This window comes from Pseudomonas brassicacearum (genome assembly GCF_009601685.2).
In the GTDB taxonomy this organism is placed as follows: domain Bacteria; phylum Pseudomonadota; class Gammaproteobacteria; order Pseudomonadales; family Pseudomonadaceae; genus Aquipseudomonas; species Aquipseudomonas kilonensis_B.
The window spans coordinates 3,498,103-3,555,773 of record NZ_CP045701.2; the positions used below are offsets into that span (position 1 = coordinate 3,498,103).

Annotated in this window: 9 protein-coding genes and 1 pseudogene (2 of these 10 only partly in view); 3 read left to right on the forward strand and 7 right to left on the reverse strand. The window is 63.4% G+C overall.

From position 1 onward, the window contains the following. The 5 genes and pseudogenes from GFU70_RS29125 to GFU70_RS15045 form a co-directional block, all read right to left on the reverse strand. Nucleotides 1-4,762: pseudogene (locus GFU70_RS29125) on the reverse strand (amino acid adenylation domain-containing protein) (its annotated part extends 1,781 nt beyond the left edge of the window); the annotation flags it as partial. 371 nt (nucleotides 4,763-5,133) lie between these two features. Further along, nucleotides 5,134-18,309 carry a non-ribosomal peptide synthetase gene (locus GFU70_RS15030; protein WP_193034244.1) on the reverse strand — a complete coding sequence of 4,392 codons (13,176 nt, stop codon included), beginning with the start codon at nucleotides 18,307-18,309 and terminating at the stop codon, nucleotides 5,134-5,136. Beyond that, entirely contained in the window at nucleotides 18,306-47,411 is a 29,106-nt protein-coding gene (locus tag GFU70_RS15035; protein WP_153388331.1) for a non-ribosomal peptide synthase/polyketide synthase, read from the reverse strand. The genes GFU70_RS15030 and GFU70_RS15035 overlap by 4 nt, the downstream gene beginning before the upstream one ends. Nucleotides 47,412-47,792: 381 nt before the next feature. Beyond that, entirely contained in the window at nucleotides 47,793-49,502 is a 1,710-nt protein-coding gene (locus tag GFU70_RS15040) for a cyclic peptide export ABC transporter (RefSeq protein WP_153388332.1), read from the reverse strand. Nucleotides 49,503-49,536: 34 nt separating this feature from the next. Beyond that, nucleotides 49,537-50,598 carry a TauD/TfdA family dioxygenase gene (locus tag GFU70_RS15045; RefSeq protein WP_058546105.1) on the reverse strand — a complete coding sequence of 354 codons (1,062 nt, stop codon included), beginning with the start codon at nucleotides 50,596-50,598 and terminating at the stop codon, nucleotides 49,537-49,539. A 711-nt stretch (nucleotides 50,599-51,309) separates the two neighbouring features. Here GFU70_RS15045 and syrB1 point away from each other — a divergent pair. The 3 genes from syrB1 to GFU70_RS15060 are packed head-to-tail and all read left to right on the forward strand — an operon-like array spanning nucleotide 51,310 to nucleotide 55,397. After that, on the forward strand, nucleotides 51,310-53,157 hold the full coding sequence (gene syrB1, locus GFU70_RS15050) for a syringomycin E biosynthesis L-threonine--[L-threonyl-carrier protein] ligase SyrB1 (protein WP_058543101.1): 1,848 nt from the start codon (nucleotides 51,310-51,312) through the stop codon (nucleotides 53,155-53,157). A 17-nt stretch (nucleotides 53,158-53,174) separates the two neighbouring features. Further along, a complete protein-coding gene (syrB2, locus tag GFU70_RS15055) occupies nucleotides 53,175-54,110 on the forward strand; it encodes a syringomycin E biosynthesis L-threonyl-[L-threonyl-carrier protein] 4-chlorinase SyrB2 (RefSeq protein ID WP_058543100.1) in 936 nt (311 codons plus the stop codon). Between the two features lie 60 nt (nucleotides 54,111-54,170). After that, the gene (locus tag GFU70_RS15060; RefSeq protein ID WP_116642128.1) at nucleotides 54,171-55,397 is read left to right on the forward strand and encodes an alpha/beta fold hydrolase; all 1,227 of its coding nucleotides are present in this window, start codon (nucleotides 54,171-54,173) and stop codon (nucleotides 55,395-55,397) included. Between the two features lie 522 nt (nucleotides 55,398-55,919). On the opposite strand, the gene GFU70_RS15065 is transcribed toward GFU70_RS15060, so the two are convergent. Together GFU70_RS15065 and GFU70_RS15070 are read right to left on the reverse strand one after the other, a co-directional pair. Further along, a complete protein-coding gene (locus GFU70_RS15065) occupies nucleotides 55,920-56,531 on the reverse strand; it encodes an aspartyl/asparaginyl beta-hydroxylase domain-containing protein (RefSeq protein WP_058543098.1) in 612 nt (203 codons plus the stop codon). Nucleotides 56,532-56,686: 155 nt separating this feature from the next. Beyond that, nucleotides 56,687-57,671 carry the 3' portion of an MFS transporter gene (locus tag GFU70_RS15070; protein ID WP_153388333.1) on the reverse strand. The gene runs 386 nt beyond the window's last position, so 985 of the gene's 1,371 nt are visible here — the last part of the coding sequence; the start codon falls outside the window, past its right edge; it ends in the stop codon at nucleotides 56,687-56,689.

Here is a 57,671-nt window from a genome sequence, read left to right on the forward strand (position 1 = left end):
CGGGCAAGATCGACAGGCGATACAGCGCCGCCTGTGGCGTCTGTTCCAGTGCCTGCACCAGCGTCTGTAGCGCTGCGTGCATATAAGCGCAGACCCGTTGGGCGCCGATCTGCTGCGCGACCAGCACCGTCAGGTTGAAACCGCTACCCAGGTCATCGACGTTCAAGGTCAGCGGATAATTGGTGCGGTCTTCCCCGTCCAGGACGTGGATGCCACGCCATGCTTGCAGTGCCTGCGCCGACGCCTCGCCCGTAGCGCGGTGCCGATAGTTAAGCAAGGCGTTGAACAGCGGCAGCGGCGCCGCCACGCCACTGCAACGCTGGGCCAGCGCGAGCGAGGCATGTTCGTGCCCGAGCAAGGCCGTCAGTTGCCCATGGACCGCCTTGACGCCTGCCTTGACGCCTTGGTCGCCCAGGCTCACGCGCAGCGGCAGGGTATTGATGAACATCCCCAGTGCGCGGTCAGCGCCCTCGCCCGCCTGCATCCGGCCCATCAGGACCGTACCGAACACCACCTCCTGCTTGCCGGACACCTTGGCCAGCACTTGCGCCCACGCCAGATGCACCAGGCTGGCGGCACTCACCCCCAGTTGACGGGCCTGGGCCCGCAGGCGCTGGTCCAGGCCGGCATCCACCGCCTGGCTGGTCTCTTCGATATCGCGTCCGCCGCTCTGCACATCCTGCAGGTTGAAGGGCAGCGTCGGCTCGTCGATATCGCCGAGCATGTCGTGAAAGAACGCCTCATGCTCTTCGCGACTCACGCCCAAGCGGGCCTGGGCCACGTAATTTCGATAAGGCACCGCTCCGGCCAGTTGCCCGGCTTCACCCAGCAGGTGCGCTTGCATCTCGTGTTGCACCACGTCCATCGCCGTGTGGTCCAGGGCGATGTGATGGAACAACAGTGTCGCGACCAGGCGATCGTTGGCCTCGTCCCTTGCATAAGCCAAGCGCATCAGCGGCGCCTGGGCGACATCGATACGGTGATGGCGCGGGTCGAAACGCTGACGCAGTTGCCCAACGGTATCACCCGCGGCCGGGTCGAGATCGAGTGCTTCGAGGTGCAGCCTGGCTTCGCGCCAGACCACTTGCATAGGCTCGTCAAAACCGTCCCACACAATGCTGGTGCGCAAGATGTCGTGGCGATCAATGACCACCTGCAATGCCTCGACGAACCCGTCGAGACGTTCCTGGCTGTCGAAGGCAAACTGCGATTGAAGCAGATACGGGTCGCCCTGCTCGGCAGCCAGGTGATGGTAGAGAATGCCTTCCTGCAGCGGCGCCAACGGATAAATGTCCTGCACATTGCGCGCACCACCCGGCACCGTCGCCACGAGGCGGTCGAGGGTCGCCTGGGACAGGTTGGCCAGCGGCAGCAGTTCGGGGGTGATGTGTTCGCAGTCCGGCGCAATCAGGTTGGCCGGAACGCTGACCTCCTTCCCGCTGCCGACAGCCGCCGCCAGCGCGGCCAGGGTCGGTTGGCTGAACAGCACGCGCACATCGGCGCTCAAGCCGGCCTGGCGCATCCGCTCGATCAAGCTGACCGCCAGCAGCGAATGCCCGCCCAGTTCGAAGAAATGATCGTGACGGCCCACGCGTTCGACCTTGAGCAAATCTTGCCAGAGCCGCGCCAGGGTGGTTTCGACCTCGCCTTGCGGGGCTTCGTAGCCACGGGTGATCAGCGCGTCGAGGTCCGGTGCTGGCAAGGCCTTGCGGTCGAGCTTGCCGTTGGGTGTCAGCGGTAGTGCGTCGAGGCGCACGTAGGCGGCGGGCACCATATACGCTGGCAACTGCGTTTGCAGGTGCGTGCGCAGGGTTTCGATGTCTACGGCTTCGTCCGGTGAGTGTTGGGTGAAATAGGCGACCAGGCGCTTGTCGCCTGGTATGTCTTCGCGGGCCAGGACTACGGTTTCTTTCAGCGCTTCGTGGCGGGCGAGCTTGGCTTCGATCTCGCCCAGTTCGATGCGGAAACCACGGATCTTCACCTGGTCGTCGTTGCGGCCCAGGTATTCGATGTTGCCGTCCGGCAGGTAGCGGCCCAGGTCGCCGGTGCGATACATGCGGGCATTCGGAGTCGTGCTGAACGGGTCTTTCAGGAAGCGTTCAACCGTCAGGTCATCACGATTGAGATAACCGCGAGCGACCCCAGCGCCACCGATGTAGATTTCGCCCGGAACGCCCAGTGGCACCGGTTGTTTGTACTCATCCAACAGATAGAACTGGGTATTCGCCACCGGTTTACCAATGTGCGCGGCAAACCCATCCTCACGGGCCATCGACACCCAACTCGAATACGTCGTGGTTTCCGAAGGGCCATAGAGGTTGCACAGGCGCTTGACCTGGGTCTGTTCGAACAACGCTTCCACCAAGCTGCGCTTCAAGGCTTCACCGGCGACGTTCACCGTATCGACGCCCTCGCCCAACCCGCCCGATTCCAACAACGCCTTGAGGGCCGACGGTACGGTGTTGATCAAGGTAATGTCGTGCTCGCCCTGTTGCAGTTCCAGCACATTAGTGACCACGTCGATGCTGCCGCCGGAGGTCAGCGGCGCGAAGCACTCGTAGACGGCCAGGTCAAAGTTCAACGAAGTCGAGAACAGGGTTTTCGACAATGTGACGTCATCGAAGGAGCGATGGGCCCAGGTCAGGAAGTTCACTGTGTTGCGGTGTTCGATCATCACGCCTTTAGGCAGACCCGTCGAACCCGAGGTGTAAATGACGTAGGCCAGGTGCGAGGACGTCAGCTCCATAATCTCTGGATTCTGGACGGATTCGTCCTGCCACAGCCCGCTGTCGAGGTTGATCACTGCCATGGGGGCATCACTTAACAGCCCGACCGTAGCGTCTTGTGCCAATACCGCTGCCGGGGCGCTGTCCTGGAGCATGTAGGCAATCCGATCCAACGGATACGCCGGATCCAGCGGCACATAACCACCGCCGGCCTTGAGAATCGCCAGCAAGCCAACAACCATGTCGATGCCGCGCTCGACGCAGATCGCCACCCGCGAATCGGGCTCTACGCCCTGCTTGCGCAGGTAATGGGCCAGGCGGTTGGCCCGCTCGTTCAGTTCCCCGTAGCTCAGGCGTTGCCCGCCGCGAATCACCGCCACCGCATCCGGCGTACGCTGAACCTGCGCCTCGAACAACCCATGAATCGTCTGCTGCCGCGGGTAGTCCGCCGCGGTGGCGTTGAACGTCACCAGCAGTTGCTCGCGCTCCGAAGCCGGCAGGATCGACACCTGCTGCAAGGGCAGCTCCGGCTGCTGTTCAAGCATGCCGACCAGGCTTTCCAGAGCCTGGCGCATAGAGCCGGCAATGCGCTGAGCACCAATCCCAGCCAGGGCCAGCACGCTGAGACTGAAGCCTTCGCCCAGATCATCCACCGACAAAGTCAGCGGATAATTGGTGCCCTCCGCACCGCCCAGCGAATGCAGTCCTTCCCACGCCTCCAGCGTCTGTGCCGTGGGCGCTTGCGCCGTGCCGCTGTGGCGATAGTTGAGCAACGAACCGAACAACGGCGCGGGCGCGGGCACGCCGCTGCAACGCTGGGCCAAGGCCAACGAAGCGTGCTCATGGCCGAGCAACGCGGTCAGGCCCGCATGGGTGGCTTTTACCCCTTCGCGCACACCCTGCCCGGCCAACTTCACCCGCAACGGCAGTGTATTGATGAACATGCCCAGTGCCCGGTCGGCACCGTCGCCGCCCTGCATCCGGCCCATCAACACCGTGCCGAACACCACGTCCTGCCGGCCGGAAACAGCGCCGACCACCCGCGCCCAGGCCAAGTGATACAAAGCTGCCGCGCTGACACCCAACTGACGGGCCTGAGCCCGTAAGCGACGGCTCAATTCTCCATCGATCGGCAGGTGGACTTCCTCGACCACCGATTCGCCTTCGGGCACTGCGGAAAAACCCAGCGGCAACGTTGGCTCATCGACATCGCCGAGCATCTCGCGGAAAAACGCCTCATGGGAATCGCCGCCCACACCCAGGCGAACCTGCGCCACATAGTTGCGATACGGCACGGGGTCGGGTAACTGGTCGGCCTGCCCGAGCAGGAATGCCTGCATCTCATGCTGCACCAGTTCCAGCGCCGCATGGTCCATCGCCATGTGATGGAACAACAGGATCGCCACCCAGCGCTGATGGGTTTGATCCTGCGCACAGACCAGGCGCATCAGCGGCGCCTGGCCGACATCCAGGCGGTGATGCCGGGTGTCGAAGCGTTGTTGCAGTTGCCACAGGATGTCGCCATCGGCAGGGTCCAGCGCGATCTCTTCCAGCGTCAACCGGGCCTGGTGCCAGACCACTTGCACCGGTTCGTCCAAGCCTTCCCACACCATCGAGGTGCGCAATATGTCGTGGCGATCGATCACGCCTTGCAGCGCCTGGGTAAAATCATCCAGGCGTGCCCGTCGATCCGCGCCGAACAAGGCCTGCAACACATAGGGGTCACCCTGCCCTGCGGCGAGGTAATGGTAGAGAATGCCCTCCTGCAAAGGCGCCAGGGGGTAGATATCCTGCACGTTGCCCGCACCGCCAGGAACGCTGTCGACAATCCGGTCGATCGCCTCCTGGCCGAGGTGGGCCAGGGGCAACATGTCTGGCGTGATACGAAATGCCGGGCTCAGCCAGTCGCCACCGTTTCTCTCCACCAGTTCGAGCAGTTCGCGCTTATGGGCAATCAGGCTGTCCCACAGCGCATTGTCCAGTCCTTCATCGTCGCCCAGAATCACAAGGTTGTCGTCGTCCTGTTGGAGACGAATCGGGTGCTGGGACAGAGCTGTCATCAATTCGCTGAATTGCATTGAAGAACCTGCTTTTCTAGTTCGGAGTGGTTGACGATAAAAACGTGTTTTTCAGGTACGGCGCGGCGCCTGGACGGCGGTTGGGCCGACCTCGGCGCACGGGCCAAAGCGCTGGATAATCGTCACGTTCAACCGAAGGCGGCGGTTCGCGAACCGCCGCCTTACAGGCCAAAAAAAATTAGAGCATTCGGTAGGTGATGTCTGTCATGGGAAGCAGGGACAAGCCCCGACGTCGGCCAGACAGGACATACAGATGCGCGGGATCCAGGGCGAGCGCCCTGCCCGGAAGCCCGGGACAGGGCATTGATCCCTCAGGTGAAGCAGCCGACTCAGATACTGCGTTTGCGCGTGAGCGCGGGAATAGTCGTCATCGGCACATCGATAGGCCGTACCTCGCCCACGGCGGCAGCCACCAGGGCGAGGGTGGGCTGGCCGAACAGCACACGGATATCGGCCTCCATGCCGTCCTTGCGCATGCGTTCGATCAGTGTCACGGCGAGCAACGAGTGACCACCCAGCTCGAAGAAGTGGTCATGCCGCCCCACTCGTTCGACCTTGAGCAACTGTGCCCACAACGCTGCCAGCTTGATCTCCATGTCGCCCACCGGGGCTTCATACAGACGCGTGGTGTATGCATGGCTGTCGGGGGCCGGTAGCGCCTTGCGGTCGAGCTTGCCGTTGGGTGTCAGCGGTAGTGCGTCGAGGCGCACGTAGGCGGCGGGCACCATATACGCTGGCAACTGCGTTTGCAGGTGCGTGCGCAGGGTTTCGATGTCTACGGCTTCGTCCGGCGAGTGTTGGGTGAAATAGGCCACCAGGCGCTTGTCGCCCGGTATGTCTTCACGGGCCAGGACCACAGTTTCTTTCAGCGCTTCGTGGCGGGCGAGCTTGGCTTCGATCTCGCCCAGCTCGATGCGGAAACCACGGATCTTCACCTGGTCGTCGTTGCGGCCCAGGTATTCGATGTTGCCGTCTGGCAGGTAGCGGCCCAGGTCGCCGGTGCGATACATGCGGGCGTTCGCAGTCGTGCTGAACGGGTCTTTCAGGAAGCGCTCGGCCGTCAGGTCCTCGCGGTTCAAATAACCCCGCGCCACCCCAGCACCACCGATGTAGATTTCGCCCGGAACGCCCAGTGGCACCGGCTGCCCGTGTTCATCCAGCAGATAGAACTGGGTGTTCGCCACCGGTTTACCGATATGCGCGGCAAAGCCGTCTTCACGGGCCATCGACACCCAACTCGAATACGTCGTGGTTTCCGAAGGGCCGTAGAGGTTGCACAGGCGCTTGACCTGGGTCTGTTCGAACAATGCTTCCACCAAACTGCGCTTCAAGGCTTCACCGGCGACGTTCACCGTATCGACGCCCTCGCCCAACCCGCCCGATTCCAACAACGCCTTGAGGGCCGATGGTACGGTGTTGATCAAGGTAATGTCGTGCTCGCCCTGTTGCAGTTCCAGCACATTAGTGACCACGTCGATGCTGCCGCCGGAGGTCAACGGCGCGAAGCACTCATAGACGGCCAGGTCGAAGTTCAGCGAAGTCGAGAACAGGGTTTTCGACAATGTGGCGTCATCGAAGGAGCGATGGGCCCAGGTCAGGAAGTTCACTGTGTTGCGGTGTTCGATCATCACGCCTTTAGGCAGACCCGTCGAACCCGAGGTGTAAATGACGTAGGCCAGGTGCGAGGACGTCAGCTCCATAATCTCTGGATTCTGGACGGATTCGTCCTGCCACAGCCCGCTGTCGAGGTTGATCACTGCCATGGGGGCATCACTTAACAGCCCGACCGTAGCGTCCTGTGCCAATACCGCTGCCGGGGCGCTGTCCTGGAGCATGTAGGCAATCCGATCCAACGGATACGCCGGATCCAGCGGCACATAACCACCGCCGGCCTTGAGAATCGCCAGCAAGCCAACAACCATGTCGATGCCGCGCTCGACGCAGATCGCCACCCGCGAATCGGGCTCTACGCCCTGCTTGCGCAGGTAATGGGCCAGGCGGTTGGCCCGCTCGTTCAACGCGCGGTAACTCAGGCGTTGCTCACCACGAACCACCGCCACGGCATCCGGGGTACGCTGGACCTGTTCCTCGAACAACCCATGGATCGTCTGTTGTCGCGGATAGTCCGCCTCGGTGGCGTTGAACGTCACCAACAACTTCTCGCGCTCCGACGTCGGCAGGATCGACACCTGCTGCAGGGGTAGCTCCGGCTGCTGTTCAAGCACCGCGACCAGACTTTCCAGCGTGTGTTGCACATAACCACAAAGCCGCTGCGCACCAATGCGCGCGGGGGTCATGACCGTAAAGCTGAATGCCTCGCCCTGGTCATCCACCGACAACATCAGCGGGTAATTGGTCCGCTCCTCGCCACTGAGGATCTGGATGCCGCTCCAAGCCGACAATGCCTCGCTCGACACTGTGGTACCGGAGTGGCGATAGTTGAGCAAGGCGCTGAACAACGGCGTCGGCGCCTGCACACCGCTGCAGCGTTGCGCCAGCGCCAACGCGGCGTGTTCATGGCCCAGCAGTGCGGTCAAGCGGGCATGGGTCGCTTTCACTCCCGCACGAACCCCGGTTTGCCCGACACTCACTCGCAACGGCAAGGTATTGATGAACATCCCCAGCGCGCGGTCGGCCCCCTCACCGCCCTGCATCCGTCCGACCAATACCGTGCCGAACACCACATCGTCCTTGCCCGATATCTTGCCCAGGACTTGCGCCCAAACCAGGTGATACAAGCTCGCCGCGCTCACTCCCAACTGACGCGCCTGGGCCCGCAGTCGACGACTCAGGCCGGCCTCGACTTCCTGGCGCACCTCCTCGAGGCCGCTGCCATCGCCTTGCACATCCTGCAAATCGAACGGCAACGTCGGCTCGTCGATGTCACCGAGCATTTCACGGAAGAAGGTTTCGTGCGCCTCACGGCTCACACCCAGGCGAGCCTGGGCCACGAAGTTGCGGTACGGCACCGACGCCGACAGCCGCTGCGCCTGACCGAGCATGTGCGCTTCGATTTCCGCCGACAGCACCGCCAGTGACGTGACGTCGTCCACCAGGTGGTGAAACAGCAGCATGCCCACCCAGCGTTGGTTCGCCAGGTCTTGCGCGTAGACAAGCCGCATCATCGGCGCCTGGCGAATGTCCAGGCGATAGAATCGCGGGTCGAAACGCTGGTGCAACTGCGTGGCGATGTCACCCTGCGCCGGATCCAGCGCAACCGGCTCGACACTCAGTGGCGCGTCTCGCCAGACCACCTGCATGGGTTCGGGCAGGCCTTCCCAGAGCACGCCAGTGCGCAGGATATCGTGCCGGGCAATGACGGCTTGCAGCGCATGGGCGAAATCTTCCAAGCGCGTGAACTGGTCGAAACCGAATATCACCTGTTGCAAATAGGGGTCGCCTTCGGCGGCGGCCAAATGGTGATAGAGAATGCCTTCCTGCAACGGCGCCAGGGCATAAATGTCTTGGACGTTACTTACACCGCCCGGCACCGCCGCGACGATCTGCTCGATCTCCGCTTGGGACAGCGCAGCCAACGGCAGCATGTCCGGTGTGATGCGCGTGCAATCGGCCGGGATACCGTTGGCCGGCACCACGACGTCCCGGTAGCCACCGACGGCGGCAGCCAACGCGGCCAACGTCGGCTGGCCGAACAAGACCCGCACATCGACGCTCAGCTCGATCTGGCGCATGCGTTCGATCATTTTCACGGCCAATAACGAATGACCGCCCAATTCAAAGAAATTGTCATGGCGACCGACCTGTTCGAGCTTGAGCAAGTCTTCCCAAATGCGGGCAATGCTGGCTTCCACTTCGCCCTGCGGGGCCTCGTACTCACGAGCGATCACCGCTGAATGATCCGGTGCCGGCAGCGCCTTGCGGTCGAGTTTGCCGTTGGGGGTCAGCGGCAGCACATCGAGCCGGATGTAGGCGGTCGGCACCATGTACTCAGGCAGTTGCACTAGCAGATGAGCGCGCAAGGCTTCGATGTCAGCGAACGCTTCTGGTGCATGAGGTGTGAAATAGGCCACCAGGCGTTTCTCGCCCGGTACATCTTCACGGGCCAACACCACGGCTTCTTTCACCGCCTCATGCTGCGCCAGCCGCGCTTCGATCTCGCCCAGCTCGATGCGGAAACCGCGGATCTTCACTTGGTCATCGTTGCGCCCCAGGTACTCGATGTTGCCGTCCGGCAGGTAACGACCCAGGTCGCCGGTGCGGTACATCCGCGCATTTGCCGCGGTGCTGAACGGATCCCCCAGGAAACGCTCGACGGTCAATTCCGGACGGTTCAGGTAACCCCGCGCCACCTGCACACCGCCGATGTAAATCTCCCCGGCCACGCCCATGGGCACCGGTTGTCGATGGGCATCAAGCAGGTAGATCCGCGTATTGGCAATCGGCTTGCCGATGGGCGTGCTGTCCGGGGTTTCTGCACCCGTGCAATCCCACGCCGTCACGTCCACCGCCGCTTCGGTCGGGCCGTACAGGTTGTACAAGCCGCTGTGCGGCAGTTGCGTCTTGAAGCGCCGCACCAGATGCCCCGGCAACGCCTCGCCGCTGCACATCACCCGCACCAAGCCTTCGCACTGACCTGCCTCGCCATGGGCCAGGAACACGTCGAGCATCGACGGCACGAAGTGCAATGTGGTGATGCCTTGGGCCTGGATCACTTCGCGCAGGTAGGCAGGATCACGATGCCCGCCCGGACGGGCCATCACCAACCGCGCACCGCTGAACAGCGGCCAGAAGAACTCCCACACCGACACGTCGAAGCTGAACGGGGTCTTTTGCAACACTGCGTCTGTGGCGCTCAAGGCGTATTCGTCCTGCATCCACAACAGCCGGTTGACCACCGCGCCGTGCTCGTTCATCACGCCTTTGGGCAGGCCCGTGGAGCCCGAGGTGTAGATGACATAGGCCAGGTGATGGGCATGCAAGCCTTCAACCTGCGGATTGTCGGTGGGCTGCATCGAGAACCCTTGCGCCTCATCCAGCAGCAAGGTCGGCGCCTGCGTAGCCGGCAGGCTCGCCTGCAAGGCGCGCTGGGTCAGCACCACTCTCGGCGCGCTGTTTTCCAGCATGTAGGCCAGGCGCTCGGCTGGGTAATCCGGGTCCAGCGGCACATACGCCGCGCCGGCCTTGAGAATGCCCAGCAGGCCCGCCACCATGTCCAGGCTGCGATCGGCACAGATCGCCACGCGGTCATCCGGGCGAATGCCCAGTTCCAATAGGCGATGAGCGACCTGGTTGGCGCGCGTATTCAATTGCGAGTAGCTCAACTCTGCCTTGCCAGAGACAACCGCGACGGCATCCGGACAGGCCGCGACCCGTGTTTCGAACAAGCCGTGCAAGGTCAGGCCCTGCGGGTAATCGACCGCCGTGGCATTGAACGTTTCCAACAGATGCAGACGTTCGGCCGCCGGCAGACTCGTGAGGGCCTGCAGTGGCGTATCCGGCGCCTGCTCCAGTGCGCTGACCAGACTTTCGAGCGTGGTCTGCACGTACTCGCCGATACGCCGCGCGCCGGTTCCGACCAACGCTTGCACCACCAGGCTGAAGCCCTCGCCTTCATCATCCACGGCTAGCGCCAAGGGGTAATTGGTCCGTTCTTCACCGCCAATCGACTCGATGCCTTGCCACGCCGTCAGCGCCTGCGCGGTCACCTCGATCCCGCAATGACGATAGTTGAGCATCGAACTGAACAACGGTGTTGGCGCAACCACGCCACTGCAACGCTGGGCCAGTGCCAACGGAGCGTGCTCATGGCCCAGCAGGCCGCTGAGTCGTTTGTGGGTCGCCTTCACCGCTGCGTATACACCTTGCCCAGCCAGGCTCACCCGCAATGGCAAGGTGTTGATGAACATGCCCAGGGCCCGGTCAGCTCCATCGCCGGCCTGCATGCGACCCAATAGTACGGTGCCGAAGACCACGTCGTCGCGACCGCTGACACGGCCCAGGACGTGCGCCCAGGCCAAGTGCATCAGGCTCGCCGCGCTGACGCCCAACTGGCGGGCCTGGTCGCGCAGACGGCGACACAAGCCCGCCTCCACGGCCAGCTTTACCTCTTCCACGCCATTGCCATCGCCTTGCACATCCCGCAGGCCGAACGGCAACGTAGGCTCGTCGACGTCGCCAAGCATGTCGCGGAAAAACGCTTCGTGCGCCTGCTGATCGACACCCAGGCGCGCCTGGGCCACGTAGTTGCGATAAGGCACCGATTCGCCCAGTTCATGGACCTTGCACAACAACTGCGCCTGCATTTCACGTTCCAGCACTTCCAGGCCGGTATGGTCCAGGACCATATGGTGGAATAGCAGCATGGCGACCCAGCGCTGGTTGGCGACGTCCTCGGCGATGGCCAGACGCAGCATCGGTGCCTGCCGCACGTCCAGCCGGTAATGCCGGGCATCGAAACGCTCATACAGCCGGGCAACGGCATCGCCGCCGCTCGGGTCCGCGTCCAACTCGTCAACGCTGAGCCGAGCCTGTCGCCACACGACCTGCATCGGTTCGTCGAGGTTTTCCCAGACCATCGAAGTTCTGAGAATGTCATGCCGGTCAATCACCCCCTGCAAAGCCTGGGCAAAGTCATCCAACCGGGCCCGGCGGTCAAACCCGAACAGCGTTTGCAGCACGTACGGATCACCCATTTTCGCCGTCAAATGGTGATACAGGATGCCTTCCTGCAACGGCGCCAGTGGGTAGATCTCCTGCACGTTGCGCGCTCCTCCCGGCACGCTCGCCACGATCCGATCGATGGCCTCCTGGCTCAATACGGCCAGCGGCAACATGTCCGGTGTGATGCGCTCACAGCCTTCGACGACGGCGCAGGCCGGCACCACCACATCCCGGTGTCCGCCCACCGCAGCGGCCAGTGCCTGCAGCGTTGGCTGGCTGAACAGCACGCGCACATCCACCGATAGTTCGGCCTGGCGCATGCGCTCGATCAGCCTCATCGCCAGCAGCGAATGGCCGCCCAGTTCGAAGAAATTGTCGTGGCGACCGACCCGCTCCACTTTCAACAGCTCGGCCCACAGGTCGGCCAAGACCTGTTCGATCTCGCCTTGCGGTGCCTCGTAGGCCTGGCTGGCGTACGCCTCGGCATCCGGTGCCGGCAGCGCCTTGCGGTCCACCTTGCCGTTGAGGGTCAACGGGAACGCCGACAGCATCACGAACGCCGCCGGCACCATGTAGTCGGCCAGGGTCGCGGACAATTGCTCGCGCAACCCGACCACGCTCAGCGTCACCTGCGGTTGGGCAATGACATAGGCCACCAGGCGTTTCTCGCCCGTTTCATCGGCCCGCACCAGCACCACCGCGTCCTTCACGCCGTCGCAGGCCACCAGCTTGGCTTCGATCTCGCCCAGCTCGATGCGGAAACCGCGGATTTTCACTTGGTCGTCGTTACGCCCCAGGCATTCCAGGCTGCCGTCCGGCAACCAGCGGCCGAGGTCACCGGTGCGGTACAGCAACGCATCAGGTTCATGGCTGAACGGGTCGGCGATGAATTTCTCCGCGGTCAGGTCCGGCCGGTTCAGGTAACCCTTGGCCACGCCTTTGCCGCCGATGTACATCTCGCCGACGACACCCAACGGTGCCAACTGTTGGCGCGCGTCGAGCACATAAACCTGGGTGTTGCCGATCGGTCCGCCGATGGGCACGCATTCGGCATCCGCCGCCACGGCCTTCACCTCAAGGGTGGTGGCGTAGGTGGTTGTTTCGGTCGGGCCGTAGCAGTGCACCAGGCGCAAACTCGGCGCCAGGTCCAGCAAACGCCGGAACGACGCCACATCGGCCCGCTCACCGCCACACAACAGGATGCGCAAGCGGCCAATGGCCTGGGGAATGAGCTGCACATACTGGTTGAAGATCGCCGTGGTCACGAACAGCACCGTGACGCCCGAATCCTCCAGCACCTGGGCAAACCGCGAAGGCTCGAGCAGGGTTTCATGGTCGATCACCACCACTTGCCCGCCATTGAGCAACGCGCCCCAGACGTCCATGGTGCTGGCGTCGAACGCCGGGTTGGAGGCGAAGGCGATGCGGTCGTGCTCGTTGAAATCGGCATAACCGTTGTTGATCACCAGGCGGTTGATCGCCCGATGGGGAACCAGCACGCCTTTCGGGGTGCCAGTGGAGCCCGAGGTGTACATGATGTAGGCGATCGATTCACTGGACTGCGCCAATGCCGGGTTGTGCAGCGGCCCCTGGCTGTCCAGCGTGTCCAGGTCGATGCGCGAAGCGCCGTCGGGCACGGCCTCGGTACTGAACGTCAGCAGGCACTTGGCCTGGCAATCGTCGAGCATGAAGCCCTGGCGCTCCAGGGAGGCGTTGCGGTCCAGCGGCACGTAGGCCGCCGCGCACTTGAGGATCGCCAGTTGACTGGCCAGCAGCTCGATGGAGCGTGGCAACAGGATCGCCACGCAGTCATCCGGCTGCACGCCGAGGCCGATCAGGTGATGGGCCAGGCGGTTGGCCCGCTCGTTCAGCTGCGCGTAAGTCACTTGCCGCTGCCCGTGCACCGCCGCAATCGCCTGCGGCAAGTCCGCGGCCTGGGCTTCGAACAGCGCCAGGACGGTTTGCTCATGGGGATAGGCGCGTTGGGTGGCGTTGAAGTCCACCAGCAACAGGTGGCGTTCGCTTTCCGGCAGCATCTCCAAGCGGTTGAGTGGCGTCTGGGGCGTGTGTTCGAGGGCCTGCACCAGGCTTTCCAGGGCCGTGTGCATGTAGGCGCAGATGCGCGCCGCACCGATCCCTTGCACCACCAGGGCACTCAGCATGAAACCGTCGCCCAGGTCGTCCACCGACAGGGTCAGTGGGTAATTGGTCCGCTCCTCGTTGCTCAGGATCTCCATGCCCTGCCAGGCGCTCATGGCCTCGGCTGAAGCAGAGCCGGTCGCGCTGTGCCGGTAGTTCAGCAGAGCACTGAACAACGGGGCCGGTGCGGCCACGCGGCTGCAACGTTGCGCCAGGGCCAGCGAAGCATGTTCATGACCGAGCAATGCGGTCAGCCGCCCATGGATGGTCTTGACCCCGGCGCGCGCGCCCTGCTCATCCAGGCTGACCCGCAGCGGCAAGGTGTTGATGAACATGCCAAGGACCCGGTCGGCGCCCTCGCCACCCTGCATCCGCCCCATCAGGACCGTGCCGAACACCACGTCCTCCCGCGCGGACAAACGTCCCAGTACCTGTGCCCAAGCCAAATGGTGCAGGCTGGCCGCACTCACCCCGAGCTGCCGCGCCTGCGCCCGCAAGCGGCGGCTCAAAGCGGCGTCCACTTCCAGCTTGGCCTCCTCGATGCCGCGACCGTCACCCTGCACCTGTTGCAACCCCAACGGCAGGGTCGGCTCGTCGACATCACCGAGCATCTCGCGGAAAAACGCCTCGTGCTCTTGCTCGCTGACGCCCAGGCGCGCCTGAGCCACATAGTTGCGGTACGGCAGCGCGGCGGCCAATTGACCGGCCTGGCCCAGCAAGTGTGCCTGCATTTCCTGCTGCACCACCTCCAGGGCGGTATGGTCCAGGGCAATGTGGTGGAACAGCAGCATCGCCACCCAGCGCTGGTTGACCGGATCATGGACATATCGCAGGCACATCAGCGGGGCCTGGCGAATGTCCAGGCGATGATGACGGGAGTCGTAACGTGCATGCAATTGGGGCACCGCATCGGCGTCCGACGCGTCCAGCTGCAGTCGCTCGACGCTCAACAGCGCCTTGCGCCAGACCACCTGTATCGGCTGCTCCAGCCCCTCCCACATGATCGAGGTGCGCAGGATGTCGTGCCGGTCGATGACTCCTTGCAATGCCTGGGCGAATGCCTCGAGGCGCGCCTCGTCCTGGAAAGCGAACAGCGCCTGCAACACGTAGGGATCGCCCTGCTGCGCCGAGACATGGTGATAGAGAATACCTTCCTGCAACGGCGCCAGCGGGTAGATGTCCTGCACGTTGTGCACACCACCCGGCACCGTGGTGACGATTCGGTCGATCGCCGCCTGGGTCAATGTCGCCAGCGGCAGCATCGCCGGGGTGATCCGCTCACAACCGGGGGTGATGCCATTGGCCGGCACCTCGATCTCATTGCCGCCTCCCACCGCCGCGGCCAGTGCCACGAGGGTCGGCTGGCCGAACAGCACGCGGACATCGGCACTCAAGCCGACCTGGCGCATCTGCTCGATCAGGTTCACGGCTAGCAAGGAATGGCCGCCCAGTTCGAAGAAATGATCGTGACGTCCCACCTGCTCGACGTTGAGGACTTGCTGCCACAGTCGAGCCAAGGTGATTTCGGTATCACCCAGCGGGGCCTCATAGCCCCGGGTAATGATTGACGCCTGGTCCGGCACCGGCAGGGCCTTGCGGTCGAGCTTGCCGTTGGGGGTCAGCGGCAAGGCATCCAGGCGCACGTAGGCAGCCGGTACCATATAGTCCGGCAAGCAGCTTTGCAGGTGTGCGCGCAGGGCTTCGATGCCTGCGCTGTCATCCGTTGAATGCAAGGTGAAATAAGCCACCAGGCGTTTTTCGCCGGGAACGTCTTCACGCACCAACACCGTCGCCTCCTTCACCGCAGCGTGTTGCGCCAGGCGGGCTTCGATCTCCCCCGGTTCGATGCGAAAGCCACGGATCTTCACCTGGCCGTCGTTGCGGCCCAGGTACTCGATATTGCCGTCCTCCCGGAAGCGCCCGAGGTCGCCGGTGCGGTACATCAGGGCCTGGACGTCTTGGCCGAACGGGTCGCGAAGGAATTTCTCGGCGGTCAGGTCCGGGCGGTTCAGGTAGCCGTTGGCGACCCCCAGGCCCCCGATGTACAGCTCGCCGGCCACGCCTTGGGGCATGGGCCGCTGCTGCGCATCGAGGATGTAGACCCGGGTGTTGCCCAAGGGCCGGCCAATCGGGACGCTGCCCTCGCCGACGGCCTTGATTTCGTAGGTGGTCGAGAACGTCGTCGCTTCCGTCGGGCCGTAGCCGTTGAGCAGATGGGCCGGCGCGCCATCTTTCAAGACGCGGGCGATCACCGCCGGGTCCAGCACGTCGCCCCCGACAATCAAGTAGCGCAACTGGGCGAACACGTCCATCAGGTGGTCGGCGTACTGGTGAAACAGCCCCGCCGTCATCCACAACACGTTCACCGCTTGCTCGAGCAACAGCCTGTGCAAGCGCTCCTGAGACAGCAACACGGCCTGGTCGACCACAACCACACAACCGCCGTTGAGCAACGGTGCCCAGACTTCCAGGGTACTGGCGTCGAAGGCCGGATTGGAGGCAAAGGCCACCCGGTCCCGCTCGTTGAAGTCGGCATAACCGTTATTGATCACCAGCCGGCTGATGGCCCGATGCGGCACCAGCACGCCCTTGGGCGTCCCCGTGGAACCTGAGGTGTACATGATGTAGGCCGGCGCTTCGCTCGATGCGGGTTGCTGGCCGTAATGGACCAACGGCTCGGAAAGGTCGGCACTGTCCAGATCCACCCGGCGCACGCCCGGCGCCAAGGCTTCGTGGCTGTGGGTCAAGGCCAGCACGGCGTGGCTGTCCTCGATCATGAACTGCTGGCGCTCGGCGGGCGCGTTGATGTCCAGCGGCAGGTACACCGCCGCGCACCTGAGCACGGCCAACTGGCTGACCAGTAGATCGAGCGAGCGCGGCAGCAGGATCGCCACGGTTTGACCCGCTTGCAGGCCAAGGTCGAGCAAATGCCTGGCCAGACGCCCGGCTTTGCTGTCCAGTTCGCGGTAAGTCAGAACCTGCCCACCCTGCACCGCTGCCGGCGCGTCCGGACGCGCCTCGGCCTGGGCCTTGAACAAGGCATGGATTGGCTGCTCCCGCGGATAATCACGGTCGGTGTCGTTGAACGACAGCAGCACCCGTTCGCGCTCCGATTCTGGCAGGAACGATAGGTCGTTAAGCATTGCTCCGGGCGCGGACTCCAAGGCGGTGACCAGGCTTTCAACGGCGGCTTGCATGTAGTCGCCGATGCGTTGCGCGCCAATCAGCGCAGTGGCCTGCACCGACAAGGCGAAGTCATCGGAAAAATCGTCCACCGAAAGGATCAGCGGGTAGTTGGTGCGCTCTTGCGCGCCCAGCGCCTCGATACCGTCCCAAGCCAGGCTGACCTCGGCCGGGAGCACTTGAGCGGCGCTGGCGCTGTGGCGATAGTTCAACAATGTGCTGAACAGCGGCGCCGGCGCGGCCACGCCGCTGCAACGCTGGGCCAGGGCCAGGGACGCATATTCGTGACTGAGCAGGCGGCTCAACCAGGCATGGGTGCTTTTCACCCCGTTGCCCACGTCCTGGGCACCAACGTTCACGCGCAGAGGCAAGGTATTGATGAACATGCCCAGTGCCCGGCTCAGGCTTTCGCCGGCCTGCATGCGCCCCAGCATCACCGTGCCGAACACCACGTCCTCGCGGCCCGATATGCCGCCCAGCACCTGGGCCCAGGCCAGGTGAAAAAGGCTCGCTGCGCTCACACCGAGCTGGCGCGCCTGCGCCCGCAGGCGGCCACTGAGGTTCGGCGTCAAGGCTTGATGGCTTTCTTCGATGCGGCTGCCGTCGCCCAATACATCCTGTTGGCCGAAGGGCAAGGTTGGCTCTTCCACATCCCCCAGCATCTCGCTAAAGAACGCCTCGTCAGCCTGACGCTGGCCGGCCTGGCGAGTCCGCGCCACATAATTACGGTAAGGGATGGCGGGTTGCAATTGCCCACTCTGCCCCATCAGCCAGGCTTGCATTTCACTCTGCACCACCATCAGGGCCGCGTGATCGAGGGCCATGTGATGGAACAGCAGCATGGCGACCCAGCGCTGGTTGGCCGGGTCCTCGGCGACTACCAGCAGCAACAGCGGCGCCTGGTTGACGTCCAGGCGATAGTGCCGAGGATCGAAGCGCGCCTGCAGTTGCGCCATGACGTCGCCCTCGGCGAGGTCGGCACTGATGTCCTTGACTCCCAGCCGGGCCTCGCGCCAGACCACCTGCACCGCCTCTTGCAACCCCTCGCGGACAATAGCAGTGCGCAGGATGTCGTGGCGGTCGATCACGCTTTGCAAGGCGTCGACAAAATCCGTCAGGCGCTCCTGCCGGGTGATGCTGAAGTGCGTCTGCAACAGGTAGGGATCGCCCTGGGTGGCCATCAGGTGGTGATAAAGAATGCCCTCCTGCAACGGCGCCAGCGGGTAGATGTCCTGCACATTGGCTGCGCCACCCGGCACGGTGGCCACGATGCGGTCGATGGCTGGCTGGTCGAGGGTCACCAGTGGCAGCATCTGCGGCGTGATATGCCTGCAATCGGGGGCGATGGCATTGGCTGGGATGTCGATGTCCCCAGCCTTGCTGTCATCGTATTGCCCAGCCTGGATCAACTCGATCAGCGCGGCTTTGTGCTCGCGCAACAAGGCCAGCACCGCCGGCTCGCCCAGGGACTGTTTGCGGCCCCGTACCACGAGCTGATCGCCCTTGACTGAAAGCTGTACGCCTTTTTCTTTTAGTGTCGCCAACAGTTCGATCACACTCACAGGACAATCTCCATTTTTTCTGTCGTTGCCGCGTATTCCGAGAGCGTGGGCTGCTCGAACAACGTCCGCACATCCGCTTCCATACCTTCTTGGCGCATCCGCTCCATCAGGCTGACAGCAAGCAAGGAATGCCCGCCCAATTCGAAGAAGTGGTCGTGACGGCCAACGCGCTCTACGTTGAGGACTTCGGCCCATAGCTGGGCCAGTGTGATTTCGGTTTCGCCGATGGGGGCTTCGTAGCCCCGGGTGATGAACGCCTCCAGGGCCGGTGCCGGCAGCACCTTGCGGTTGAGCTTGCCGTTGGGTGTCAGCGGCATGGCGTCGAGGCGTACATAGGCCACCGGCACCATGAAGGCCGGCAGTTGCGCCAGTAGCCAGGTACGCAACGCGTCGAGGTCCGCCATTGCGTGCGGCGCGTATTGGGTGAAATAGGCCACCAGGCGTTTTTCCCCCGGTACGTCCTCACGGACCAGCACCGCGGCCTCGTTCACTCCCTCGTGCTGGGCGAGCTTGGCTTCGATCTCGCCCAGTTCGATACGGAACCCGCGGATCTTCACCTGATCGTCATTGCGCCCCAGGTACTGCAACGTACCGTCCGGCAGCCAGCGACCGATGTCACCGGTCTTGTACAAGCGAGCGTCGGTCTTGCCGTAGAACGGGTCGGCGATGAAGCGCTCGCTGCTGAGTTGCGGCAGGTTGAGGTAACCGCGGGCCACACCGATGCCGCCGATGTGGATCTCACCAGGTACCCCCACGGGCAACAGTTGCCCGTAGCTGTCCAGCACATGCAATTGCATATTGCGAATCGGCCGGCCAATGGGGATCGACTGGTGCCGGTAGGTCTCAAGGTCGCTGTCGGCGGTGTACCAGGCGACCACGTCACTGCACTCGGTCGGCCCGTAGCTGTTGATCACCGCTGGCCGTGGCTCGGCGAGTTTTTCCAGCATGGCGACCTGGATCGGCTCGCCCCCCAGCACCACGCGCTTCAGGCAGGCCAGGCCGTGTCGGTGGTCGGCGTCCACCAGCGCGTGGAAGGCGCTGGGCGACATATTGAGGTGGCTGATCCCAGCCTCGGCGACCTGGGCGACGATGGCGTCGGGGTTGAAGGGTTCGGCGGCCAGGTGCAGCGTGGCCCCAACCATCAGCGGCGCGAGGATGTTCTTCTGGGTCAGGTCGAAGTTGTAGGAGGACGCCAGCAGCACCGCGTCGCCGGCGTCGAAGGCCAGGTCTTCGAGGTACCAGTCCAGCAGGTTGCGCAGGCCGCGATGTTCGACCATCACGCCTTTGGGCAAGCCGGTGGAGCCGGAGGTGTAGATCACGTAGGCCAGATGGACCGGCGTCAGGCCGGTGACCTGCGGGGTATGCTCCGGCTCGTCTTGCCACGGACCGCCGTCCAGATCGATCAACGGCACCTGAACCTGTGACAGGAACCCGCGGGTCGCTGCCTGGGCCAGCACCGCAGCCGGCTCGCTGTCGGCCAACATGTAGGCAATCCGCTCGGCAGGATACGCCGGATCCAACGGCACATAACCACCGCCCGCCTTGAGGATCGCCAACAGCCCGATCACCATCTCGGCGCTGCGCTGAACACAGATCGCGACGCGCGAGTCTGGCTGCACGCCCTGCTTGCGCAGGTAATGCGCCAACTGGTTGGCGCGCGCATCCAACTGCCGATAACTCAACGAGTGCCCTCCATGCTGAACGGCCACGTTGTCCGGCGTGCGTTGGACCTGGGCTTCGAACAGCCCGAGAGCGGTCTGCTCCTGCGGCTCATCGGCGCCACCGGTATTGAACTCGGCCAACAGTTTCAGGCGCTCGCTCGGCGGCAGGATCGACAACTGGTGCAACGGCGCCTCGGGTGCCTGCTCCAGCATCTGGATCAAACCTTCCAGTGCCTGCCGCACATACCCACACAGCCGCTGGGCGCCGATGCGCGCCGGGGTCATGACGGAGAAGCTGAACGCCTCGCCCTGGTCATCCACCGACAATGTCAGCGGGTAGTTGGTCCGCTCTTCGCCACCCAACACCTGGATGCCGTCCCAGGCCGACAAGGCTTCGGCGGAAGCTGCCGCGCCGGTGTGGCGATAGTTGAGCAAGGCACTGAACAACGGCGTCGGTGCCTCCACGCCGCTGCAACGTTGCGCCAGCACCAGCGAGGCGTGCTCATGGCCAAGCAAGGCGGTCAGTCGGGCATGGGTCGCTTTCACGCCGGCACGCACACCGGTCTGCCCCAGGTTCACCCGCAACGGCAACGTATTGATGAACATCCCCAGTGCCCGGTCAGCGCCCTCGCCGCCCTGCATCCGCCCGACCAACACGGTGCCGAACACCACGTCGTCGCGACCCGACACCGTGCCCAGGACCTGGGCCCAGACCAGGTGATACAAGCTCGCCGCGCTCACCCCGAGCTGACGCGCCTGGACCCGCAGCCGACGGCTGAGGTCGGCCTCGACCTCCTGGCGCACCTCTTCGATGCCGCTGCCATCGCCTTGCACATCCTGTAAATCGAACGGCAACGTTGGCTCGTCGACATCACCGAGCATGTCGCGGAAGAACCGTTCATGGGCCTCGCGACTCACGCCCAACCGCGCCTGGGCCACGTAGTTGCGGTACGGCACCGATACCGGCAAGCGTTGCGCCTGGCCGAGCATGTGCGCCGAGATCTCCGTCGACAGCACGGCCAGCGATGTGGCGTCGTCCACCAGGTGATGGAACAACAGCATGCCCACCCAGCGCTGGTTGGCCGGGTCTTGCGCAAAAGCGACCCGCATCAGTGGCGCCTGACGGATGTCCAGGCGATAGTGCCGAGGGTCGAAACGCTGATGCAGCTGCGTGGCAACCACCCCGGCCGCCGGGTCCAGTTCAACCGATTCGACCACCAACCGCGCCTCACGCCAGACCACCTGCATGGGCTCGGCCAGGCCTTCCCAGAGCACCCCGGTGCGCAGGATATCGTGACGGGAGACAACGGCTTGCAGCGCCTGGGTGAAATGCTCCACATGGGCGAAGCTGTCGAAGGCGAACATCACGTATTGCAAGTAGGGATCGCCCTGGGCGGCGGCGATGTGGTGATACAGAATCCCCTCCTGCAACGGCGCCAGGGCGTAGATGTCCTGCACATTCGCCACGCCACCCGGCACCATGGCTACGATCCGGTCAATGGCATCCTGGTCCAGATCGGCCAAGGGCAACATGTCCGGGGTGATTCGCGTGCAGCCGTCCGGGATCGCATTGCCCGGCACCACGACTTCCGTGTGCCCACCCACCGCGGCCGCCAGGGCCGCCAGCGTCGGTTGACCGAACAGCACCCGTACGTCGGCACTCAAGCCGACGTGGCGCATGCGCTCGATCAGCTTCACCGCCAACAGTGAATGGCCGCCCAGTTCAAAGAAATTGTCGTGACGACCGATCTGCTCAAGGTCCAGCAAGTCTTGCCAGATCGCGGCGATAGCCGTCTCGGCCTCGCCTTGCGGCGCTTCGTATTCGCGGGCCGCCACCGCCGACTGATCCGGTACCGGCAAGGCCTTGCGATCTAGCTTGCCGTTGGTGGTCAGCGGGAACGCCTCGAGGACCACGAACGCGCTGGGCACCATGTAGTCCGCCAGCGAAGCCAGTAATTGTGTACGCAGCTCGGCGGCAGACGGTTGCGCACCTTGCGCAGCAATCACATAGCCCACCAGTCGCTTGTCGCCCGGCGCGTCTTCACGGGCGATGACCACGGCCTCGCGGATACCCTCGCAGGCCGTCAGCGTCGCTTCGATCTCGCCCAGCTCGATCCGGAAACCACGGATCTTCACTTGGTCGTCATTGCGGCCCAGGTATTCGATGCTGCCGTCCGCCAACCAACGACCGAGGTCGCCGGTCCGGTACAAGCGCGCCCCTTCACGCCCGCTAAAGGTATCGTCGATAAAGCGTTCCTGGGTCAATTCCGGACGGTTCAGATAACCCCGGGCCACGCCCGCACCGCCCACGTACATCTCACCCACCACCCCCACCGGCACCGGCTCACGCCGGGCGTCGAGCACGTACAGTTGCAGGTCGGGAATGCGCTTGCCGATCGGGCTCACGCCCGTCAACTGCGCATCGGCCGTTTCAAGCGGACGATAGGTCACGTGCACCGTCGTTTCGGTGATGCCGTACATGTTCACCAACTGCGTCCCAGCATTGGCAACACGGGCATACCAGGGCTTGAGCATCCCGGTTTCCAGCGCTTCACCGCCAAAGATCACCTGGCGCAGGCTGTGGCGCAGCTCGCTTTCGCCCTGGGCCGCAATCAACTGCCGGAAGGCGCTTGGCGTCTGGTTCAGTACGGTCACACCGGCCTCGCACAACAACGCATAACAGTCTTGCGGGGAGCGACTGACCAGTTGCGGCACCACCAACAGGCGACCGCCGTGGGTCAAGGCGCCCCAGATTTCCCAGACCGAGAAATCGAACGCGAAGGAATGGAACAGCGCCCAGACGTCTTGCGGACCAAACTCGAACCACGGTTGGGTCGCCGAAAACAGCCGTGCGACGTTGCGGTGCTCGACCATCACCCCTTTGGGCAGGCCGGTGGACCCCGAGGTGTAGATCACGTAGGCCAACTGCGACGACGTCAGGCCAGGCACTTGCGGGTTGACGGTGGACTGGTTGCGCAACGCCGGGCTATCGAGTTCGATCACCCGTACGGACTCTTCGGCCAGCAGCGCCTGGGTGGCGGCATGCACCACGATCGCCACAGGGGAGCTGTCCTCGAGCATGTAGGCGATGCGTTCCGCCGGGGAAGCCGGGTCCAGCGGTACGTAGCCAGCGCCCGACTTCAAGATGCCCAGCAGGCCGACGATCATGTCCAAACCGCGCTCGACACAGATCGCCACCCGGTCATCCGGGCAAATGCCCAACGACAGCAGGCGATGGGCGAGCTGGTTAGCCTGGGCGTTGAGTTCGCCGTAGGTCAGTGCCTGCTCCTCGAACACCACCGCCACCGCGTCGGGTTGCGCCGCAACCTGAGCCTCGAACTGGCGATGGATCAGCGCGTCATGGGCATAGGCCGCCTCTGGCGCATTCCAGGTTTCCAGCAGTTGCTTGCGTTCGGCCGCCGGCAACACCGCGAGATTGCGCACCGCCGTTTGCGGCGCGTGTTCCAGGGTATCGACCAAGCTCTGCAGGGCCACCTGCACATAATCACAGATACGTTGCGCACCGATCAGGGACTCGACCTGCACCGTCAGGCTGAAGCCTTCGCCCAGGTCGTCGACGTTGAGCGTCAACGGGTAGTTGGTGCGCTCCTCGCTGGACAACATTTGCATGCCGCTCCAGGCCGACAGGCCCTCATCCGTCACCTGCAATGAACTGTGGCGAAAGTTCAGCAGCGCACTGAACAGCGGCGCTGGCGAGGCCACCCCGCTGCAGCGTTGGGCCAAGGCCAGGGAAGCATGCTCATGCCCCAGTAACCCGGTCAGGCGCGCATGAGTGGTCTTCACCGCATCCCGCACGCTTTGCTCATTCACGGGCACGCAGATCGGCAAAGTGTTGATGAACATGCCCAAGGCCCGGTCGGCACCGTCGCCGCCTTGCATCCGGCCCAGCAAGACCGTACCGAACACCACACTTTCCTGCCCCGACGCCACCGCCAGGACCTGAGCCCAGGCCAAATGGACCAGGCTGGCGGCACTGACGCCCAGCTGGCGGGCCTGAGCCCGCAGGCGCAGGCTCAAGGCGTCATCGACAAACACTTTCGCTTCCTCGATGCCGCGCCCGTCGCCCTGGACCTGGGCCAGGCCGAATGGCAGCGTCGGCTCGTCGATATCGCCGAGCATGTCGCGGAAGAATGTTTCGTGTTCCTGTTCACTCGTCCCCAGGCGAGCCTGGGCCACGTAGTTGCGGTACGGCACCGATGCGGTCAAGTGTTCGTCCTGGCCCAACAGGTGCATTTGCATCTCGTGCTGCATCACGTCCAGGGCGGTGTGGTCCAGGGCCAGGTGATGGAACAACAAAATCGCGACCCAGCGATCCTGGGCTTCATCCCGTGCGTAAGCCAGGTGCAGCAGCGGCGCCCGGCCCAAATCCAGGCGACTGTGCCGCGCATCAAAACGGCTGGCCAGTTGCGTGACAACGTCGCCAGCCGTGGTATCGGCAACAATGCACTGCGGCTCCAGCACCACTTGGCGCCAGACCACCTGCACCGGCTCATCCAACCCTTCCCAGACCACACTGGTGCGCAAGATGTCGTGGCGATCGATCACCACTTGCAGCGCACCGATGAACGCGTCGAGGCGTTCCCGGTTGTCGAAGGCGAACTGGGTTTGCAGCACGTAGGGGTCGCCCTGTTCGGCGGCCAAGTGGTGATACAAAATCCCTTCCTGCAACGGTGCCAGGGGGTAGATATCCTGCACGTTGCGCGCGCCGCCTGGCACCGTGGCGACGATCTGGTCGAGGGTGTCCTGGGACAGGTTGACCAGCGGCAACAGTTCGGGGGTGATGCGGTCGCAATCCAAGGGAATCAGGTTCGCCGGCACGCTGACTTCCCTGCCGCTGCCAATCGCCGCGGCCAGTGCGACCAGGGTCGGTTGGCTGAACAGCACGCGCACGTCGGCGCTCAAGCCAGCCTGGCGCATGCGTTCGATCAGCGTCACCGCCAGCAGCGAATGCCCGCCCAGTTCGAAGAAATTGTCGTGGCGACCGACCCGCTCCACTTTCAACAGCTCGGCCCACAGGTCGGCCAAGACCTGTTCGATCTCGCCTTGCGGTGCCTCGTAGGCCTGGCTGGCGTACGCCTCGGCATCCGGTGCCGGCAGAGCCTTGCGGTCCACCTTGCCGTTGAGGGTCAACGGGAACGCCGACAGCATCACGAACGCCGCCGGCACCATGTAGTCGGCCAGGGTCGCGGACAATTGCTCGCGCAACCCGACCACGCTCAGCGTCACCTGCGGTTGGGCAATGACATAGGCCACCAGGCGTTTCTCGCCCGTTTCATCGGCCCGCACCAGCACCACCGCGTCCTTCACGCCGTCGCAGGCCACCAGCTTGGCTTCGATCTCGCCCAGCTCGATGCGGAAACCGCGGATTTTCACTTGGTCGTCGTTACGCCCCAGGCATTCCAGGCTGCCGTCCGGCAACCAGCGGCCGAGGTCACCGGTGCGGTACAGCAACGCATCAGGCTCATGGCTGAACGGGTCGGCGATGAATTTCTCCGCGGTCAGGTCCGGCCGGTTCAGGTAACCCTTGGCCACGCCTTTGCCGCCGATGTACATCTCGCCGACGACACCCAACGGTGCCAACTGTTGGCGCGCGTCGAGCACATAAACCTGGGTGTTGCCGATCGGTCCGCCGATGGGCACGCATTCGGCATCCGCCGCCACGGCCTTCACCTCAAGGGTGGTGGCGTAGGTGGTGGTTTCGGTCGGGCCGTAGCAGTGCACCAGGCGCAAACTCGGCGCCAGGTCCAGCAAACGCCGGAACGACGCCACATCGGCCCGCTCGCCGCCACACAACAGGATGCGCAAGCGGCCAATGGCCTGGGGAATGAGCTGCACATACTGGTTGAAGATCGCCGTGGTCACGAACAGCACCGTGACGCCCGAATCCTCCAGCACCTGGGCAAACCGCGAAGGCTGGAGCAGGGTTTCATGGTCGATCACCACCACTTGCCCGCCATTGAGCAAGGCGCCCCAGACGTCCATGGTGCTGGCGTCGAACGCCGGGTTGGAGGCGAAGGCGATGCGGTCGTGTTCGTTGAAATCGGCATAACCGTTGTTGATCACCAGGCGGTTGATCGCCCGATGGGGAACCAGCACGCCTTTCGGGGTGCCAGTGGAACCCGAGGTGTACATGATGTAGGCGATCGATTCACTGGACTGCGCCAATGCCGGGTTGTGCAGCGACCCCTGGCTGTCCAGCGTGTCCAGATCGATGCGCGAAGCGCCGTCGGGCACGGCCTCGGTACTGAACGTCAGCAGGCACTTGGCCTGGCAATCGTCGAGCATGAAGCCCTGGCGCTCCAGGGAGGCGTTGCGGTCCAGCGGCACGTAGGCCGCCGCGCATTTGAGGATCGCCAGTTGACTGGCCAGCAGCTCGATGGAGCGTGGCAACAGGATCGCCACGCAGTCATCCGGCTGCACGCCGAGGCCGATCAGGTGATGGGCCAGGCGGTTGGCCCGCTCGTTCAGCTGCGCGTAAGTCACTTGCCGCTGCCCGTGCACCGCCGCAATCGCCTGCGGCAAGTCCGCGGCCTGGGCTTCGAACAGCTCCAGGACGGTTTGCTCATGGGGATAGGCGCGTTGGGTGGCGTTGAAGTCCACCAGCAACTGGTGGCGTTCGCTTTCCGGCAGCATCTCCAAGCGGTTGAGTGGCATCTGGGGCGTGTGTTCGAGGGCCTGCACCAGGCTTTCCAGGGCCGTGTGCATGTAGGCGCAGATGCGCGCCGCGCCGATCCCTTGCACCACCAGGGCACTCAGCATGAAACCGTCGCCCAGGTCGTCCACCGACAGGGTCAGTGGGTAGTTGGTCCGTTCTTCGTTGCTGAGGAACTCGATGCCCTCCCACGCGGCCAGGGTTTCATTCGAGACCTCGGCCGCTGCGCTGGCGCTGTGTCGGTAATTGAGCAGCGCGCTGAACAGCGGCAGCGGCGCAACCACGCCACTGCAACGCTGGGCCAAGGCCAGCGAGGCGTGCTCATGGCCCAACAACCCAGTCAGCCTTGCGTGAGTGGCTTTCACCCCCTCGCGCACGCCTTGGCTGTTCACTCCGACCCGCAACGGCAAAGTATTGATGAACATGCCCAGCGCCCGATCAGCGCCATCGCCGCCCTGCATCCGGCCCAGCAGGACCGTACCGAACACCACATCGTCCTTGCCTGATACTCGCCCCAATACCTGCGCCCAGGCCAGGTGGACCAGGCTGGCGGCACTCACCCCCAACTGCCGGGCTTGTGCCCGCAGACGCTGGCTCAAGGTCGCCTCGACAACTTGCCGGGCATGCTCGATGGCCTGCCCGTCGCCGCTCACGTCCTGCAAGCCGAAGGGCAAGGTCGGCTCGTCGACATCGCCGAGCATCTCGCGGAAAAACCCTTCGTGCTCGTGTTGACTCACGCCCAGGCGCGCTTGCGCCACATAGTTGCGGTACGGCATTGCCGCAGGCAACTGGCCGGCCTGGCCCAGGAGGTGCGCCTGCATCTCGTGCTGCACCACTTCCAGGGCCGTGTGGTCGAGGGCCATATGGTGGAACAACAACACCGCGACCCAGCGCTGGTTGACCGCGTCTTCGGCAAAGACCAGACGCATCAGCGGGGCCTGGGTGATGTCCAGCCGGTAGTGTTGCGGGTCGAAACGCTCCTGCAACTGCGCTGCGATCTCGCCCTTGGCAATGTCCAGGGCGACCTCCTCCAGATGCAGTTTCGCTTCGCGCCACACCACTTGGATCGGCGCGTCGAAGCCTTGCCACACCACGCTGGTGCGCAGGATGTCGTGCCGGTCGATGACGTATTGCAGCGCGTCCACAAACGCCACCAGCCGGTCGCGACTTTGCAGTTCGAACACGGTTTTCAAGACATAGGGGTCGCCCTGCTCGGCGGACAGGTGATGGTAGAGAATGCCGTCCTGCAGTGGTGCCAGCGGGTAGATGTCCTGCACATTCGGTGCCCCTCCCGGCACTGTCGCCACGACCCGGTCAATGGTCGCCTGATCAAGGTCGATCAGCGTGAGCATGTCCGGGGTGATCCGTCCGCAGTCCGGAACAATCCGGTTCACCGGGACATCCACCTCCCGGCCACTGCCGATGGCCGCGCCCAGCGCAGCCAAGGTCGGCTGACTGAACAACACCCGCACGTCAGCGCTCAAGCCGACCTGGCGCATGCGTTCGATCAGCGTGACCGCCAGCAGCGAATGGCCGCCCAGCTCGAAGAAATTGTCGTGGCGACCGACCTGGTCAACCCTGAGCAGTTCGGCCCAGAGTTGTGCCAATAGCTGCTCGACCTCGCCTTGCGGGGCTTCATATTCACGGCTGACGTAAGCGTCGCTGTCCGGCGCCAGCAGTGCACGGCGGTCGAGCTTGCCGTTGGCGGTCAACGGCAGTGCGTCGAGCCGCACGTAGGCCACCGGAATCATGTAGTCCGGCAATTGCCCCTGCAAATGAGTACGCAGCGTCTCGATGTGTGGCGCAACGTCCAGGTCCCGTGGCGTGAAGTACGCCACCAGGCGCTTCTCGCCCGGGACGTCTTCGCGCACCAGCACCACGGCGTCCTTGACCGCGTCATGCTGGCCGAGCCGGGCTTCGATCTCGCCCAGTTCGATACGGAAACCGCGGATCTTCACCTGGTCGTCGTTGCGGCCCAGGTAATCCACCGTGCCGTCCGTGCGCCAGCGGGCCAGGTCGCCGGTGCGATACAGCAAGGCACCGGGATCGGCATTGAACGGGTCTGCAACGAACTTCTCGGCGGTCAGTTCAGGGCGATTCAAATACCCTTTCGCCACGCCATCGCCGCCGATGTACAACTCGCCGGCCACGCCGATGGGCACCGTCTGTTGGTTGGCGTCCAGCACATAGACGCGGGTGTTGCCAATCGGACGACCAATCGGGACGCCACCCTCGCCGACGGCTTTGATTTCATGGGTGGTGGTGAAGGTGGTGGCTTCGGTCGGGCCGTAGCCGTTGAGCAAGTGAGCCGGCGCGCCTTCCTTCAGAACGCGACCGATCACCGCCGGGTCGAGCACATCGCCACCGACGATCAGGTAGCGCAGTTGGGCGAACACCGGCATCAGCCCGGCGGCGTATTGGTGGAACAGGCCAGCGGTCATCCACAGCACACTCACCGATTGCTCGAGCAACAGCGCCTGGAAATCCGTCTGGGACAACAGCACGTCCTGGTCGACCACCACCACGCAACCGCCATTGAGCAACGGTGCCCAGACGTCGAGGGTGCTGGCGTCGAAGGCCGGGTTGGAGGCAAAGGCGACCCGGTCCTCGGCGTTGAAGTCGGCGTAACCGTTGTTGATCACCAGTCGGTTGATCGCCCGGTGCGGCACCAGTACACCTTTCGGGGTGCCGGTGGAACCGGAGGTGTACATGATGTAGGCCACCGTTTCGCTGCTTTGCACCAGATCGAGGTTATCGGCGGTTTCATTGAGGACCAGCGTGTCCAGGTCCAGCCGTTGCGAGGCTTCAGGCGCTAGCGCCGTGCTCGACGTCAGCACGACTTGCGCCCCGCTGTCCTGCACCATGAACTGTTGCCGTTCCAGCGGCGCGCTGACATCCAACGGTACATAGACGCCAGCACATTTGAGAATCGCCAATTGGCTGACCAACAGCTCGAGCGAACGCTCCAGGGCAATCGCCACCCGATCGCCCGGTTGCACACCCAGGCCGACCAGATGACGGGCCAGGCCATTGGCCCGGTGGTTCAACTCGGTGTACGTCAGGCTTTGGGCATTGTGTGCGGCCGCAATGGCTTGCGGACGCTGCGTGACCTGCGCCTCGAACAGGCCATGGACGGTCCTGTCCTGGGGATAGCGGCGAGTGGTGGCGTTGAAGTCAATCAATACCTGTTGACGCTCGGCCTGCGGCACTACCACCAGGGCCTGCAAGCGCGATGCCGGGGTGGATTCCAATGCCGTGGCCAGGCTTTGCAGCGCGGTTGCCATGTAGGCACAGACTCGCTGCGCACCGACACCGCTCGTGGCCAGGACGGTCAGGGCGAAATCTTCACCCAAGTCGTCGATACACAGCGTCAAGGGGTAGTGGGTACGTGCTTCGCCCCCCAGTGTCTCGATGCCCTGCCAGGCCGACAATGCCGCCTCGGTATCGGTCTGTTCGCTGGAGTTGCGGTAGTTCAACAACGCGCTGAACAGCGGCAGCGGCGCAGCCACGCTGCTGCAACGCTGGGCCAGTGCCAACGAGGCGTGCTCATGCCCCAACAGTGCGGTCAATTGCCCGTGGACCGCCTTGATGCCGGTCTTGACGGCCTGGTCGCCCACGCTCACACGAAGGGGCAAGGTGTTGATGAACATGCCCAAGGCACGGTCAGCCCCCTGGCCGCCCTGCATCCGGCCCATCAGCACCGTACCAAACACCACGTTCTGCTTGCCGGACGCCTGTCCCAGCACGCGTGCCCAGGCCAAGTGATGCAAGCTAGCGACGCCCACGCCTGACTGGCGTGCCAGGCGCCGCAGCCGACGACTCAGATCGCTGTCGAGCAGCAGGCTCGCATCCTCGATGTCATCGCTGTCACCCTGCACCGGCTGCAAACCGAACGGCAGCGTGGGTTCGTCTACGTCGCCGAGCATGTCGCGGAAGAAGGCTTCCTGCCCTTGATGATCCACACCCAAGCGAGCCTGGGCCACGTAGTTGCGGTACGGTACCGGGACGTCCAGTTGACCGACCTGCCCCAGCAGGTATGCCTGCATCTCGGCCTGTACCACTTTCAGCGCCGCATGATCGAGGGCGATGTGATGGAACAACAAAATCGCCACCCAGCGCTGGTTGGGTGTGTCTTGGGCAAAGGCCAGGCGCATCAGCGGTGCCTGGGACATATCAAGGGCGTAGTCCCGGACGTCGAATCGGTGCTGCAGCTGCTGGGTGATCGCTCCGGCCTGTGGGTCCAGCACCAGCTCTTCAAGGCCCAGCCGCGCTTCGCGCCAGACCACTTGTCGAGGCGCGTCGAGACCTTCCCAGAGGATGGCGGTGCGCAAGATGTCGTGACGATCGATGACGCTTTGCAGGGCCTGGGTGAACGCGTCGAGGCGCTCACGGTTGTCAAAGGCAAACTGCGCGTGCAAGACATAGGGATCGCCCTGCCCAGCCGACAGGTGATGGTAAAGAATGCCTTCCTGCAACGGTGCCACCGGGTAGATTTCTTGCACGTTGCGGGCGCCACCCGGCACCGTCGACACGATACGGTCGATAGCGTCCTGGTCAAGGTTTGTCAGCGTCAGCATGTCTGGCGTGATCCGCTCGCAGCCGAACGGGATGCCATTGGCCGGGACGTCGATTTCACTGCCACCCCCCACTGCCGCCGCCAACGCGGCGAGGGTCGGTTGGCCGAACAGTACGCGCACGTCGGCGCTCAAGCCGGCCTGGCGCATCCGCTCGATCAAGCTGACGGCCAGCAGCGAATGCCCGCCCAGTTCGAAGAAGTGATCGTGACGGCCTACGCGTTCGACCTTGAGCAAATCTTGCCAGAGCCGCGCCAGGGTGGTTTCGACCTCGCCTTGCGGGGCTTCGTAGCCACGGGTGATCAGCGCGTCGAGGTCCGGTGCTGGCAAGGCCTTGCGGTCGAGCTTGCCGTTGGGTGTCAGCGGTAGTGCGTCGAGGCGCACGTAGGCGGCGGGCACCATATACGCTGGCAACTGCGTTTGCAGGTGCGTGCGCAGGGTTTCGATGTCTACGGCTTCGTCCGGCGAGTGTTGGGTGAAATAGGCGACCAGGCGCTTGTCGCCTGGTATGTCTTCGCGGGCCAGGACTACGGTTTCTTTCAGCGCTTCGTGGCGGGCGAGCTTGGCTTCGATCTCGCCCAGTTCGATGCGGAAACCACGGATCTTCACCTGGTCGTCGTTGCGGCCCAGGTATTCGATGTTGCCGTCCGGCAGGTAGCGGCCCAGGTCGCCGGTGCGATACATGCGGGCATTCGGAGTCGTGCTGAACGGGTCTTTCAGGAAACGCTCAGCCGTCAGGTCCTCGCGGTTCAAATAACCCCGCGCCACCCCAGCACCACCGATGTAGATTTCGCCCGGAACGCCCAGTGGCACCGGCTGCCCGTGTTCATCCAGCAGATAGAACTGGGTGTTCGCCACCGGTTTACCGATATGCGCGGCAAAGCCGTCTTCACGGGCCATCGACACCCAACTCGAATACGTCGTGGTTTCCGAAGGGCCGTAGAGGTTGCACAGGCGCTTGACCTGGGTCTGTTCGAACAACGCTTCCACCAAACTGCGCTTCAAGGCTTCACCGGCGACGTTCACCGTATCGACGCCCTCGCCCAACCCGCCCGATTCCAGCAGCGCCTTGAGGGCCGACGGTACGGTGTTGATCAAGGTAATGTCGTGCTCGCCCTGTTGCAGTTCCAGCACATTAGTGACCACGTCGATGCTGCCGCCGGAGGTCAACGGCGCGAAGCACTCGTAGACGGCCAGGTCGAAGTTCAGCGAAGTCGAGAACAGGGTTTTCGACAATGTGGCGTCATCGAAGGAGCGATGGGCCCAGGTCAGGAAGTTCACTGTGTTGCGGTGTTCGATCATCACGCCTTTAGGCAGACCCGTCGAACCCGAGGTGTAAATGACGTAGGCCAGGTGCGAGGACGTCAGCTCCATAATCTCTGGATTCTGGACGGATTCGTCCTGCCACAGCCCGCTGTCGAGGTTGATCACTGCCATGGGGGCATCACTTAACAGCCCGACCGTAGCGTCTTGTGCCAATACCGCTGCCGGGGCGCTGTCCTGGAGCATGTAGGCAATCCGATCCAACGGATACGCCGGATCCAGCGGCACATAACCACCGCCGGCCTTGAGAATCGCCAGCAAGCCAACAACCATGTCGATGCCGCGCTCGACGCAGATCGCCACCCGCGAATCGGGCTCTACGCCCTGCTTGCGCAGGTAATGGGCCAGGCGGTTGGCCCGCTCGTTCAGTTCCCCGTAGCTCAGGCGTTGCCCGCCGCGAATCACCGCCACCGCATCCGGCGTACGCTGAACCTGCGCCTCGAACAACCCATGAATCGTCTGCTGCCGCGGGTAGTCCGCCGCGGTGGCGTTGAACGTCACCAACAACTTCTCGCTTTCCGACGTCGGCAGGATCGACACCTGCTGCAAGGGCAGGTCCGGCTGCTGCTCAAGCATCGCGACCAGGCTTTCCAGCGTGTGTTGCACATAACCACAAAGCCGCTGCGCACCAATGCGCGCGGGGGTCATGACGGTGAAACTGAACGCCTCGCCCTGATCGTCCACCGACAACATCAACGGGTAGTTAGTACGCTCTTCGCCGCCCAACACCTGGATACCGTTCCAGGCTGACAGCGCCTCGGCCGAGGTCGCCACGGCGGTGTGACGGTAGTTGAGCAAGGCACTGAACAATGGCGTCGGTGCCTGCACACCACTGCAGCGTTGTGCCAGCGCCAATGCGGCGTGTTCATGACCCAGCAATGCGGTCAGGCGAGCATGGGTTGCTTTCACGCCCGCACGCACACCGGTTTGTCCGACACTGACCCGTAATGGCAAGGTGTTGATGAACATGCCCAGCGCTCGGTCGGCACCCTCGCCTCCCTGCATCCGGCCCAGCAGCACCGTGCCGAACACCACATCGTCCTTGCCCGACACCTTGCCCAGGACTTGCGCCCAAACCAGGTGGTACAAGCTCGCCGCGCTCACCCCAAGCAGACGTGCCTGGGCCCGCAGCCGGCGACTCAGGCCGGCTTCGACGTCCTGGCGGGCTTCCTCGATGTCGCTGCCATCGCCCTGTACATCCTGCAAGCCGAACGGCAGCGTTGGCTCGTCGACGTCACCAAGCATGTCACGGAAGAATATTTCGTGGGCTTCAGCGCTCACGCCCAATCGGGCCTGGGCCACATAATTGCGATACGGCATCGCGACGCCCAACTGTCCAGCCTGCCCCAGCAGATGCGCCTGCATCTCCTGCTGCACCACCTCCAATGCGGTGTGGTCCAGGGCCATGTGGTGGAACAGCAGCATCCCCAGCCAACGATCGTTATCGGCATCGTGGGCATAAACCAGGCGCAGCATCGGTGCCCGGGTAATCTCCAGGCGGTGCTGCCGCGAGTCGAAACGCTCATGTAACTGCGCCGCGACATCTCCAACGGCCGGGTCCAGGATCAGTTCTTGCTGGATCAGCAGTGCCTTGCGCCAGACGACTTGCACTGGCTGTTCGAACCCTTCCCACAGCACCGACGTGCGCAGAATGTCGTGACGGTCAATGACCTTTTGCAGGGCTTGGGAAAAGTCTTCCAGGCGTCCACGATTGTCGAAGGCGAATTGAGTCTGGAGCACATAGGGATCGCCGCGCTCGGCGGCCAGGTGATGGTAAAGAATGCCCTCCTGCAGAGGTGCCAGGGGGTAGATGTCCTGCACATTGCCGGCGCCGCCCGGTACCGTCGATGCGATCCGGTCGATGGCGTCCTGGTCCAGGTCAACCATCGGCAACATGTCCGCCGTGATGTGTGCGCAATTCACTGGAATCAGGTTTACCGGGGCACGGACCTCGCGGCCACTGCCGACTGCCGCCGCCAATGCCGCCAGGGTCGACTGGCTGAACAGCACGCCGACGTCGGCGCTCAGCCCCGCCTGGCGCATCCGTTCGATCAGGCTGACGGCCAGCAGCGAATGCCCGCCCAGTTCGAAGAAATGGTCGTGACGGCCGACGCGCTCGACCTTGAGCAGCTCGGACCAGATCCGCGCCAACGCCGTTTCAACCTCGCCTTGCGGGGCTTCATACCCACGCCCCGAATAGGCCTCGCTGTCCGGGATAGGCAAGGCCCGATGGTCGAGTTTACCGTTCGGCGTCAGGGGCAAGGCGTCCAGGCGCATATAGGCCGCCGGCACCATGTGGCTGGGCAGATGCACTTGCAATTGTTCGCGCAGGTTTTGGGCCGTCAACCCTTGATCCAGGCTGTCGTGCGCCGTGTAGTACGCCACCAGTCGCTGGTCATCCGGGGCCTCTCCCACCGCGACGACAACCGCCTCGCGCACACCGACGCACGCGCCGAGCCTGGCTTCTATTTCACCCAGCTCGATGCGCAAGCCACGAATCTTCAGTTGGCTGTCGTTGCGCCCCAGGTAGTCGATGTTGCCGTCCGGCAAATAGCGCCCCAGGTCACCGGTGCGGTACATGCGCGCGTCCTGCACGGTGCTGAACGGGTCCTTCACAAAGCGCTCGGCGGTCAACTGCGCACGGTTCAAATAACCCCGCGCAACCCCGGCGCCACCGATGTACAGCTCACCCGCCACGCCAACCGGAACCGGTTGCAGGTGGGCATCGAGCAAGTAGACCTGGGTGTTGGCTACCGGTCTGCCGATATGCAACACCGCCTGCGAGGCATCGATCCGCCCCGAGGTGGCCACCACCGTGGTTTCCGTGGGGCCGTAATTGTTGATCAGTTCGAAGGGGAGATCGGCCGGCAGCTTGCGCAGGCGGTCGCCGCCAATCAGCAAGGTGCGCAGTTGATCGTGCCCCAGGTTACGGCCAAACGCGTATTCGGCAATGGGAGTGGGCAGGAAGCACACGTCCAGCGCCTGGGCCTGCCACCAGTCGAGCAGTGCGCCGACGTCCTCGCTGCCCGCATGGGCCGGCGGCAACAGCAACGTCGCTCCCGCACACAACGAAGGCCAGATCTCCCAGGCCGCCGCATCGAAACCGAAACCGGCGACACTGGAGGTGCGACTGCCACGTTTCACGTCGAAGGCCTGGCAATGCCAGCCCACCAGGTTGCTGAGGTTGCGATGTTCGACCATCACGCCCTTGGGCAGGCCGGTGGAACCGGACGTGTAGATCACATACGCCAGGTTGCGGGCTTCGAGCCCCGACACCTCGGGGTTGGAAACGGATTCGTCCTGCCAATCGGCGCTGTCGAGATCGATCACCGGCACCGAGGCATCGATCAGCAAACTGTGAGTGATGGTCTGCGCCAACACCGCAACCGGTGCACTGTCTTGCAACAGGTAGGCAATACGCTCCGCCGGGTAGGCCGGGTCAACGGGGACATAGCCGGCCCCGGCTTTCAGCACGCCCAACAGGCCGACGATCATGTCCAGGCTACGCTCGACACAGATCGCCACCCGGTCGTCCGGGCAAACGCCCAGCGCCAGCAGACGGTGCGCAACCTGGTTCGCCCGGGCATTGAGTTCGCAGTAAGTCAATGCCTGGTCGACGTACACCACCGCCATCGCTTGCGGGTGCGCCGCGGCCTGGGTTTCGAATTGCCGATGGATCAGCAGATCATGGGTATACGTCGCCCCGGTCGCATTCCAGGTTTCAAGCAATTGCTTGCGTTCGGCCGGCGGCAAGATTGCCAGGCGGTGCAACGGCGTCTGCGGAGCGTGCTCCAGGGCCTCGACCAGGCTTTCCAACGCCACTTGCATATAACCACAGACGCGCTGGGCACCGATCCGGGAATCGACCAACGCCGTCAGGCTGAAATCCTCTCCCAGGTCATCGACGCTCATCGTCAGCGGATAATTGGTGCGCTCTTCGCCGCCCAGGGCCTCGATACCCTCCCAGGCGGACGAGGTGTGCAGCGCGATGGGCTCGGCGACCGAATGGCGGTAATTGAGCAACGCGCTGAATAATGGCGTCGGTGCCATGACGCCACTGCAACGCTGGGCCAACGCCAGGGAGGCATGCTCATGACCCAACAGGCCGGTCAGCCGTGCGTGGGTCGCCAGGACACCGTCGCGCACGCTTTGCGCACCGACCTGCACGCCAATCGGCAAGGTGTTGATGAACATTCCCAATGCCCGGTCGGCGCCTTCGCCGCCCTGCATCCGCCCCATCAGCACCGTGCCAAACACCACCTCTTCGCGCCCCGAGACCCGACCCAATACCTGGGCCCAGGCCAAGTGATGCAACGCTGCTGCGCTCACACCCAAGCGGCGGGCCTGGGTGCGCAGGCGTCGGCTCAAATCAGTCGCGAGACCCTGCCGGGCTTCCTCGACAAGGCTGCCATCGCCGCGTACATCCTGCAGGCCGAACGGGAGCGTCGGCTCGTCGATGGCACCGAGCATGTCGCGGAAAAACGCCTCGTGCGCTTCACGGCTGACGCCCAGGCAGGCCTGGGCCACGTAGTTGCGATACGGCACCGCCTCGCCCAACTGGCCGGCCTGGCCCAGCAGGTGTGCCTGCATCTCATGTCGCACCACTTCCAGCGCCGTATGGTCGAGCGCCATGTGATGGAAGAGCAAGCTCGCCACCCAACGCTGGTTGAGCGCATCCTCGGCAAAGCGGATGCACATCAACGGCGCCTCACGGATATCCAGGCGATGCTGGCTGGCGTCAAAGCGAGCCTTCAATTGACCGGCGATGTCGCCATCGCCAGTACCGAGGAGCACTTGCTCCACACCCAGCGATGCCTTGCGCCAGACCACCTGCACCGGCTCGTCCAGACCTTCCCAGGCCATGGCGGTACGCAGGATGTCATGGCGGTCGATCACCCCCTGCAAGGCCTGGGTGAAAGCGTCGAGGCGTTCGCGACCGTCAAAGGAAAACTGTGCCTGCAAGACATAGGGATCGCCCTGCTCGGCCGACAGGTGATGGTAGAGAATGCCTTCCTGCAATGGCGCCAGCGGATAGATGTCCTGCACATTGCGCGCACCACCCGGCACGGCCGCCACGATGCAGTCGATGGCTTCCTGGCTCAACGCGGCCAGCGGCAACATCGCCGGGGTAATGTGGGTGCAACCCGGTGGAATCAGGTTGGCCGGGACGTCGATTTCATCACCGTCATGACCCACCGCCGCTGCCAGCGCGGCCAGGGTCGGTTGATTGAACAGCACGCGCACATCGGCGCTCAGGCCGGCTTGGCGCATCCGCTCGATCAGGCTGACCGCCAGCAGCGAATGCCCGCCCAGTTCGAAGAAGTGGTCATGGCGACCGACTTGCTCCAGGCCCAGCAGGTCCTGCCAGACTTGCGCCAGGACGGTTTCGGTTTCGCCTTGGGGGGCTTCGTAGCCTCGGGAGATGACGGCATCCAGCTGCGGTGTCGGCAGCGCCTTGCGGTCGAGTTTGCCGTTCGGTGTCAGGGGCAGTGCGTCCAGTCGGACGTAGGCCATTGGCACCATGTAGTCAGGCAGTTGTGTTTGCAGGTGCGCGCGCAGGGTTTCGATGTCTACGGTTTCGTCCAGTGAGTTCTGGGTGAAATAGGCCACCAGGCGTTTGTCGCCCGGCACGTCTTCACGGGCCAGGACCACGGTTTCCTTGATGTTTGGCGCCTGGGCGAGCTTGGCTTCGATCTCGCCCAGTTCGATGCGGAAACCACGGATCTTCACCTGGTCGTCGTTGCGGCCCAGGTATTCGATGTTGCCGTCCGGCAGGTAGCGGCCCAGGTCGCCAGTGCGATACATGCGGGCATTTGGATCACTGCTGAACGGGTCTTTCAGGAAGCGTTCAGCCGTCAGGTCGTCACGATTGAGATAACCGCGCGCGACCCCGGCACCGCCGATGTAGATTTCGCCCGGAACGCCCAGTGGCACCGGTTGCTTGTGCTCGTCCAGCAGATAGAACTGGGTGTTCGCCACCGGTTTACCGATATGCGCGGCAAAGCCGTCTTCACGGGCCATCGATACCCAACTCGAATAGGTCGTGGTTTCCGAAGGGCCGTAGAGGTTGCACAGGCGCTTGACCTGGGTCTGTTCGAACAACGCTTCCACCAAGCTGCGCTTCAAGGCTTCACCGGCGACGTTCACCGTGTCGACGCCCTCGCCCAACCCGCCCGATTCCAACAACGCCTTGAGGGCCGACGGTACGGTGTTGATCAAGGTGATGTCGTGTTCGCCCTGTTGCAGCTCCAGCACATTAGTGACCACATCGATGCTGCCGCCGGAGGTCAGCGGCGCGAAGCACTCATAGACGGCCAGGTCGAAGTTCAGAGAAGTCGAGAACAGGGTTTTCGACAATGTGGCGTCATCGAAGGAGCGATGGGCCCAGGTCAGGAAGTTCACCGTGTTGCGGTGTTCGATCATCACGCCTTTAGGCAGACCCGTCGAACCCGAGGTGTAAATGACATAGGCCAGGTGCGATGAAGTCAGCCCGCTGATCTCCGGATTGGAGACGGACTCGTCCTGCCACAAACCGCTGTCGAGATTGATCACGGCCATCGAGGCATCGCGCAACAAGCCGACGGTAACGTCCTGCGCCAACACTGCCGCCGGTGCGCTGTCCTCGAGCATGTAGGCAATCCGATCCAACGGATACGCCGGATCCAGCGGCACATAACCACCGCCGGCCTTGAGAATCGCCAGCAAGCCAACAACCATGTCGATACCGCGCTCGACGCAGATCGCCACCCGCGAATCGGGCTCTACGCCCTGCTTGCGCAGGTAATGGGCCAGGCGGTTGGCCCGCTCGTTCAGTTCCCCGTAGCTCAGGCGTTGCCCGCCGCGAATCACCGCCACCGCATCCGGCGTACGCTGAACCTGCGCCTCGAACAACCCATGAATCGTCTGCTGCCGCGGGTAGTCAGCCTCGGTGGCGTTGAAATCCCGCAACAACTGCCAACGCTCATCTCCAGGCAGGATATCCAGCGCATTGACCGGCGACTGAGGCGCGAACTCCAGCGCCTCCACCAGACTCGCCAAAGCTGTCTCCATGTAGGTGCCGACCTGCCGGGCATCGACAGCGCCAGCCGTCTGTACGCTCAACAGAAAGCCTTCGCCCAGGTCGTCGACCGACAACATGCATGGATAGTTGGTCCGTTCCATGACCGCCAACACCTGTGCTCCCGCCCAACGCTCGATGCCGTCGTTGTCCTGGAGCGGGCTGTGGCGGTAGTTGAGCAAGGCGCTGAACAGCGGCAACGAAGCCGGCACACCACTGCAGCGCTGGGCCAATGCCAGCGAGGCGTGTTCATGACCGAGCAAGGCGGTCAGTCGCTCATGGGTCGCCTTGACACCCGTGCGTACATCCTCGGCCCCCACCTTCACCCGCAGCGGCAAGGTATTGATGAACATGCCCAGCGCGCGGTCAGAGCCCTCGCCGCTCTGCATGCGGCCCAACAACACGGTGCCGAAGACCACGTCTTCGCGCCCGGACAAGCGTCCCAGCACCCGGGCCCACGCCAGGTGATGCAGGGCCGCCGGGCTCACGCCCAACTGGCGCGCCTGCTGGCGCAGGCGCAGGCTCAACGCGTTATCGAGGTTCAACTTGGCCTCGTCGATGCCCCGGCCGTCGCCCTGTACTTCACGCAGCCCGAACGGCAGCGTCGGTTCCTCGACATCGCCGAGCATCTCGCGGAAAAAGTCTTCGTGTTGCGCGCGGCTGACACCCAGCAGAGTCTGCGCCACGTAATTGCGGTACGGCATGGCGGCGTCCAGGCGCTCGGCCTCACCGTTGAGGCACGCCAGCATTTCCGCCTGCATCACGTCCAGCGCCGTATGGTCCAGGGCAATGTGGTGGAACAGCAGGATCGCCACCCAGCGCTGCTGGGCACTGTCCCAGGCGCACGCCAGGCGCATCAGCGGCGCCTTGCCCAAATCCAGGCGACAATGCCGAGGGTCGAAAAGCGCTTGTAGTTGCGTGGCGATGTCGCCTTGGATCGGGTCCAACAGCGGTTCTTCGAGCAGCAGCTCGGTACGGCGCTGGACCACTTGCAAGGGCTGGTCGAAGCCTTCCCAGAGCACCGCGGTCCGGAGGATGTCGTGCCGATCGATGACCGCCTGCAAAGCCTGGACGAACCCATCGAGCCGGGCACGGCTGTCCAGGGCAAACGTGGCTTGCAGCAAGTACGGGTCGCCCGCTTGCGCGGCAATGTGGTGGTAGAGAATCCCCTCTTGCAGCGGGGCCAACGGGTAGATGTCCTGCACATTGCCGACCCCACCAGGCACCGTGGCGACAATCCGGTCGATGGTGGACTGGTCCAGCGACACCAGCGGCAGCATGGCCGGCGTGATCCGCTGGCAACCGGTGACGATACCATTGGCCGGCACCACGATGTCAGCACGACCGCCCACCGCTGCGGCCAGGGCGGCCAGGGTTGGTTGACCGAACAACACGCGCACATCCGCGCTCACGCCGGCCTGGCGCATCCGCTCGATCAGTTTCACTGCCAGCAGCGAATGTCCGCCCAGCTCGAAGAAGTGGTCATGGCGCCCCACCCGCTCCACGCCGAGTACCTCGGTCCAAAGCCGGGCCAGCACAGTTTCCACCTCGCCCTGCGGTGCTTCATAGGCACGGCTGGCGAAGGCGTCCGCCTCGGGCGCCGGCAACGCCCGTCGCTCCAGTTTGCCGTTGGGCGACAGGGGCAGTTTTTCCAGGCGCACATAGGCCGCCGGGACCATGTAGTCCGGCAAGAGTGCTTGCAGATGCGCGCGCAGTGAATCGGCGTCGGGCCACAGGTCCGCGACCGCAGGCGTGAAGTACGCCACCAGGCGTTTGTCGCCAGGGCTGTCTTCACGGGCGATGACCGCCGCCTCTTTGATCCCGGCGTGCTGGCAAAGCCTGGCCTCGACTTCTCCCAGCTCGACACGGAAACCGCGGATCTTGATCTGATCGTCGTTGCGCCCCAGGTATTCAATGCAACCGTCGGGCTGGTAACGCCCCAGGTCACCGGTCTTGTACAGGCGCGCCTGGCCATCCATCGTGAACGGATCGCGAATGAAACGTTCGGCACTGAGGTCATCGCGGTTCAGGTAGCCACGGGCAACGCACACGCCGCCGATGTGGATTTCGCCCGCCACGCCGGCCGGAACCGGGCGCAGGTGTTCGTCCAGCAGATAAATGCGGGTGTTGGCCACCGGGTGCCCGATGGCCGGCAGCGTAGGCCAGGCGGCGACATCGTCCGGCAAGGTCAGCGCGGTGGCGACGTGGGATTCGGTCGGGCCGTAGTGGTTGTGCAGGCGGCAGCCGTCCAGGCGGGCAAAAAATTCACGGATCTGTGGCGTGATGCGCAGTTGCTCGCCCGCAGTGATGACGTCCTGCAGCGGGCACGCCAGCGGACAGTCCTCACCGTCGCCCACCACCGCTTCGGCCAACGCCTGCAGGGCGACACACGGCAGGTAGAGGCGCTCGATGCGCTGCTCGCGGATGTGTTGGAACAGACGGTGGAAATTCAATCGGACATCAGCATGGATCAACGACAGTTCGCCACCGGCGCACAGGGTGCTGAACATCTCCTGGAAGGCAACGTCAAAGCCCAGGGCCGCGAATTGCAAGGTGCGGACGGTCGCGCGGCCTTGCTGCTGGGCCTGTTCGATTTGCCACTGCATCAGGTTGACCAGGGCCCGGTGCGGCATGGCAACGCCCTTGGGCTGGCCGGTGGAACCCGAGGTATAGATGACATACGCCAGGCCGTCGGGGCTCAGGCCGCTCACGTGCGGATTGGTTTGCTGTTGGGCGCTGATACCCGCGGCATCGCGTGCCTCGGGATCGAGTAACAACACCGGCATGCTCGGCTGCGGGAAGCGGGCCGGCAATTCGCGCTGGGTCAGCAGCACCTTGGGCGCGCTGTCCTCCAGCATGTAGGCCAGGCGTTCACTCGGATAGGCCGGGTCCAGGGGCACATAAGCAGCACCAGCCTTGAGGATACCCAGCAGCCCCGCGACCATTTCCAGGCTGCGGTCCACGCAGATCGCCACACGATCATCGGCACCGATTCCCTGCTCGATCAGGCGATGGGCAATCTGGTTCGCCAGCCGATTCAGTTCACCGTAGCTCAGGCACGCGTCCTGATACGTCAGCGCGACAGCGTCTGGCCGGGCCTGGACCTGGGCTTCGAACAATTGATGGATCAGCAACCCCGCCGGGTAGGCCGTATCGAAGGCATTGAAGTCCTCGACCAACTGACGCCACTCATTGGAGGGAACAATATCCAGGTCATGCAGCGGTGAGTCGACAGCTTGATCGAGCGCATCGGCCAGTGCTTCGAGCACCGTATTCATATAGGCGCAAACGCGCTGCGCGCCGACGCCGGCCACGGCTTGCACCGTCAGCCCGAACGACTCGCCCAGGTCGTCTATCGACAGCGACAGTGGGTAGTTGGTCCGCTCTTCGCCGCCGAGGATCTCGACCCCAGCCCAGGTTCGCGCCTGACCGGCGTCGTTGGGTGCCTGCGCAGCCACCGCGGTTTGCCGGTAGTTCAGCAACGCGCTGAACAGTGGCGTCGGCGCGGCGACCCCGCTGCAACGTTGCGCCAGGGACAACGGCGCATGCTCGTGACCAAGCAGCGCCGCCAGGCGCTCGTGGGTGGCCTTCAGCGCGGCCAGCACACCCTGCCCCCCTGCCTCGACGCGCAACGGCAGCGTGTTCACGAACATGCCCAAAGCGTGCCCGTCGTCCTGGCCGCTGTGCAGGCGTCCCATCAAGACCGTCCCGAACACCACATCCTGGCGGCCGGACAAGCGCCCCACCACCTGGCCCCAGGCCAAATGGTGCAGGCTCGCCGTGCTGACTCCCAGGCGCCGTGCCTGGGCGCGCAGGCGCTGGGTCAAGTCGGCAGCCAGGGACAGCGAAGCCTCTTCGATACCGGTGCCGTCGCCTTGCACATCCTGCAAGCCGAACGGCAGCGTCGGCTCGTCCACGTCCCCGAGCATTTCGCTGAAGAACGCTTCATGTTGACCAGGATCGCTGCCCAAGCGCACCTGCGCCACATAGTTGCGATAAGGCACGGACCTGGGCAGTTCACCCGCACGGTTTTCCAGGTGGGCCTCGATTTCCTTGCCCAGCATGCCCAGGGACGTGGCGTCATCGATCAAGTGATGGAACAGCAACACCGCGACCCAACTGCCGCTGACGAGGTCTTCGGCCACGTGGATGCGCATCATCGGTGCCTGGCGCAGGTCGAAGCGGGTATGGCGAGGATCGAAGCGGGCCCGCAGCTGCTCGGCGATGTCGCCATCGGCCGCATTCAAGGCGAGTTCTTCCACCATCAGCCGGGCCTGGCGCCAGACCACCTGGACCGGCTCGCCCAGGTCTTCCCACATCACTGACGTACGCAGGATGTCGTGCCGTTCGACCACCGCCTGCAAGGCCTGGACGAACGCATCCAACTGTTCGCGACTGCCCACGCGCAACAGCGCTTGCAGCAGATAGGGATCGCCCTGGGCGGTCGCCAGATGGTGATACAGGATGCCTTCCTGCAATGGCACCAGCGCGTAGATGTCCTGGACGTTGCTCACCCCACCCGGCACCGCCGCGACAATACGGTCGATTTCGTCCTGGGTCAGCGTTGCCAGTGGCAGCAGGTCTGGCGTGATGCTCTGGGCATCGTGGGCAATGGCGTTGTCCGGTACGACAATGCCACCGCTGCTGCCCGTGGCGGCCGCCAGTGTCGCCAGGGTTGGCTGGCCGAACAGCACCCGCACATCGGTGTCCAGATTGACTTGGCGCATGCGCTCGATCAGCTTGACCGCCAGCAGCGAGTGACCACCCAGTTCGAAGAACCGGTCATGGCGCCCTACCTGTTCGACGCCGAGCAGTTCAGTCCAGAGCCCGGCCAGGGTGATTTCCACGTCGCCTACCGGCGCTTCGAACACGCGATGGGCATACGCCTGTGCATCGGGCGCCGGCAGTGCCTTGCGATCGAGCTTGCCGTTGGTGGTCAGCGGGAACCGTTCAAGGACCACGAAGGCACTGGGCACCATGTAGTCCGTCAACGAACCCAGCAGGTTCGAACGCAGTTCGGCCGCCGACAGTTGTGCGCCTTCGCCGGCGATCAGATAGGCCACCAGGCGTTGATCGCCCGGCGTGTCTTCACGGGCGATGACCACCGCTTCGCGCACACCCTCGCACGCCGCCAGCTTCGTCTCGATCTCGCCAAGCTCGATACGGAAGCCACGGATTTTCACCTGTTCGTCGTTGCGCCCCAGGTATTGCAACTCACCGTTCTCCTGCCAGCGACCGAGATCGCCGGTGCGATACATCCGTGCCCCGGCAGTGCTGTCGAACGGATCGGCGATGAAGCGGGTGTCATTGAGTTCGGGCCTGTTCAGGTAACCCCGTGCCACCCCCGCGCCAGCGACATACAACTCGCCTGCCACGCCCACCGGCACGGGCTGGCCGTACGGGTCGAGCAGGTACAGGCGCAGATCAGGGATACGCTTGCCGATCGGACTGCCCCCGCCCCACTGCGCATCGGCGGCTTCAAGCGGACGGTACGTCACGTGCACCGTCGTTTCAGTGATGCCGTACATGTTGACCAATTGCGTCCCGGCATTGCTTGCACGGTCATACCACGGCTTGAGAATGCGAGTGTCCAGCGCTTCGCCACCAAAAATCACCTGACGCAGACTGTGGCGCAGCTCGCTTTCGCCCTGGGCCGCGATCAACTGGCGGAAGGCACTCGGCGTCTGGTTCAAGACCGTGACCCCGGCCTCGCACACCAGTGCGTAGCAGTCTTGCGGGGAACGGCTGACCAGTTGTGGCACCACCAGCAAGCGGCCGCCATGGGTCAACGCGCCCCAGATTTCCCAAACCGAGAAATCGAACGCGAAGGAATGGAACAGCGCCCATACATCCTGAGGGCCAAACTCGAACCACGGTTGGGTCGCCGAAAATAGCCGTGCGACGTTGCGATGCTCGACCATCACGCCCTTGGGCAACCCGGTGGAACCCGAGGTGTAGATCACGTAGGCCAAGTGGTGCGACGTCAGCGCCGCGACGTCGGGGTTGTGCGACGGCTGTTCAGCGATCCCCGCGCTGGCGGGCTGATCGAGCCATAACGCCGGCGCAGACAGCGCCGGCAGTTGCACCTCCAGCGCCGACTGGGTGAGCAAGGCCGACGGGGTGCTGTCCTCGAGCATGAAGGCCAGGCGCTCCGGCGGATAGGCCGGGTCCAGCGGCACGTAACCGGCGCCGGACTTCAGGATACCCAACAGGCCGACGATCATGTCCAGGCCACGCTCGACACAAATCGCCACCCGGTCGTCCGGGCGAACACCCAGCGCCAGCAAGCGATGGGCGACTTGGTTGGCCCGGGCATTGAGCTCGCCGTAGGTCAATGCTTGGTCTTCATGCACCACTGCCACCGCATCGGGTTGCGCGGCCGCTTGCGCTTCGAACAGGCCATGGATCGTGCGGTCGTGCTCATAGTGCTGCCCGTCGTTGGCGTTCCAGGCCTGTAGCTGAAGGGCCTCGGCCGGCGTCGGCAGTACAAACTCGCAGATCGGCAATGCGTCATGACCCAAGCCTTGCTCCAGCACCTGTATGAAGCGCTCGGCCATCGCCTCGATTTCACCGTCCTGGAAAAAAGCTGCGTTGTAGATCCAGTGCAGCCAGGCGTTATCGTCGTGCGGGTTGCTGCGCACGTGAATGGCCAACGGCATTTGTTCGTGCCCGTTCGAGCACTTGAACGAACGCGCCGGGGCTTGCCCGAACATGAACTGGTGATCGTCCAGCTCATAGGAGAACGATATGTCGAACAACTGCGCACGGTTGCCCTGCAGCAATTCCAGCGAACGGTTCATGTCGCTCAGGGGGAAGCGCTGGTGGCGATAGTCCTGCTTGAGGGTGCGCGCCACGTCGTGGACCAGCTCGCCGAATGACAGCTCGGCGCTGAAGCGCAACCGCACGGCACTCACCTGGGTGAACATCCCCATGGTTTTCTTGAAGGACGCGTTGGAGCGATTCAGGACCGGCAAACCGATCACCAGCTCTTCACGTTGGGTGGTGCGGGCAAAATAAACGTACAGCGCAGCCAGCAGCACAGCCGAGCGTGAGGACTGATGCACCTGCGCCAGGGCGTCGATCCGCTCGTTCAGCGACCGAGCGTAGGGCCATACGGCATGGCGGCTGGGGGCCATGCCATCAGGGTAGCGATCACGGTTGCGGGCCACGAACAAGGGCGGTGGCACTTCCTGGTATTTATCCAGCCAGTACTGCCGTTCACGGGCAAACCGCGGGGAATCGCGATAGCGCGCATCGTCCTCGATGAACGCCACGTAGGACGGTGCTGCCACGTCTGGCGTCTGGTTGCTTTCCAGCGCGCTGTAGAGCTCGCCGAGTTCCTTGAACATCAAACCGATGCTCCAGCCGTCCAGGACGATGTGATGCACCTGGATGACGAAATAGAACGATGCGCCATTGAGCTTGAGCAGCGCCAGGCGGAACAGCGGCCCGCCATCCAGTGGAAACGCCATCGCCATCCGCTGCTCGACCCAGGCCTGTGCCGATGCCTGCGGGTCGGGCAGATCCGACAAATCATGCACAGGCACCTGCACCGCCAGCGTATCGGCCAGCATCTGCATCGGCACGCCACCTGCGTCGGCTTCACGGAGCAATACCGTGCGCAGGGCATCATGCTTTTGCACCAACAAGTCGATTGCCTGCTGGAACCGCTCGGCGTCAACCACACCCTCGATGTGCAGGTAACCTCCGATGTTGTAGAGGGGGGAGTCGCCCTGGACCATTTGCTCCAGCCAGATGTCTCGCTGGGCGGCCGTCAACGGGTAGGTTTGCGAAAACGACAGGGACTGGTTCATACCCGTCCCTCCGACACCTGAACACTCACCGACAATGAACTGACCTGCTGTTGCTCATGGCCCCGCTTGGCCGAACAGCCAGTTGCAACAACATCACCCACTACACGCGCAAAGAAAAATTTCATACGGTCCTTCTCAGAGATTTGTCAGTGCTGCCCGGGTTGAATGCAACAGGCACGCCTGGCGTTGATGCAAATCCGCGCAAGTAGCCGGCGCGGCGTGAGATCGGTCGAGCGTCGAACGATCGGAGCGTTCTTGCATGGCATCGCCACCCGGCGGGGATGCACGCCTGCCGGGTGGGTCAATGCCAAGCGTTGTTCACGGGTGTTCAGCAGTACTGTCGCGACAGCGCAAGCCGGACGATGAGGCCTGAATGGACATTCAGGCTCGCTTGTCGCGCAGGGCACAGTTGATGTCGGAAACGATCTGGCCATCCGACAGCTTGATGATGCGATCGGCCAGCTGGAAGTACTGGTCGTCATGGGTAATGATCAGCACCGTCTTGCCACGGCGCTTGAGGTCGGGCAGCAGTTCCTCATAGAAGAACTTCTTGAAGGGTGGGTCCTGGTCCGCGGCCCATTCGTCCAGTACGTAGACCGATCGGTCTTCCATGTAGGCGCACACCAGCGCCAGGCGCTTTTGCTGGCCATAGGACAAGGCCTTCAGGGTTGAATACCCCAGTCCTTCGATCTTGATCTTGTCGGCCAGCCCCAGGGTTTCCAGGTACTTGCGCGCCAGCGTCGGGTTGCCGTCTTCTTCGTCGGGGCCGATGAGGCGGTTGAACAGATGGAAATCGGAAAACACGGCGGAGAACAGATCGCGATAGTCGTTGCGACTTGCATCCGTGACAGGCTTGCCATCGAGCAGGATCTCGCCGTCCTGGGGTATGTAGAGGCCGCAGAGAATCTTGGCCAAGGTGCTTTTACCGCAACCGTTGCCGCCGACGATGTAGATCAACTCGCCCGCCTGCACCGTCAGGTCGATGGGCCCCAGGGAGAAACCGCTCTCGGCGTGCAACTCCTGGTAGTGCATGCGCACGGTTTTCAATTCGATGCGACTCCAGGACTTCTTATGTTCCAGCAGATGAACCTTGGGCACGTCGGTCTCGATGGGCTCGGGGTGTGGGTCATTGATCGAGAAACCGAATTCCGAAAGACGCGTAGTGGCCACGCGGCCCGCCGCGAGCAAGGGCATCGCCCCGACCAGCAATGACAACGGGCCCATGATGTACAGCACGGCCAGGACGCTGGCAGTCATGATTTTCGGATCGACGGCGCCGACCAGGGGCGCGGCGAACAGCAGGCAACCGATCAGCAACGACAGCGTGAATTGCCCGACGTTGTCGGCGGCGGTGTACCACAGGCGCTCGACGAAGTTGTAGCGCGCCACACGGGTGGAAGATGCCTCGATGGCCGAGCGACCGAACCAACGGCGCCGCACGCCATTGAGCTTGAGCTCCTTGAGACCGAACACCAGGGCATGGGTGTATTCATTGAACGCGGTGTATTCGTCCCGGACACGGGAGGTGTTCCTGACGCCACAGGAGAAGAAGAACAGATACAGCCCCACCCCCAGGACCATCAGTGAAACCGTCAAGGCCAGCACGACCCAAGACAGATAGGCCAGGTAGCCGATGCCGAACAGAAAGACTGTCGTCTCCACCAGGATCGTGGGCATGATGATCAGCGTGGTATTCAATTGCGGGATGTCGTTGGTCAACATCGTCAGCACATTGGGCGGACCACGCCGATCCACTTCCTCCAGTGGCGTGGCGAGAATCTTGCGACACAGCGCAATGCGCAAGCGCGTCATGATGCGCATGCTGGCGTAGGCCGGGAACAACGCTGCGCCATTGCGCAAGATCAGCGCCGTGGCACTGAGGCCGATGAACCAGTACAGCGCCTGCAGGCGCGAGCCGTCATTGTGGATAGCCTCGTTGATCACGCTCACCACCGCGATGGACGCCACCCCGCTGATGACACCGCAGATCAACGTTAAGAGCGTCAGCCAGGGATGGTTGCGCCACAACAGGCGCATGACCGAGCCCGCCTTGGGCTTCTTCGCTTTCTTCGCTTTCTTCTCTTTTTTCATGGCTTGCTATCCTCCAATGGAGTCGCGAAAGGGCTCACGCCGGTCGCCATACATCGCCCCGGGCAGTCATCTCGCCCATCGCCACCACGATAAGCCGCGGCTCCTCGTAGGGATCGCGAGCGTGGGCGGCCAACATGTTGTCGAGCATCACCACATCGCCCTTGCGCCAGGCGAACCTGACCGCACAGGCCTCATAGGCCTCGCCGAGCAACGCCATGACGTCGTCTTCAATCGGCGTTCCATCGCCGTAACTGACCATCCGTGGCAGGCGGTCGGCGCCGAACATATCGAGCAGGTCTTCGCGCATTTCCTCGCCGAGACAGAACGGATGGTGCAGCTGTACCTGGTTGAAAAAAGCCCGCTCCCCGGTCACCGGATGCTGGATAACCGCCGGACAGAGGGTGCGCACTTGCAGGGTTTCGTCGTCGAGCCATTCGAAATCGGTGCCCTCCTCCCGGCAACGCTGTTCGACCACCGCGCGCTCGGTTGTGCCGAAGAACGACGCCCAGCTCGGCTCGACACCAGCGGTGAAGGTGCGGCTGTACCTCAGGCCCTTTTGTTCGAACCGGGCCACCACTTCCGAGGGCAGGCACCGCAACACTTGGCGGATGTCGGCCAATGGCGTGGCGCCGCCCATCCGGGACGGCTGCTCGCAATAGAACCATTGCTTGCGCGGCCAGCTTTCCAGGTGCGAGCTCTCGTTGTGATACAGGATCATCTCGCGCTCGGGATACGGCGTGGAGCGGTAGACGTTGCGTCCGCCCTCCTTCTTCGGCAGGTCGCCGTAGCTGCCGTGCAACCCAGGCGACAAGGCTTCGGCGAACGCCTCGAAGGCTGGCACCGAGGCGAGGTCAAAACCGCGAAACAGCACCGCACCATGGCGACACAGCAACGTTTCGATGGCTTCACGATGGGTGCTGGCCCACAGCGAAGGATTCAACCCCGGTTCGGCCGGCTCGATCACCACCGGCAAACTCAAACCGTCGGCGAGCAACGACAGCCTGACCGATTCGCCGGCTCCAGGACCTGGCCAGGCAAGCGAATCCGCCATCCCGTCAGCGGACATGACGGGCGAAGCGTCAGTTTGAAGACTCATGAATAACTCCTGAACCACGGATCGTCGGATCCACGTCGCAGGGCCGGACCAATGCGACCCACCATCGGGCAAGGATAAAAACATTGATCGGGGGGGATGTCTGGCACCGCAAACCGGGACAGAGGTTTTGATGGTGGTTACTTAAGCCGTTCCCTGGGGGGGCTGGACTTGCATTCCGAAAGGCCTGGTTTTTTGGTGTGTATATCCGTTTCTTCGGTAACGGCGGCTTAGGGTTGCGCCCTGACGGCGGCTCATTTTTGAGAAGCCCGGAAGCCGGCCCAGTCAAAAGTAAGCTAAACGCTCATGCCTCACCACTTGGCACCTCGCCTAGGCTCGGTGTGCCTGAACGAAGGCATTGCCTCGTGGGCCCGCCGCGAGGCGGCCTGATAGCCGTGGGAGCGAGCCTGCTCACGATGAGGCCAGCAAGCCCAGCATCTCATCTGAACCCTAAACAGCCGTTACCTAAATAACGGATATACACACCAAAACACCAAAGCGAGTAGATACCGGGCCATCTCCATCAATCCACATCAGCCTCGCTTGTCCCCATTTCCCGCGACAGACGCCGACACAAAGTCGGTGCTGAAATGCGCGAGCTGCGAATTGCACAGGTACCGCAAATGATGCCGTGGGTCGCAGCGACGTCTCGAGTACATCGGTTTGCGCAACACGCAAGCACGCTGTGCCTGGCATTTAACAGGAGCGTTAGTCATGCCGATTAAGAACACTGGCGGATCCGTCAACCCCGCGCCAGCCCCCCTCACACCCGGTGCATTCCTGCATGAAACATTCGTCGCCCGGGCCCGTGAATTCCCTGAGCGAACCGCGGTGTCCGACGCTTCTCGCTCATTGAGCTACGCACAACTCGACACGGCTTCGTCGCAACTGGCGGCCAGGCTTCGCCAGGAAGGCGTCCAGGACGGCATGCTGGTGGGGATGTGCCTGCCACGTGGCGTCGACCTGGTCATCAGCCTGCTGGGCATCCTCAAGGCCGGCGGCGCTTACGTCCCGGTCGATCCGCAATACCCCGGCAAACGTGTCGAACACATCGTGCGCGACAGCGGCCTGGGCCTGATGATCGGTGAACTCGCCGACCTGCCGCAAAACGCATCCGTACGCGTCCTGTCCCTGGCCGAGCTGCTGGCCGGCCCGACCCTGCAACCGCTGCCTGGCAACGACCGGCGCAACCCCGACGAGGCCGCGGCCTACGTCATCTACACCTCCGGTTCCACCGGCGAACCCAAGGGTGTATTGGTGGCGCACGGCAACGTCAGCCGCCTGCTGGAAAGTACTCAGCGCTCGTTCGCCTTCACCGAAAACGACGTCTGGTCGATGTTCCACTCCATCGGTTTCGATTTTTCGGTGTGGGAAATCTGGGGCGCTCTCGCCCACGGTGGCCATGTCGCCGTGGTGCCCTACGATGTGTCGCGCTCGCCAAGTGGCACGCGTCAATGGCTGGCCGACCAGGGCGTGACGGTCCTGAGCCAGACGCCATCGGCGTTCCGCGGCCTGGATGAGGCTGACCGTTCTGGCAGTGCGCCCCTGGCGCTGCGCTATGTGGTGTTCGGCGGCGAGGCGCTGCCAGCTACCGTGCTACGCCCGTGGGTTGAGCGCCATGGCGATCAGAAGCCGGCCTTGATCAACATGTACGGCATCACCGAAGCCACTGTCCACACCACCTTCAAACAGGTGCGCGGCCAGGATCTGGAAAGCGCCGCCATGGTGTCCATCGGCGCGCCGCTGGATGGCTGGCGCCTGCACCTGCTCGACGCCAATCGGCAACCGGTGCCGCAAGGCAATGCCGGCGAGCTGTATATCGAAGGCGCCGGTGTCGCCCTGGGCTACCTGAATCGCCCCGCGCTGAACAGCGAACGCTTCGTCCAACTGCCAGGCACCTCAAGCCGTGCCTATCGCACCGGTGACTTGCTGGTGCTGGGGGACGACGGCGAGTACCGCTACGCCGGTCGTTGCGATGAACAATTGAAAATCCGTGGGTTCCGCATCGAGCCGGGCGAAGTCGAGGCGTGCCTGCAAGCCAGCCCGGCCGTAGCCGCCGCCCACGTGGCCGGTCACGATTACGGCGATGGCGACTGGCGCCTGGTCACCTACGTGGTGCCGACCCATGGCGTGGCGGCCTGGACCGAACAGGTGCGCTGCGAAGTGGCGGCGCAGGTGGCTGCGAACCTGCCGGATTACATGCGCCCCTCGGCCTACATCCCACTGGCCGCGTTGCCAGTCACCGACCACGGCAAAATCGACAAGAGCCGCCTACCCTCTCCCGATTTGGCCACTTCGACCGTGGACCATTCCAGCGAACCGGGCCTCACCGAACAGGAGCAGTTCGTGCTCAAGGTCTGGTCGGACGACATCGGCCTGAAAAATATCGGTCTGAACGATGACTTCTTCGACTTCGGTGGCACCTCCCTGGCCCTGATCCGCTCGTTGAGCACACTCAAGGCCCATTACCGGGTCAACCTCGACCCCGGCGTGCTGGCAGACGGCGCGACCGCCAAAGTGTTGGCCGGTTGTATCCAGCGTTCCCTTGTTCAAGCCCATTGATCGAAAAGGAAAAGCCCATGAGCAAAAAATTCGCCTTGACCCCGGAAGAACGTGCGTCCTTTGAAAAGAACGGTTTCATCGGACCGTTCGACGCCTATTCCCCAGAAGAAATGAAAGAGACCTGGAAACGCACCCGCCTGCGCCTGCTCGACCGCAGTGCCGCGGCGTACCAGGACCTGGATGCGATTTCCGGCGGCACCAACATTGCCAACTACGATCGCCACCTGGACGACGAATTCCTCGCCAACCACATCTGCCGTCCGCAAATCTGCGACCGCGTCGAAAGCATCCTCGGCCCGGACGTGCTGTGCTGGCGCACCGAGTTTTTCCCTAAATACCCAGGCGACGAAGGCACCGACTGGCACCAGGCCGACACCTTCGCCAATGCCTCGGGCAAACCGCAGATCCTGTGGCCGGAAAACGAAGACTTCGGCGGCACCATTACCGTCTGGACCGCCTTCACCGACGCCAACATCGCCAACGGTTGCCTGCAGTTCATTCCCGGCACCCAGAACAGCATGAACTACGACGAAACCAAGCGCATGGCCTACGACCCCGATGCCAACAACAGCTCGGTGGTCAAGGATGGCGTGCGGCGCGGTTTCTTCGGCTACGACTATCGCCAGCTGCAGATCGACGAAAACTGGAAGCCCGATGAAGCCTCTGCCGTGCCGATGCAGATGAAGGCCGGCCAGTTCATCATTTTCTGGTCGACCCTGATGCACGCCTCCTACCCCCACAGCGGTGAGTCCCAGGACATGCGCATGGGCTTCGCCTCGCGTTATGTACCATCGTTCGTGAAGATCTACCCGGACTCCGACCACATCGAGGAATACGGTGGACGTATCAGCCTTGAAAAGTACGGCGCGGTGCAGGTCATCGGCGACACGACACCTGAATACAATCGCCTTGTCACCCACACCACTCGAGGCAAGAAGTTCGAAGCCGTCTGACCTTTTCAATGCCACATGACAGTTGGCATGCGCAACGTGCCTGACAGGAGTCCCCAATCCATGACTATTTCCACCGACGCAGCGACGCGCCTGTGTGAGACCGTGAGGATGCTTAGGCACCTTGCCATCCATTTGCCCAATCCGATCTGCCTGAGCTTTCTGGCCCAGGGCAATGACGTGGCCCCCGACCAGGCCTCCTCCAGCGTGAGAGCCACGGAACGCGCGGTCAGCACCGCATTCGCCAGGATCGGCGTCAAAGCCGTGCAGTACGTGCATGACGGCGAGGCCCAGCTGTCGTCTTTCGAGATGTTCATCAGCAAGAAAATCTGCCAGGCCCTCGAGTTTGCCTATGACCACTTCGACGACGTCGACAGTGCCAAGGATTTCGGGCGCCTGGTCAGACACTTCGATTTCAGCGGTGCCGTGCCCGAGGTCGAGACACTGCACCTGATTACCCGCGACAACGTGGCGCTGTCGGTCCATGCCAGCACCGATCGAAATCGCCCGGCCATCGTCCTCGCCCTGCCCTGCGGCATGCCGTTCGACCTGTGCCGCGATTGGTTCAATGCGCTGAGCGAAAGGTTCTTCGTGGTCACCTGGGAAACCCGTGGGCTGTTCGGTTCCTGCACCTCGTTCGACCAGTTGTCCGTGGACACCGATGCCCAGGTGGGCGACCTGATCAATGTGATGAACCACTATGGCCTGGAGAACGCGCACCTGATGGGTATCTGCGGTGGCGCGGTGATCGCCCTCAGCGCGGCCGCCACCCACCCCGACCGGGTCAATTCCCTGAGCCTGTGGCACGGCGATTACAACCTGGGGGACAACAGCCTGCGCACTGCCCACCAGCAGAATTTCGAATGGCTGATGGAGTCGGCCGCCGTGGACCGCAACGAGGCCAGCGACCTGCAGGCGTTGTTCCTGGATCAGGCGACGCTGGCGACCATTCCGGACTCCATCGCCCATGCGGCGCTCTATCCCTATGTCAACGAAGAGTTGTTCTATCGCTATGCGCGACTCAACGATGCGCTGAACAAGACTGAGCTGAGATCACGATTGGAACAGATCAGCGTGCCTACGCTGGTCGTCGCTGGCGACTGCGATGAAACCACCCACCTTGGTGGTTCCAAGCACATTGCCGAGTCCATCAGTGATGCCTTGTTGCATGTGGAGCGTAATGGCAGCCATTTGGCGTTCTTCGAGTCGACCCTGGTTTCGAAGCAGACTGCTTTTCGTTTTCTGGAGTCGGCGCTTGTATCGACGGTGGGATCGGCTCATCTGGCGTGAGGCGAACCCTGGGGATTGGTGGCTTGCGCATTTCGATTTGTGTGTATATCCATTGCTGCGGTAACGGCCACTGACGGCTCCGCTCTTGCAGCGGGTCACTTTCGAAAAGCGCGAAAGCCGGCCCAGTCGAAAGTAACCAAAGCGCTTTTGCCCCGCCCCAGATCAACGTCCTCCCCGAGGCGGCCTGATAGCCGACCGGACTCTTCCGGTCGTACACCCATCAGATATCAGATCTGTGGGAGCAAAGCTTGCTCGCGATGGCGATGGCTCGGTCGATGAAGATGTTGGATGTGCCGGCCTCTTCGCGAGCAGGCTCGCTCTCACAGGGAGACTGGGGTGCACATGAATTTTGTGTCCGCTGAAAATCCAGTGTGGGAGCAAGCTTGCTCGCGATGGCGGTGGCCCAGTCGATGAAGATGTCGGATGTGCCGGCCTCTTCGCGAGCAAGCTCCCACAGGTCTACCAATAACCATCAATCCCGTGGGCACCGCAAATCATTCCAAGGTACGAGCGCGGTCAACATCAAGCAACCATATGCTTCTCACGATGGAACTCAAGATACAACACCGTCCGGTGAGCCCTGGACGCATTGACCGCAAAGTGGTCCAGGGACCCATCGAAAATCACCAGATTGCCATTGGTGCTCTGGTTGAAACTTCCGTTGACGTTGAGGTAGGCATAGTTCTGCGTGGTAGGCGCATCGATGGTCAGTTGCATATGCAGCAGCCCCTCCTCCCAAGTGCCGGTATGAGAGTGAGTACCGAGGAACACATTGGGCTCCATCCGCAACAAAGCGCAAAGCTTGATACCAGGAATCTTGCTCAGCAGTTCGATAGTCCCGGGCATGGCATCGCGGGCGTAGGGGATCGGAGTGTCGTAGGCCACCAGACCGTATTGGGTCCACTCCGGCATGATATCCATGTCATCACCCCATCCCCAGAGCCAGCCATACTCCCCCCCAGCCGCCATGTGAGCGTCGATCTCCTCGACGATCTCGGCGATCTGCTTGCCCACGCGGTTGATCGTCAGGGTCGGCGCATTGAGGGCCAGAAATTCCTCGCGGATCACTTCCCAGTTGTCGGCCAGGTGCTTGAGTTGCGGAAAACGGCAGGGATCATAAAACGACGGGCGCATAGGTACTCCTTTTATTGAGGTTGTCGATTCCGCTGGCAAAGCCAGATGGTCCTGTCCGCCGGCTGCTTGGGGCGTAGCAGGAGAGCCTGCCAAGGGTGACGCAGCGGGCGTGGCCTGTCTGTCACGGGAATCAGGTACACCGGGGTCAACCGGCATTACAGGGGCTCGACCTGGGGGTCTTCGATCATTCGCGGGGCGGCCATCGGCGCTGGCGGCTCGTCCAGTCGACGCATCGGTCCGTAGAGCAAGACGCTCAATGGCAGCAACGCGAACAATCCGCCGGCCACCACGAACAGCAGCCCCACGCCACGCCCCGGCCCCACGCCCAGCCAGTGCCCGATCGAGTCGGCGTAAAGGCCGCCGGGCATCAGTGCCGGCTGGAACCAATGATCCACCAGGAAACCGCCGATGATCACCGCCAGGCTGGTGGTGGCGATGGTCAACATGCTGATCAACGCAAACACGCTGGCACGGTTATCCGCAGGGATCCTGCGCATCCATAGTGAGTTCACGCTGGCGTCGGCAATGCTCGCCATGGTGATCGCGACAAAGGCCAGCGCGCAGTAGGCGAAAGCCTGCGAGACCAGCCCCAAGGCGACGATACAGGCTGCCAGCAACAGATCGGCCACCGCTACCAGCACCATCAACCGACGTGGATTGCCCATCGAAATCAGCAGTCCCGCGCCAGCGAGGCCGCCCAGCGCCGCCCAAGTATAGGCCATCCCCAAGGCTTGACTGCCCAGGGTCGACAACAGCAACGGCGTCATCATCAAGGTAGCCAGTGACAACAGCGCCATGCGCATCATGGTGTAGACCAGCAGCCCGGCCATCAGCCGCTGGGCGACAAAGAACTTCAGCGCCGCGGCGACATTCCCCAGTGCCCCGCCGAACACCGTGCCTTTTGGCGCGTCGTCCTCGCGCCCCGGCGCCCCTCGTACATGGGAGAACGCCTTGATCACCAGCAAGGTGCCGGAGCAGAAGGTCATCAAGTCCACCGCCAGGATCGTCACCAGCCCGGCACTGGCCATGATCGCCCCCGCCAGCAGCGGCGCCACCAGGGCCGAAGCATTCTTGCTGATACTGATCAATCCCGAGGCGCGGGTGAACTTGTCGGGCGCGACAATCGTACTGACAGCCGCC

Coding starts and splice junctions, on each gene's coding strand:
- GFU70_RS15035 (WP_153388331.1), bottom strand. CDS start 47,411: ATGAACCAGTCCCTGTCGTTTTCGCAAACCTACCCGTTGACGGCCGCC.
- GFU70_RS15040 (WP_153388332.1), bottom strand. CDS start 49,502: ATGAAAAAAGAGAAGAAAGCGAAGAAAGCGAAGAAGCCCAAGGCGGGC.
- GFU70_RS15045 (WP_058546105.1), bottom strand. CDS start 50,598: ATGAGTCTTCAAACTGACGCTTCGCCCGTCATGTCCGCTGACGGGATG.
- syrB1 (WP_058543101.1), top strand. CDS start 51,310: ATGCCGATTAAGAACACTGGCGGATCCGTCAACCCCGCGCCAGCCCCC.
- syrB2 (WP_058543100.1), top strand. CDS start 53,175: ATGAGCAAAAAATTCGCCTTGACCCCGGAAGAACGTGCGTCCTTTGAA.
- GFU70_RS15060 (WP_116642128.1), top strand. CDS start 54,171: ATGACTATTTCCACCGACGCAGCGACGCGCCTGTGTGAGACCGTGAGG.
- GFU70_RS15065 (WP_058543098.1), bottom strand. CDS start 56,531: ATGCGCCCGTCGTTTTATGATCCCTGCCGTTTTCCGCAACTCAAGCAC.